The 47,282-nt window shown below is 48.4% G+C and carries 38 protein-coding genes, 2 tRNA genes and 1 riboswitch; of the genes, 34 read left to right on the top strand and 6 right to left on the bottom strand.

Going from position 1 to position 47,282, the window contains the following annotated elements:
- The 24 genes from BUB85_RS21665 to BUB85_RS01700 form a co-directional block, all read left to right on the top strand.
- On the top strand, positions 1–219 hold a 219-nt coding region (locus BUB85_RS21665; protein WP_200803532.1), incomplete at its 5' end, for a hypothetical protein.
- 137 nt (positions 220–356) lie between these two features.
- A complete protein-coding gene (locus BUB85_RS01810) occupies positions 357–596 on the top strand; it encodes a hypothetical protein (RefSeq protein WP_073104266.1) in 240 nt (79 codons plus the stop codon).
- Between the two features lie 70 nt (positions 597–666).
- Positions 667–810, top strand: a complete 144-nt coding sequence (gene scfA, locus BUB85_RS01805; RefSeq protein ID WP_073104265.1) for a six-cysteine ranthipeptide SCIFF — start codon at positions 667–669, stop codon at positions 808–810.
- A gap of 133 nt (positions 811–943) precedes the next feature.
- Positions 944–2,335, top strand: coding sequence for a thioether cross-link-forming SCIFF peptide maturase (gene scfB / locus BUB85_RS01800; RefSeq protein WP_073104263.1), 1,392 nt, complete (start codon positions 944–946; stop codon positions 2,333–2,335).
- Positions 2,336–2,361: 26 nt separating this feature from the next.
- Positions 2,362–4,605 (top strand): protein translocase subunit SecDF, encoded by a 2,244-nt coding sequence (locus tag BUB85_RS01795; RefSeq protein ID WP_073104262.1) that lies wholly within the window; start codon positions 2,362–2,364, stop codon positions 4,603–4,605.
- A 74-nt stretch (positions 4,606–4,679) separates the two neighbouring features.
- Positions 4,680–6,392, top strand: coding sequence for a single-stranded-DNA-specific exonuclease RecJ (gene recJ, locus BUB85_RS01790; protein WP_073104260.1), 1,713 nt, complete (start codon positions 4,680–4,682; stop codon positions 6,390–6,392).
- Positions 6,393–6,446: 54 nt separating this feature from the next.
- A complete protein-coding gene (locus tag BUB85_RS01785; RefSeq protein ID WP_073104258.1) occupies positions 6,447–8,753 on the top strand; it encodes a RelA/SpoT family protein in 2,307 nt (768 codons plus the stop codon).
- 5 nt (positions 8,754–8,758) lie between these two features.
- Positions 8,759–9,385: an MBL fold metallo-hydrolase gene (locus BUB85_RS01780; RefSeq protein WP_073104257.1), complete on the top strand. Its 627-nt coding sequence runs from the start codon at positions 8,759–8,761 to the stop codon at positions 9,383–9,385.
- 36 nt (positions 9,386–9,421) lie between these two features.
- On the top strand, positions 9,422–10,858 hold the full coding sequence (hemZ, locus tag BUB85_RS01775; RefSeq protein WP_073104256.1) for a coproporphyrinogen dehydrogenase HemZ: 1,437 nt from the start codon (positions 9,422–9,424) through the stop codon (positions 10,856–10,858).
- Entirely contained in the window at positions 10,849–12,114 is a 1,266-nt protein-coding gene (gene hisS, locus BUB85_RS01770) for a histidine--tRNA ligase (RefSeq protein WP_073104254.1), read from the top strand. Before hemZ ends, hisS begins: the two co-directional genes overlap by 10 nt.
- A gap of 71 nt (positions 12,115–12,185) precedes the next feature.
- On the top strand, positions 12,186–13,973 hold the full coding sequence (gene aspS / locus BUB85_RS01765; protein WP_073104253.1) for an aspartate--tRNA ligase: 1,788 nt from the start codon (positions 12,186–12,188) through the stop codon (positions 13,971–13,973).
- A 113-nt stretch (positions 13,974–14,086) separates the two neighbouring features.
- Positions 14,087–14,159 (top strand) — tRNA-Gly (locus BUB85_RS01760).
- A 305-nt stretch (positions 14,160–14,464) separates the two neighbouring features.
- Positions 14,465–15,085: a TetR/AcrR family transcriptional regulator gene (locus BUB85_RS01755; protein ID WP_073104251.1), complete on the top strand. Its 621-nt coding sequence runs from the start codon at positions 14,465–14,467 to the stop codon at positions 15,083–15,085.
- A complete protein-coding gene (locus tag BUB85_RS01750) occupies positions 15,082–17,268 on the top strand; it encodes a DUF6273 domain-containing protein (protein WP_073104248.1) in 2,187 nt (728 codons plus the stop codon). Before BUB85_RS01755 ends, BUB85_RS01750 begins: the two co-directional genes overlap by 4 nt.
- Positions 17,269–17,691: 423 nt before the next feature.
- A tRNA-Gly gene (locus BUB85_RS01745) sits at positions 17,692–17,764 on the top strand.
- A 345-nt stretch (positions 17,765–18,109) separates the two neighbouring features.
- Positions 18,110–19,399 (top strand): homoserine dehydrogenase, encoded by a 1,290-nt coding sequence (locus BUB85_RS01740; RefSeq protein WP_073104247.1) that lies wholly within the window; start codon positions 18,110–18,112, stop codon positions 19,397–19,399.
- A 168-nt stretch (positions 19,400–19,567) separates the two neighbouring features.
- Positions 19,568–20,002, top strand: a complete 435-nt coding sequence (locus BUB85_RS01735; RefSeq protein WP_073104245.1) for a MarR family winged helix-turn-helix transcriptional regulator — start codon at positions 19,568–19,570, stop codon at positions 20,000–20,002.
- 71 nt (positions 20,003–20,073) lie between these two features.
- Positions 20,074–20,922, top strand: a complete 849-nt coding sequence (gene thyA / locus BUB85_RS01730) for a thymidylate synthase (RefSeq protein ID WP_073104244.1) — start codon at positions 20,074–20,076, stop codon at positions 20,920–20,922.
- 30 nt (positions 20,923–20,952) lie between these two features.
- The gene (locus BUB85_RS01725; RefSeq protein ID WP_073104243.1) at positions 20,953–21,447 is read left to right on the top strand and encodes a dihydrofolate reductase; all 495 of its coding nucleotides are present in this window, start codon (positions 20,953–20,955) and stop codon (positions 21,445–21,447) included.
- A gap of 1 nt (position 21,448) precedes the next feature.
- On the top strand, positions 21,449–22,894 hold the full coding sequence (locus BUB85_RS01720; RefSeq protein WP_073104241.1) for an aminoacyl-histidine dipeptidase: 1,446 nt from the start codon (positions 21,449–21,451) through the stop codon (positions 22,892–22,894).
- Positions 22,895–22,962: 68 nt separating this feature from the next.
- Positions 22,963–24,681: a biosynthetic-type acetolactate synthase large subunit gene (ilvB, locus tag BUB85_RS01715; protein WP_073104239.1), complete on the top strand. Its 1,719-nt coding sequence runs from the start codon at positions 22,963–22,965 to the stop codon at positions 24,679–24,681.
- 18 nt (positions 24,682–24,699) lie between these two features.
- On the top strand, positions 24,700–25,209 hold the full coding sequence (ilvN, locus tag BUB85_RS01710) for an acetolactate synthase small subunit (protein ID WP_073104238.1): 510 nt from the start codon (positions 24,700–24,702) through the stop codon (positions 25,207–25,209).
- Between the two features lie 186 nt (positions 25,210–25,395).
- Entirely contained in the window at positions 25,396–26,421 is a 1,026-nt protein-coding gene (locus BUB85_RS01705) for a branched-chain amino acid aminotransferase (protein ID WP_073104237.1), read from the top strand.
- A gap of 163 nt (positions 26,422–26,584) precedes the next feature.
- A complete protein-coding gene (locus tag BUB85_RS01700) occupies positions 26,585–28,366 on the top strand; it encodes a sulfatase-like hydrolase/transferase (RefSeq protein ID WP_330392203.1) in 1,782 nt (593 codons plus the stop codon).
- A gap of 114 nt (positions 28,367–28,480) precedes the next feature.
- Here the strand turns inward: BUB85_RS01700 and mgtE are convergent, their stop codons facing one another.
- Positions 28,481–29,812, bottom strand: coding sequence for a magnesium transporter (mgtE, locus tag BUB85_RS01695; RefSeq protein WP_073104233.1), 1,332 nt, complete (start codon positions 29,810–29,812; stop codon positions 28,481–28,483).
- Between the two features lie 253 nt (positions 29,813–30,065).
- Positions 30,066–30,240, bottom strand: a riboswitch (M-box (ykoK) riboswitch).
- 663 nt (positions 30,241–30,903) lie between these two features.
- Here mgtE and trpD point away from each other — a divergent pair.
- The 8 genes from trpD (at position 30,904) to BUB85_RS01655 (ending at position 39,291) form a co-directional block, all read left to right on the top strand.
- Positions 30,904–31,911 (top strand): anthranilate phosphoribosyltransferase, encoded by a 1,008-nt coding sequence (gene trpD, locus BUB85_RS01690; RefSeq protein WP_073104230.1) that lies wholly within the window; start codon positions 30,904–30,906, stop codon positions 31,909–31,911.
- A 10-nt stretch (positions 31,912–31,921) separates the two neighbouring features.
- Complete coding sequence (trpC, locus tag BUB85_RS01685; protein ID WP_073104227.1) at positions 31,922–32,713, top strand: indole-3-glycerol phosphate synthase TrpC; 792 nt, start codon at positions 31,922–31,924, stop codon at positions 32,711–32,713.
- A gap of 33 nt (positions 32,714–32,746) precedes the next feature.
- Positions 32,747–33,349: a phosphoribosylanthranilate isomerase gene (locus BUB85_RS01680; RefSeq protein ID WP_073104225.1), complete on the top strand. Its 603-nt coding sequence runs from the start codon at positions 32,747–32,749 to the stop codon at positions 33,347–33,349.
- Between the two features lie 106 nt (positions 33,350–33,455).
- Positions 33,456–34,640 (top strand): tryptophan synthase subunit beta, encoded by a 1,185-nt coding sequence (gene trpB, locus BUB85_RS01675; protein ID WP_073104459.1) that lies wholly within the window; start codon positions 33,456–33,458, stop codon positions 34,638–34,640.
- Positions 34,633–35,403 carry a tryptophan synthase subunit alpha gene (gene trpA, locus BUB85_RS01670; protein WP_073104223.1) on the top strand — a complete coding sequence of 257 codons (771 nt, stop codon included), beginning with the start codon at positions 34,633–34,635 and terminating at the stop codon, positions 35,401–35,403. Before trpB ends, trpA begins: the two co-directional genes overlap by 8 nt.
- A 198-nt stretch (positions 35,404–35,601) precedes the next feature.
- Positions 35,602–36,378: a class I SAM-dependent DNA methyltransferase gene (locus BUB85_RS01665; RefSeq protein ID WP_073104220.1), complete on the top strand. Its 777-nt coding sequence runs from the start codon at positions 35,602–35,604 to the stop codon at positions 36,376–36,378.
- Positions 36,379–36,419: 41 nt separating this feature from the next.
- Positions 36,420–37,331, top strand: coding sequence for an Hsp33 family molecular chaperone HslO (hslO, locus tag BUB85_RS01660; protein WP_073104218.1), 912 nt, complete (start codon positions 36,420–36,422; stop codon positions 37,329–37,331).
- 46 nt (positions 37,332–37,377) lie between these two features.
- Positions 37,378–39,291, top strand: a complete 1,914-nt coding sequence (locus BUB85_RS01655) for an NAD(+) synthase (protein WP_073104215.1) — start codon at positions 37,378–37,380, stop codon at positions 39,289–39,291.
- Here BUB85_RS01655 and BUB85_RS01650 read toward each other — a convergent pair.
- Both BUB85_RS01650 and BUB85_RS01645 read right to left on the bottom strand, forming a co-directional pair.
- Positions 39,288–40,472, bottom strand: a complete 1,185-nt coding sequence (locus tag BUB85_RS01650; RefSeq protein WP_073104213.1) for a galactokinase — start codon at positions 40,470–40,472, stop codon at positions 39,288–39,290. The two genes, BUB85_RS01655 and BUB85_RS01650, sit on opposite strands and share 4 nt — an antisense overlap.
- A gap of 73 nt (positions 40,473–40,545) precedes the next feature.
- Positions 40,546–41,913, bottom strand: coding sequence for an MATE family efflux transporter (locus tag BUB85_RS01645; RefSeq protein ID WP_073104210.1), 1,368 nt, complete (start codon positions 41,911–41,913; stop codon positions 40,546–40,548).
- 201 nt (positions 41,914–42,114) lie between these two features.
- Between BUB85_RS01645 and BUB85_RS01640 the strand changes: the two genes are divergently transcribed.
- Together BUB85_RS01640 and BUB85_RS01635 are read left to right on the top strand one after the other, a co-directional pair.
- Positions 42,115–42,795 (top strand): polysaccharide deacetylase family protein, encoded by a 681-nt coding sequence (locus BUB85_RS01640; protein ID WP_330392202.1) that lies wholly within the window; start codon positions 42,115–42,117, stop codon positions 42,793–42,795.
- Positions 42,796–42,834: 39 nt separating this feature from the next.
- Entirely contained in the window at positions 42,835–44,151 is a 1,317-nt protein-coding gene (locus BUB85_RS01635) for a replication-associated recombination protein A (RefSeq protein ID WP_073104455.1), read from the top strand.
- On the opposite strand, the gene BUB85_RS01630 is transcribed toward BUB85_RS01635, so the two are convergent.
- The 3 genes from BUB85_RS01630 to BUB85_RS01620 form a co-directional block, all read right to left on the bottom strand.
- A complete protein-coding gene (locus tag BUB85_RS01630) occupies positions 44,138–44,650 on the bottom strand; it encodes a DUF4364 family protein (protein WP_073104208.1) in 513 nt (170 codons plus the stop codon). The two genes, BUB85_RS01635 and BUB85_RS01630, sit on opposite strands and share 14 nt — an antisense overlap.
- Positions 44,651–45,586, bottom strand: a complete 936-nt coding sequence (locus tag BUB85_RS01625; protein ID WP_073104205.1) for a TIGR01212 family radical SAM protein — start codon at positions 45,584–45,586, stop codon at positions 44,651–44,653. It lies immediately after the preceding gene.
- 77 nt (positions 45,587–45,663) lie between these two features.
- Positions 45,664–46,812: an NAD(P)-dependent malic enzyme gene (locus BUB85_RS01620; protein ID WP_073104203.1), complete on the bottom strand. Its 1,149-nt coding sequence runs from the start codon at positions 46,810–46,812 to the stop codon at positions 45,664–45,666.
- Between the last annotated feature and the right edge of the window lie 470 nt (positions 46,813–47,282).

The following is a 47,282-nucleotide window of genomic DNA, read 5'->3' as shown; positions in this document are numbered from 1 at the left end:
GACAGACAGACAGACAGACAGACAGACAGACAGACAGACAGACAGACAGACAGACAGACAGACAGACAGACAGACAGACCTCTGAGTGTGTCTTTTTTGTGCGTATTGAATAGTGTGGATGAGCGGGATGCTGTGCCCCTGAATACCGGGGTGCGGTGTCTTTTTTCGTTCGACAGCCCGTTTTGGAAAAAGATAAAAGATTCACCTGAAAAGCAGTAGAGATATAGAACGTATATGGACAGGCAGTGGGGCAACTGTGAGTGTCCGTGTCATATTATGGCTGTGAGCAGCAGACAATGTTCTGGTGTGTAGATGAAGTAGATGAATATGAGAGAATGGTGATATGAGGTGATGAGATGGTGAGTGGATATCTGAAGTACCGGAATGGTCAGTGGGGGTTGGAGAACGGTGAGGATTGGGAAGTGCTGGATCTGAGGAAGAGTGTGGATATGCAGGCGGGAGAGTCGTGGAGAAAGTGCAGACTGGTTCCGCGCGGGGAAGGCATTCTTGTTGACGGAGAGGTGGAACTGACTCCGGAGCTGGCAGACGAGCTGGAAATCACCCTGCGGCAGTATGAATGGCCGAAGATTTCTTGAAGATTTCTCTTTAAAAACGCAGATACTTGTGTTATACTATACGGCAGAAGTGATTAAAGGAGGAGCGAACATGAAACATATTAAAACATTGAATGAACAGACATTGAACAATACAGTGAAAAAAGGTGGATGTGGAGAGTGTCAGACATCATGTCAGTCTGCCTGCAAGACTTCTTGTACAGTAGGAAACCAGACCTGTGAAAACAAGAAATAATCGGTGTATGTTTACAATTTAAACTGAAAAGAAAAGGCAGCGGCCTAAGGTCGCTGCTTTATGCTTGTTGAACCGTCATTATCGGGTGAACGGAGTGCAGCAGGTAAATGAAATAGAAAGAGGGGTACTAGAAGTGATTCATCAGTACCAGAATAACGGATATAATATTGTCCTTGATGTGAACAGCGGAGCGGTCCATGTGGTGGACCAGAGTGCTTACGATGTGATCGAATGTCTCACGGGACTGAATCCGGAGCACACGGTGGAGACGCTGCAGGATGAGACGACCTTTACATATTTAAAAGACAAGCTTGGACAGATTTACAGAAAAGAAGACTTAGAGGACATCCTTGAGGATGTGATCGAATTGACTGAGGGCGGCCGGCTTTACACGAAGGATGTGTACGAGGGCTTCGTCGATGCGGTCAAGGAGAGAAAGACGGTGGTAAAGGCATTGTGTCTGCATATTGCGCATGACTGCAATCTGGCATGCCGATACTGTTTTGCGGAAGAGGGCGAGTACCACGGAAGGAAAGCGCTCATGACATTCGAGGTTGGAAAGAAAGCGCTGGATTTCCTGATTGCCAATTCCGGAAGCAGAAGAAATCTGGAAGTGGATTTCTTTGGCGGTGAGCCTCTGATGAACTGGCAGGTGGTAAAAGACCTGGTAGCATACGGGAGAGAACAGGAAAAACTTTATGACAAGCATTTTCGTTTTACTGTGACCACGAATGGCGTTCTGCTCAACGATGAGATTCAGGAGTTCGTCAACCGGGAGATGGACAACGTTGTCATCAGCCTTGACGGACGGAAGGAAGTCAATGACACCATGCGGCCATTCCGTAACGGGAAGGGCAGCTATGATCTGATCGTGCCGAAATTCCAAAAACTTGCGGAGAGCAGAAATCAGGAACGCTACTATATAAGAGGAACATTTACCAGAAACAATCTGGATTTTTCAAATGATATCCTTCACTTCGCAGATCTTGGATTTAAGCAGATGTCCATTGAGCCTGTGGTCGGTCCGGAGACGGACTCTTATGCGATCCGTGAGGAAGATCTCCCACAGATTTTTGCGGAGTATGATAAGCTTGCAAAAATTATGATAGAGCGCGAAAAGTCTGGAAATGGATTTACATTCTTCCATTTTATGATCGATCTGGAGGGTGGCCCCTGTGTATACAAGCGGCTGTCCGGCTGCGGATCCGGAACAGAATATCTGGCGGTTACGCCGTGGGGAGATCTGTATCCCTGTCACCAGTTTGTGGGCGAGGATGATTTCCTGATGGGGAACGTAGATGAAGGCATCAAGCGGCCTGAGATCGCAGATGAGTTCAGAAGCTGCAGTGTGTATTCCAAAGACAAATGTAAGAACTGTTTTGCCAGATTCTATTGCAGCGGTGGCTGTATGGCAAATTCATATAAATTCCATGGCACGATTCACGATACATATGAGGTGGGCTGTGAGATGGAACGAAAACGTGTGGAATGTGCGATTATGATGAAAGCAGCACTTGCAGAGTAGATTAAGCGAATGAAAGGAAGTAAGTCATGAAGAAAAGTAAAGGAGTCGTTAGCCTGATCGTTACGGTTGCATTGATTGCACTGCTCGGCTTTACGACGATAGTGGGATTTGGAAAAGGTGAGACAGGCGCGTCAAAGAATATCAAGCTCGGTCTGGACCTGGAAGGCGGAGTGAGTATCACTTACCAGACGGTGGATAAGAATCCATCTGATGAGGATATGAGTGACACGATCTATAAACTCCAGAAGCGTGTGGAGCAGTACAGCACAGAGGCGACGGTTTATCAGGAAGGCGATGACCGTATCAGTATCGAGATTCCCGGCGTAAAGGATGCCAATGCGGTTCTGGAAGAACTGGGACAACCGGGTACACTGTATTTTATTGCACAGACTGACAGCACAGGAGCGGCAAACTACACTGCAGATTCTACTGCGGAATCCGGTTATACGCTCAGCAAGACGATCGAAGAGCTGCAGAAGGACGGCAGCATCGTACTGACCGGTACCGATGTGAAGAATGCCAAGGCTGTCACAACACAGAAGGATTCAAATTCTGCCAAAGAATATGTGGTAGATCTGACGCTGACTGATGATGGAACAAAGAAATTTGCAGACGCGACGACAGCAGCTTACAACAGCGGGGAGACCATCGGTATCTACTATGACGGTGCATTCGTCAGCGTGCCGAAGGTAAATGAACCGATTGAGGGCGGAGAGGCGCAGATCAGCGGACAGAATTCATTTGAGGAGGCAGACAGTCTTGCTTCTACGATCCGTATCGGTGGGCTGAATCTGGAATTAAAAGAACTTCGTTCCAACGTGGTAGGAGCGCAGCTCGGTGAAGAGGCAATCAGCACAAGTCTGCTGGCCGGAGCAATCGGTCTTGCAATTGTGTTTGTGTTTATGTGCGGGGTATATCTGCTCCCGGGATTTGCTGCCAGTCTTGCACTTCTGGTGTACACAGGTCTGGTTCTGGTATCTCTGAATGCATTTGACATTACACTGACCCTCCCGGGTATCGCCGGTATCGTACTCGGTATCGGTATGGCCGTGGATGCGAACGTTATTATATTTGCCCGTGTGCGGGAGGAACTGACGGCCGGAAAATCTGTGCTGACATCCCTGAAGGCCGGATTCCAGAAGGCATTGTCCGCGATCGTCGACGGCAATATCACGACACTGATCGCTGCGGCGGTACTGTGGCTGAGAGGTACCGGAACGGTGAAGGGCTTTGCACAGACACTGGCACTCGGTATTGTGATTTCCATGTTCACGGCACTTGTGATTTCCAGAATGATTATTTTTGCATTTTATGCGGTCGGTATCCGTTCACCTAAGGCGTACGGCAGACCGAAAAAAGAGAGAGAGCCAATCAATTTCCTGGGGAAGAAAAAGATTTTCTTTGCTGCGTCGACCGCTGTGGTTCTTGCGGGATTCGTGTTTATGGGAATCAATGCGGGAAGTGGAAATGGAATGCTCAACTACAGCCTGGAGTTCAAGGGTGGTACTTCGACGAATGTAACATTCAATGAACAATATTCACTGGAAGAGATTGACAAAAATATCGTTCCGATTATCGAGGACGTGACCGGGGACAAGAATGTTCAGGTTCAGAAGGTTCAGGACACCGACCAGGTGATCTTTAAAACCGCAACACTGGATCTGAAGACCAGAGAGGCCTTCAACAAGGCTATGGTCGACAGCTTTAAAGTAGATGAGACCAAGATTACTTCGGAAAACATCAGCTCAACAGTAAGCTCCGAGATGCGTCAGGATGCGATTTTCGCAGTGCTGATTGCAACCATCTGTATGCTGATCTACATCTGGTTCCGATTCAAGGATATCCGTTTTGCAGGAAGTGCCGTGCTGGCTCTGCTGCATGACGTGCTGGTGGTACTCGCCTTCTATGCGGCGGTGCGTGTATCGGTAGGTAATACGTTCATCGCGTGTATGCTGACGATCGTTGGATATTCCATCAACGCGACCATCGTTATCTTCGACCGTATCCGTGAGGAATTAAAGACGAAGAAACGTGCGGAAGATCTGGAATTGATCGTAAACAGAAGTATTACAAGAACACTGACAAGAACCATGTACACTTCATTTACAACAATTGTCATGGTAGTTGTACTTTATGTATTAGGCGTGAGCTCTATCCGTGAATTTGCGCTGCCGCTGATCGTAGGTTTTGTGTGTGGTGCATACTCATCTGTATGTATTACCGGTGCATTATGGTATGTGATGAAGACAAAATGGGTAACAAAGAAATAAAAGAAAATAAAAACAGACAGAGCTGTTACATTTTGTAACGGCTCTGTTACGTTATAGAGAGTGGAGGAACGTGTATGGGAAATTGGTTTGTTTCGATGAAGAAAGCTGATTTTCAGGGGATAGCAGCCAGATATCACATCTCGCCGATTGTGGCAAGACTGATCAGGAACCGGAATGTGGTCGGGGATGAGAATATCGACCTGTATCTGAATGGGACAATTGCGGAATTGAATGATGGAATGCTGCTTAAGGACGTGGACCGGGCGGTGGATATCCTGACCGAAAAAATCGAGGGCAGAGCGCAGATCCGTGTAATCGGGGATTATGATATCGACGGGGTCAATGCAACCTATATCCTGCAGGAGGGGCTGGAAGGCCTGGGGGCAGTCGTCGATACGGATATTCCGGATCGGATCCGTGACGGGTATGGATTGAACCGCACCTTGATCAACCGGGCAATCGAGGACGGAATTGACACGATCATCACTTGCGATAACGGCATCGCAGCCGGGGAGGAGATTGCTTACGGAAAGAGCCAGGGGCTGACGATTATTGTGACGGATCATCACGAGGTTCCTTATGAGGAGACGGAGGAAGGCAGGAAATACATTCTGCCACCGGCGGATGCGGTGGTGGATCCGAAACAGGTGGACTGTACATATCCGTTCCAGGGGCTGTGCGGGGCTGCGGTGGCTTATAAGCTGATGCAGGCACTGTATGATTCGTTGGGAAAGGACGAGGAAGAAATCGATTATCTGATGGAAAATGTTGCGGTGGCAACGATTGGTGATGTGATGGATCTGGTCGATGAGAACCGGATCTTTGTCAGGCAGGGCCTGGAGATGCTCAAGCGGACGAAGAATCCGGGGTGGAGAGCACTGATGGAATGCACAAATATCGACGTGGAGCATCTGTCTGCTTATCACATCGGATTCGTATTGGGACCGTGCATCAATGCCGGCGGGCGCCTGGACACGGCGAAGCGGGCACTGGAGCTGCTGAGTTCAAACTCGAAAAAGGAGGCGGCTCTTCTTGCCGGCGACCTGAAGGCACTCAATGACAGCCGGAAAGAGATGACGGCAAAAAATCTGGAGGAGGCGGTGGAGCTGGTAGAGTCCACGCCGTTAGGCCAGGACAAGGTGCTGGTGGTGTTCCTGCCGGACTGCCACGAGAGCATCGCAGGAATCGTGGCGGGAAAACTCCGGGAGCGGTATTATAAGCCGGTCTATGTGCTGACGAAGGGGAAAGACGGGGTCAAGGGTTCGGGCCGCTCGATTCCGAACTACGATATGTTCGAGGAACTGAGTAAATGCAGGGAACTGCTCACGCGGTTCGGCGGACACAAGATGGCCGCGGGGCTGTCTTTGAAGGAGGAGCAGGTGGACAGACTGCGCATTCTGCTGAACGAACAGACTGGATTGACACCGGAGGATCTTGTGGAGAAGATTTCCATTGATATGCAGCTGCCGTTTGCCTATATCACGGAACATCTGATCGAGGAGCTGAAAGTGCTGGAACCCTTCGGAAAAGGCAATCCCAAGCCGTTGTTTGCGGAGCGGGAGGTGCGGGCAATCCACCCGCGCATTCTGGGCGTGAACCAGAATGTGTTAAAATGCCGCCTTCAAAGCAGAGATGGAGTGGAGATGGACGCAGTTTATTTTGGCGATGTGAAGGCATGCCTGGAATATATGAATGCGCATGAGCGGATTGCAGTCACATTTTACCCCGGAATCAACGAATACAAAGGGAACAGAACAATTCAGATTACAATTGTCAACTATCAATAAGGTGTGTTATACTTAAAGATATTTAGATATTTACTTGCACGAGGAGGAATGGGTATGCCGGGAACTACAGAGTATAAACTATTGAATGAAAATCTTGAAATCGTGGACGGCCATGCGGTCAAGGCACCGGAGGACTATCAGGATCCGAAGCAGCTTTATGACGCACTGGTTGCGCGTGTAAGAAAGTATCACCCATCCGCCGATATCTCCATGCTGGACAAGGCATACAAAATCGCATCCGAGGCGCACGCGGAGCAGAAGAGAAAATCCGGCGAGCCTTATATTATCCATCCGCTCTGGGTCGGAATCATTCTGGCAGATCTGGAGATGGATAAGGAGACCATTGTGGCGGGGATGCTGCACGATGCAGTGGAGGACACCACGATGACTCTGGATGAGATCACGCAGGAATTTGGAGGCGAGGTCGCGCTTTTGGTAGACGGGGTGACCAAGCTGGGGCAGCTGTCCTATTCCGCCGATAAACTGGAAGTTCAGGCGGAGAATCTGCGCAAGATGTTTCTGGCCATGGCGAAGGACATCCGTGTCATTATCATCAAGCTGGCAGACCGCCTTCACAATATGCGGACGCTGGAGTTCATGCGGCCGGAGAAGCAAAAAGAAAAAGCAAAGGAGACCATGGACATCTATGCGCCACTGGCACAGCGTCTTGGTATTTCCAAAATCAAAATAGAACTGGATGATCTGGCACTGAAGTATCTGCAGCCGGAGATTTACAATCAGCTGGTAAAGGATCTGAATGAGCGGAAGACCCAGCGGGAAGAGTTCGTACAGCAGATTGTGGCAGAGGTCTCAAAGCACATCACGAATGCACACATCAAGGGCAAGGTGTATGGCCGCGTGAAGCATTTTTTCAGTATATATAAGAAGATGGTGAATCAGGATAAGACGGTGGATCAGATCTATGATCTGTTCGCAGTCAGAATCATCGTGGATTCGGTGAAGGACTGCTATGCCGCGCTGGGACTGATCCATGAGATGTACACACCGATTCCGGGACGCTTCAAGGATTACATTGCCATGCCGAAGCCAAACATGTACCAGTCGCTTCACACGACACTGATGGGGCCGTCCGGTCAGCCGTTTGAGATTCAGATTCGGACGGAGGAGATGCACAAGACTGCAGAGTATGGTATCGCTGCACATTGGAAGTACAAGGAGAGCGGAGACGGAAGTAAGAATGTCAAGACCCAGGAGGAAGAGAAACTCAGCTGGCTGCGTCAGATTCTGGAGTGGCAGAAGGATATGTCTGACAACCGGGAGTTCCTGAGTCTGCTGAAGGGTGATCTGGATTTGTTCGCCGAAGATGTATACTGTTTTACTCCGAACGGGGATGTCAAGAATCTGCCGAACGGATCCACACCGATCGACTTTGCGTATTCCATTCACAGCGCGGTCGGCAACAAGATGGTAGGTGCCCGGGTCAACGGCAAGCTGGTCAACATCGACTATAAGATTCAGAACGGGGACCGAATCGAGGTCATGACCTCGCAGAACTCAAGAGGGCCGAGCCGAGACTGGCTGAATATCGTCAAGAGCACACAGGCGAAGAATAAGATCAATCAGTGGTTCAAGAAAGAGTTTAAAGAAGAGAACATTGTGCGGGGCAAAGAGATGATCACTGCATACTGCAGGGCGAAGTCGATCAATGTCACGAATATTGTTAAACCGAAATACATGCAGATCGTGCAGGAAAAATATGGCTTTAAGGACTGGGATTCCGTGCTGGCGGCAATCGGACACGGCGGCCTGAAGGAAGGCCAGATCGTCAATCGTCTGGTGGAGGAATACGAGAAGGAACACAAGAAGGAAATCACCAACGAGCAGATTCTCGAGAAGGTATCAGAGGCCGGGAACCAGAAGGTCCATGTCTCCAAATCGAAGACCGGAATTGTTGTGAAGGGAATCGATGATATTGCGGTCAGATTCTCCAAGTGCTGTAATCCGGTGCCGGGAGATGAGATTGTGGGATTTGTCACAAGAGGACGTGGCATGTCGATCCACAGAACCGACTGTGTCAATATGATGCATCTGTCCGATGGGGAGCGATCCAGACTGATTGATGCAGAGTGGGAGAGCACGGAAGAGGAGGCGGACGGCGGACAGTATCTGGCAGAACTCAAGATGTTCGCGGAGGATCGCCAGGGACTGCTCATGGAGATCACGAAGATCTTCACGGAGGAAAAGAGCGATGTGAAGTCGCTGAATGTCCGTACGAATAAAAGAGGAACTGCCACCATCGACATGGGATTCGTGGTGCGCGGAAGAGCAGAACTCGGAAGAGTGATGGAAAAATTAAGACAGTTAGAAGGCGTAATAGACATAGAAAGGACAGCAGGGTAAGAGTGATGTTTAAGATTGAGAAGTTTGTGATTGGACCGATTGGAACAAATTGTTATGTGGCTGGAAATCAGGATACGAAGGAGTGCTTTATCGTGGACCCGGCTGTGTTTTCTGAGGATGTGATGGAATACATTGAAAAAGAGGGGCTGACTCTGAAGGCGGTTCTGCTGACACATGGACATGGGGATCATATCGGTGGAATTGAGGAGCTGGTAAAAAGATATGGGATTCCGGTATATGCCCACGAGGAAGAAAAGGAATTGCTCGGGGATGCCAAATTGAATATGTCTCCGAGTTTTGGCCCGGCAGTTGAATTTACGGATGCAGTGTATGTAAAGGATATGGAATGTCTTGATATCGCAGGATTTCACATTCAGGTACTCTACACTCCGGGACATACTGCGGGCGGCTGCAGTTACTATCTGGAAAAAGAGGGCGTGGTTTTCAGCGGTGACACCTTGTTCTGGGGATCTGTCGGACGATCTGATTTCCCGACGGGCAACACGGAAGACCTGATTCGTTCCATCAAGGAAAAACTGATGGCGCTTCCCGACGATACGATCGTCCATGCGGGGCACAGAAGTGAGACTACCATCGGATATGAGAGAGAACGGAATCCTTTTATCAAATAACAGGACGAACCGGAAAAGTGCCGGTCGGGGAGCAGTATGATTCGAATAGAGTGCAGAGATGCGTTATATGCCTATGACATCTATCATATAACAAAAGCGTTTTTTCCAAACGAAGAGATAGAACAACAGGTTGACGAGAAGCAAGAACAGGAAGTGTCGGTGACACTGGAAAATGGTTCTTGCTTTTCCATTGCGCCGGACGGTGTCGCCGGATTTTCTGAGAAAAAAGAGAGAAAGCACTGGGTCAACAAACAATTATACAATTTTTGCAGGCAGGAGCAGGGGCATCCGCTGGCGTGGGGGATCCTGACGGGTATCCGTCCGACCAAGATGATCATGAGCCGCCTGGAATCCGGTGCGGGAGAACGGGATGCGCTGGAGTGGATGACGGAAGAATATCTGGTGACGGGGGAGAAAGCGGAACTTGCGCTTGCCATTGCGAAAAGGGAGAAGGCGCTTTTGGATCGGCTGGATTACCGGGAGGGATACAGCTTATATATAGGGATTCCTTTTTGCCCGACGATCTGCTCGTATTGTTCTTTCAGTTCTTCCCCGTTGGAAGAGTGGGAGGATCGGGTGGACGGATATCTGGATGCGCTGTGTCGGGAGCTGAGTTTTGTCGGAACAGTTTCCGCAGAGCGAAAGCTGAATACGATCTACATCGGCGGCGGGACACCGACCACACTGAATCCGCAGCAGCTGGAACGTCTTTTGTCACATCTGGAGCAGACATTTTCCTACGAGAATCTGATCGAATTTACCGTGGAGGCGGGACGCCCGGACAGCATCACGAGAGAAAAGCTTGAGGTGCTTAAAAGCCATCCGGTTACCAGAATTTCCATCAACCCGCAGTCTATGCAGCAGAAGACGCTGGATGCGATTGGACGGCGGCACACGGTGCAGGAGATCTATGATGCATATGAGGCGGCGAGAGAGCTGGGGTTTGACAACATCAATATGGATCTGATCGCAGGTCTTCCGGGGGAAGAGGTGTGTGATATGCGTGACACACTGGAGCAGATTGTCCATATGCAGCCGGACAGCCTGACTGTGCATTCGCTGGCCATTAAGCGGGCGGCCAGGATGGGGCAGGAGAAGACGAAGATCCGCGAGGCGAAGAGGCTGGAGGAGATGGTTGATCTCGCTTCGGACTACGCGAAGCGGCTGGAGCTGGTGCCCTATTACCTGTACCGGCAGAAAAATATTGCAGGAAATTTTGAAAATGTTGGTTATGCAAAGGTTGACAAAGCGGGAATTTACAATATACTGATTATGGAGGAAAAACAATCGATCATCGCGTGCGGGGCAGGAGCGTCTACAAAGATCGTGCTGTCGGAGAAGATAGAGCTGGAGAGCCGTGGAAAACTGCGGACTACCAACATTATCCGCATTGAGAATGTAAAAGACATTGAAGAGTACATCACTCGGATCGATGAAATGATAGAACGAAAAGGAGAATGGTTATGGCATTAAAGAAGAAACCGGTTACGGGTATGAAGGACATGCTCCCAAGGGAGATGGAGGTCAGGGACTATGTGATCGGACTGATCAAGGAGACATATAAGGACTTCGGGTTCTCGTCCATGGAGACGCCCTGCGTGGAGCACATTGAGAATCTGTGCAGCAAATCAGGCGGGGATAATGAGAAGCTGATATTCAAGATTTTAAAGCGCGGCGAGAAGCTGAAGCTTGATACAGCGGAGACAGAAATGGATCTGATCGATGGAGGACTGCGTTATGATCTGACTGTGCCGCTGTGCCGTTATTACTCCAACAATGCGAACGAACTGCCTTCTCCGTTCAAGGCTCTGCAGATGGGCAATGTGTGGAGAGCGGACAGACCGCAGCGCGGCCGTTTCCGTCAGTTTATGCAGTGCGATATTGATATTTTGGGAGAGCCGGGTAATCTGGCGGAGATCGAGCTGATTCTTGCGACGACGACTCTGCTTGGAAAACTGGACTTCAGGAATTTTACGATCCGGATCAATGACCGGAAGATCCTCAAAGCAATGGCGGCGTACAGCGGTTTTGCGGAAAGTGATTACGACAATGTATTTATCATTCTGGACAAGATGGACAAGATCGGTCTGGACGGCGTTGCTGCGGAGATGGAAGAGAGCGGCTATGCGAAGGATGCCGTCGAAAAGTATCTGAATCTGTTCAAGGAGATCACCAACGACGTTGCGGGAGTCCGCTTCTGCAAAGAGAAGCTGGAAGGTTTTCTGGACGCGGAGACGGCAGACGGACTGGAATTGATCATCTCCAGCGTGGAGAGCGCAAAGGAGGCAGAATTTAAGATGTCCTTTGATCCTACGCTTGTGCGCGGAATGTCCTATTATACAGGAACTATTTTCGAGATATCCATGGATGAATTTGGCGGTTCTGTAGGCGGCGGTGGCCGTTATGATGAGATGATCGGCAAATTTACGGGTCAGAATACCCCGGCAGTCGGATTCTCCATCGGGTTTGAGCGAATTGTCATGCTGCTTTTGGAGCGAGGCTATGAGCTTCCGACAACCAAGCCGAAGAAGGCATTTTTGATCGAGAAGAAGATGCCGGCAGAGGGCATGCTCAAAGTGCTGGATCTGGCGAAGAAAGAACGCGCTGCAGGCCGGCAGGTCATGATCGTCAACATGAAGAAAAATAAAAAGTTCCAGAAGGAACAGCTGGCGGAGCAGGGCTACACGGATGTGACGGACTGCTATGCAGATTCGATCGACCAGCTGTAGAGTGAATAAGGATCATGAATTTGAACTTTAATTCATGATATAAATAAGTAAGAAGGAAAGAGGATAATAAAATGGCAGAATCAATGCAGGGATTAAAAAGAACCCATAGATGCGGAGAATTGTCCATGAAAAATGTCGGTGAGACTGTCACCGTGATGGGCTGGGTACAAAAAAACCGCAACAAGGGAGGCATCGTATTTGTGGATCTGCGGGACAGAGCGGGTCTGCTCCAGATCGTGTTCGAGGACGAGGAAGAACTGATGGCGAAAGCCGCAAAGCTTCGTTCGGAATTTGTAGTGGCAGTGGTTGGAACGGTAGTGGCACGTTCCGGTGCAGTAAATAAAAATATGGCGACAGGGGAGATCGAAGTGCGCGCCAGTGAGCTTCGCATCCTGTCGGAATCAGAGACGCCTCCGTTCCCAATCGAGGAAAATTCCAAGACAAAAGAGGAGCTGCGCTTAAAATACCGTTTTCTGGATCTGAGAAGACCGGATCTCCAGAGAAACCTGATGATGAGAAGCCGTGTGGCGACTCTGACACGTGCATTCCTTGCAGAGGAAGGCTTTCTTGAGATCGAGACGCCGACCATGATCAAGTCTACCCCGGAAGGCGCCAGAGATTACCTGATCCCAAGCCGTGTGAATCCGGGTACATTTTATGCGCTCCCACAGTCACCACAGCTGCTGAAACAGCTTCTGATGTGTTCCGGCTATGACCGCTACTTCCAACTGGCGCGCTGCTACAGAGACGAGGATCTGCGCGCAGACCGTCAGCCGGAATTTACACAGATCGATATGGAACTGTCCTTTGTGGATGTGGACGACGTGATTGACGTGAACGAGAGACTTCTGGCGAAGCTGTTCAAGGAAGTACTGGACGTGGAGGTCTCCCTCCCGATTCCGAGAATGACCTGGCAGGAGGCCATGGACCGTTTTGGCTCAGACAAGCCGGACACCCGCTTTGGCATGGAATTAAAGGACGTCACAGATGTCGTGAAGGACTGCGAATTTGTTGTCTTTAAGGGAGCCATTGAAAACGGCGGCAGCGTGCGCGGAATCAACGCCGGAGGGCAGGGCTCCATGCCGCGGAAAAAGATTGACAAGCTGGTGGATTTTGCGAAGGATTTTGGTGCAAAAGGTCTGGCGTACATTGCGATTCATGAAGACGGAACCGTCAAATCTTCTTTTGGAAAATTCATGAAAGAGGAGGAGATGACCGCGCTCATCGAAGCGATGGACGGACAGAATGGAGACCTGCTTCTCTTTGCTGCGGACAAAAATAAAGTGGTCTGGGACGTGCTGGGCAACCTGCGTCTGGAGATCGCAAGACAGTTGGAGCTGTTGGACAAAAATGAGTACAAGTTCCTGTGGGTAACCGAATTTCCGCTGATGGAATGGAGCGATGAGCAGGGACGTTATCTTGCCATGCATCATCCGTTTACCATGCCGATGGACGAGGACATTCCGATGCTCGACACGGATCTTGGAAAAGTGCGTGCAAAAGCATACGATATCGTGCTGAACGGGACGGAGATCGGCGGCGGAAGTGTCCGTATCTTCAACAATGAGATTCAGTCCAAGATGCTGGAACTGTTAGGATTTACGCCAGAACAGGCAGAGGAGCAGTTCGGGTTCCTTCTGCGTGCATTCCGGTATGGAGTACCGCCGCATGCCGGACTGGCATACGGTCTGGACCGCCTGGTAATGCTGATGGCAAAACAGGACAGTATCCGTGACGTGATCGCTTTCCCGAAGATCAAGGATGCATCAGACTTGATGACCGAGGCTCCAGCAGCAGTGGATACAAAGCAGCTGGAGGAGCTTGGAATTGAGATTTCAAAGCCGGCCGAAGAGGAATAGAAAAAAAGAAAAATAGGAATAGAAAAAAAGAAAAATAGATATTGACAATATGATGTTCTTGCTGTATAGTAGTTATTGTTCTGGTAAAACAGACATGCAGGAACATCATATATGCGACAGTGGCTCAGCTGGTAGAGTACGACCTTGCCAAGGTCGGGGTCGCGGGTTCGAACCCCGTCTGTCGCTCTGAAAATTATTGTAGGAAGGGATTTCGGAAGGTCATTCATTTACAGTGACCGCCGAATCCATTCTATCATGAATACTGAGATAAGTATCTAAGTTGATTAGATATTTATCTCAGTTTTTTTGTTCGGTTTTTTTTGTTTCTCGATTTGTCAGCAGAGGGAGCAATCTGCGAATATCCGCTTTGACTGTGTGGAATTATTAAAAGCAAAAAAACAAGACCTTTTTCGGAAAAACTATTGAGCATCCTTTGAATTTACGCTATACTGATTAAGTAATTAGTAACTACACTTGAAAGGCGATTAAACATGGGCGTATCAGAGCAGCACGAGCGAAGAAAACTTGAAATTATGGAACAGTGCTTTGACTGTTATTGTGAGAACGGTATAGCATCAACAGGGCTGAAGGCACTTGCAAAGGCTTGTGGTATGACGACCGGCAATATGTACGTGTACTTTGACAGCATCGACGATTTAATTATTCAGTCCACCGCCTATTGTATGGCAAAGGTGGAGGACGAATTTATGGCACTGTCCCCCAAAGACCCGGCGGATATTAAACGCTTTGTGGAGGAAGTGCCCTACTGGACAGCAAAAAAGCACGGCAAAAAATACCGCTTTATGTATCAGGTGTACACCTCTCCCAAATATCTGGAATACGGCAAAGAATTTTTCAAGGGTGTGGAGCAGAGATACACAGAGTATGCAAAGCAGCTGGAGCGTCGTTTGGGTATTCCGTGGCAGGTCATTCAGCCGATGATTTTTACCTTTGTGCGTGCCAGCGTACACTATGCGCTGTTTGAGGACGAAGGTTACTTAAAGCCCCAGATGGATATGCTGTGGCAGATGTGTAGTATGCTCAAGGAAAAATATCTCGATGAAAAATCGGAACCTGCAAATCAATCATCTTGTCAGGAGGAAACGCAATGAAAAAGAGAATTTTATCGTTACTCTTAGTGGTGGCAATGGTGCTTGGTATCGTGCCATTTAGCAGTGTGGTGGCAAATGCCGAAGATACCACAACCAAAAACATTGAACTTGGAACAAGCGGCGTAGCGGACAAGGATTTCGTGTACTTTGGAAACTACAACAGCGAAGATATCAAGTGGAAAGTGCTTGACGCAGACGCAGATAATACAGGTGCAGCACAAGGTATGTTCCTGCTGTCTGAATATCTGCTCGAACAAAGCCATAAGCAGTTTGATAACAACTCGAATGTATGGCAAGGCAGTATTGCACAGGCGTGGTGCAAAACATTTGCAGACAGCAGTGCATTTACGAGTGCCGAAAAAGAAGCACTTAAAAGTGTAAACAAAACAGATGAGACAACAAACCAATATAGTATTTCTTGGGGAACGAGTTCTCTTGTAGATGAGAAGGTGTTCTATTTATCAGCAGAAGAAGCAGCAAACTACATAGGAGCAAATGATGGAGATGAGGGACTTGCAACAACGACAAGCGGCGGAGCCGCTGGCGGGTGGTGGCTGCGGTCGCCCTACAACTATGATACTAGCTATGCGGGCTTCGTGTACGAGGTCGGCTATGTCGATTCTTACATTGTAGCTTACACCTACCCGGGTGTGCGTCCCGCTTTTAACTTAAATCTGGAATCTGTTCTCTTCTCATCTGCCGCCGAAGGCGGCAAATCAAGCGGCACCGTCGGTGCCGCCGCGTTAAATTCTGTTTCTGAGTATACATCGAATACTGCAAGAGCATGGAAAGTGACCCTGCTGGATTCAAATCGTAGCTTTACTGCACAGGCAGCAGAGGGTACAACCGCAAGTGCGGCGACTGGTTATAGTAACTGGTCAGTTAATGTAACATATAATAATGCCGCAACAGGTTCAAACGAATATGTATCGACTATGCTGTGTGATGCAAGTGGCAACGTGCTTTACTACGGAAATATTGCACAGAATAGCGCAAGTGGAACACAGACTGTGAATATCCCGACAGGTCTTGGCGCAGGCAATTACACATTGAAAGTTTTCTCCGAGCAATTAAACGGAGATAACAAGACAGATTATGCAAGTGCGATGCAGGACATTGCACTTGAGGTCACTTTATCAAAGCTAGCCACACCAAGTGCAACATTTACCGCAACAAGTGAAAATGGCGGTACACTTGGCGGTGTCACAACCAATATGCAGTACAGCGTAGATGGCGGTGCTAACTGGATTGATGTAACAGATGCTACAATGAATATTGCAGATGTTACCGCTGCAAATGGCGTACAGATTTATGACAGAGGAGATGGAGTGGCAACCTCCGATTCCGATGTACAGACGATAACTGTTACACAGGCAGCACAGCCAACTGGACTTTCAAAAACGGATTGCTCCACGGCTGCAAATAACAACGGAAAAATCAGTGGTGTGAACAATACGATGGAATACCGAGTATCTGGCTCTGCGGATGCATGGATGGCGATTACTGGAACTACGATTACAGGACTTTCCAACCAAAGCTATGACATTCGTGTTAAAGCAAGCGGTACAACTCTTGCATCTGACGTACAGAGCATAGCCATTAGTGCCTATGTAGCTCCGCCTGCACCAAAAGCAGCGGATTACGCAGATGTAGATAAGGCAATCAGTGAAATTCCTGCCGACCTTTCCATTTATACCGATGCAAGTGTGCAAGCGTTGAATGATGCAAAAGTCGCTGTTGACAGAAATAAAACTGAGGCAGAGCAGTCCATTGTTGACGGATATGCGACAGCCATTCGAGATGCGATCAAGGCTCTGAGATATAAAGATGCGGATTACAGCAAGGTAGATACTGCTATTGGCAAAATACCTGCTGACCTTTCCATTTACACCGACGCAAGCGTAAAAGCATTGAACGATGCTAAAAATGCAGTAGTAAGAGGAAAGAATATCACGGAGCAGACCACTGTTGATGCTTATGCTACAGCCATTCAAAAAGCCATTGACGGGCTTGTGAAGAAAACTGGTGCTACAGCCAAAGGCAACAATAATAATGCAACCTCTGCTCAGACCGGAGATAACAGTAATATGTTTTTGTGGTTGGCGATATTGATGCTTTCCGCAGGTGGGATTGTAATTGGCGGGATTACCCAGAAAACTCGTAAAAAGAATTCAAAACAATAATTAAATCAAGAAAATAAATTTTCTGAAGCAAGGGCAAACAGGCGGATAATTCCGATGTTTGCCCTTTTGCTGTGTATGCCAAGCATGGCACTAATCTAGTATAAGCGACATGAAATAACCTTATGTTTCACTTGCCTAAATTTCCATCGACTGCGTTGTCGTCAATCGACGTAGCCACCGCTACGCCTCATTCCTTCGTCTTGCAGACTGAAAATTTATTCTGCTATATCCTCATATATCTTCTAACACTCCTCTAACACCGAAAAATAAACACTCCTCTAACACTCCTCTAACACCGAAAAAACACTCCTCTAACACCGAAAAAAACACTCCTCTAACACCGAAAAAAAGGTTGACAATTTGTAAATGATACGATATAGTAGTTATTGTTCTGGTAAAACAGACATGCAAAACATCATATATGCGACAGTGGCTCAGCTGGTAGAGTACGACCTTGCCAAGGTCGGGGTCGCGGGTTCGAACCCCGTCTGTCGCTCTAAAAAGAAGTCTTTTAAAGACTTCTTTTTTTGTGCAGACAATGAGCCGGACGAAATCATGCTTGCATGAATTTCACCCGGCGAATGTCCATCATCGAGCAACGTAAGTTGTGAGATGGTGGACTTGCACAGAATCGGGCAGAGGAGCTGCGCGATTGCAGACAATGAGCCGGACGAAATCATATCGACATAGCAGAAAAACACCGGAAATGGTGTTAAATAATAAACTATGATGGAAACTGAATTTGACGTGTGCTATAATAAAACGCGATACGTTAATGAGATACAGTGTAAAAGAAGTGTTGGATCTCATCCTGGTACAAGTGGTAGAAAGGATTAATAGCATGGAGAATAAAACAAATACAATTAAAATGGCACTGCTGGGGCTGGGGACAGTCGGAGGCGGAGTTTATAAACTGATTCAGCGCCGTTCGGATGGAATGGAAAAAAATGTAGGTGCAAACCTCGAAATCACAAAAATTCTGGTTCATAATATGGAGAAGAAAAGAGAAGGCGTGGATGCGTCGCTCCTCACAGATCAGTGGAAGGATATCATCGAGGACGATGAGATACAGATCGTCATTGAACTGATGGGCGGGATCGAACCGGCGAAGACCATGATTCTGGAAGCACTCCATGCGGGAAAGCACGTGGTGAGTGCCAACAAGGATCTGATCGCAGCGCATGGGAAAGAACTGCTGGACGCTGCGGAGGAAGGAAACTGTGATTTTCTGTTTGAGGCGGCTGTGGCAGGTGGGATTCCGATTATCCGCCCGCTGAAACAGTGTCTGGCCGGAAATGAAATCACAGAAGTAATCGGAATTGTAAACGGCACCACAAACTACATTCTGACGAAGATGTTCGAAGATCATATGGATTTTGCAGAAGCACTGGCGAAGGCGACGGAGCTTGGATACGCGGAGGCGGATCCGACAGCCGATATCGAGGGTCTGGATGCCGGACGTAAGGTGGCAATCATGGCATCAATCGCATTTCATTCCCGTGTGGTGTTCTCGGATGTCTACACGGAGGGAATCACGAAAATTACTTCCAGAGACATTGAGTATGCGAAGGAGTTTGACAGTGTGATCAAGCTTCTTGGCGTGGCGCGCAATACGGAGAAGGGGATCGAGGCAGGTGTATACCCGATGCTGTTGCATAAGGATCATCCGCTGGCTTCGGTGCGGGATTCGTTCAACGCAGTCTTTGTTCATGGAGATGCAGTGGATGACGCCATGTTCTATGGCCGCGGAGCCGGAGAATTTCCGACGGCGAGCGCGGTTGTGGGAGACATCATGGATGTGGCGAGAAATCTGAAGTATCAGTGCAACGGACGCATAAGCTGCACCTGTTACAGGGACACACCGATCAAATCCTTTGACGATGTGAAGAACAAATTCTTCCTCCGCATGCAGGTAGCCAATGAGCCGGGGGTACTGGCATGTATTGCCAAGGTGTTTGGTGATCACAAGGTGAGTATCGCGAGAGTGGTACAGAAAAATGCGACAAAGGAGCAGGCGGAACTTGTAATCGTAACCGACGTAGTGAAAGAATACCACCTCAAAGATGCACTGAATGAACTGCAGAGTATCGAGAGCATCAAGGAAGTCAGCAGCGTGATCAGAGAATATTAAAAAAAGTTTTATTTTGGAAGATAGAATGGATTGACAAGGTGCGTGAAAATGCTTACTATATATAAGTATAGCACGCTATATAACCGTACAAGAAATTACGAGGAATCGGCATAGCAGATTCCTCGTAATTGTTTATCGTCTGCCTGAAAGCAAAAGGGGAAAGTGACTATGGAGAAAAGGAAGCAGTCAATTGGCTTCACGGTAAAAGCAATCAACAATGTGTTTGAAAAAGAGCTTACAGGACAACTGAAAACACTTGGGATCACTTCCTCACAGTGTGCGGTGCTTGATTTTTTGTTTCAGACCAACAAAGAAGAAGTGAACCAGAGAGATGTGGAGCGTCATCTGAATCTCAAAAACCCGACGGTGACGGGGCTCCTGAAGCGTCTGGATGAGAAGGGATTTATCCTCTGCGTTCCCAATGCGACGGACAAGCGCAGGAAGAACATATATCTGACGGAGAAGGCGTATGATATCCAGCGGCGGATGGAGACAGACCGCAGGAAGACAGAGAGAATGCTGACGATTGGAATGACCAAAAAAGAGGTCGATGCGTTAAAGAAGGGGCTTGAAAAGGTGTTGTACAACATTTCAGAGCCATAGAATATCAGAAAACTCAGGGCGTCAGAAAGATGCCGGGGAATAGAAGCTGAGAATTGCGGGAGGAATGTGATTTGAGTTATGCGGACAAAGTATTTATAGAGATGTGTCAAGATATCATTGACAACGGAACAAGCACAGAGGGCGAGAAGGTACGTCCGGTGTGGGAGGATGGAACTTCTGCATATACGGTCAAGAAGTTCTGCGTGGTGAACCGGTATGATCTGTCAAAGGAATTTCCGGCACTGACACTTCGCAGAACAGGAATTAAAAGCTGTGTGGATGAACTGCTGTGGATCTGGCAGAAGAAATCTAACAATATTCACGATCTGAACAGCCATATCTGGGACAGCTGGGCGGATGAAGAGGGCTCCATCGGCAAAGCCTACGGATACCAGATGAGCGTGAAGCATGCATACAAAGAGGGCATGATGGATCAGGTTGACCGGGTGATTTATGATCTGAAGAACAATCCGTACAGCAGACGAATCATGACGAACATCTATGTACATCAGGATCTTCATGAAATGAACCTGTATCCCTGTGCCTACAGTATGACATTTAATGTGACAAAAAGCGGAGATGATGATAAACTGACTCTAAATGGAATTTTGAACCAGCGCTCACAGGATGTGCTCGCGGCGAACAACTGGAATGTATGTCAGTATGCCGTCCTGCTGCACATGCTTGCACAGGTGTGTGACATGAGGGTGGGAGAGTTTGTGCATGTGATTGCAGATGCACATATTTATGACAGACATATTCCTCTGATCAGGGAACTGATATCAAGAGAGCCGCTTCCGGCGCCGACATTCTGGCTGAATCCGGAAATCAGAGATTTTTATGACTTTACGACGGACGATATCCGTCTGGAGCATTACGAGACACATCCGCAGATCAAGAATATTCCGATAGCGGTTTAGTATATACTATTCAAAAAGGAGCACAAAAGAATGAATTTAATCGTAGCAGTGGATAAAAATTGGGGAATCGGCAAAAATAATAAACTGTTGGCCAGCATTCCTTCGGATATGAAGTTTTTTCGGGAGACGACCACTGGAAAAGTGATCGTGATGGGACGAAAGACCCTGGAATCCTTTCCGGGGGGACAGCCATTGAAAAACCGAGTCAATATTGTTCTGACAAGGGATAAAAAGTACACGGTGAAGGGGGCAGAGGTTTTTCACTCGGCGGAGGATGTGCTTGAGGCTCTGAAGCAGTATGCCACAGAAGATATCTACGTCATCGGCGGCGAGAGCGTATACAGACAGTTTCTTCCGCACTGCAGTCTGGCACACGTGACCAAAATCGATCATGCCTACGAGGCAGATACGTATTTCCCGAATCTGGATGAGATGCCGGACTGGGAGCTGACAGGAATCAGTGAGGAACAGACATGCTTTAATCTGGAATTTGTGTTTGCAAGATATGAGAGAAAGGGGCAGTAATATGAGTGTACTGGGGCAATACGAACCGAGGGAAGCACTGCATTATTTTGAGGAAATATGCGGGATTCCCCATGGCTCTGGAAATGTAAAACAGATCAGTGATTATCTGATGAAGTTTGCGAAAGAACACGGGCTCGAAGCATATCAGGATGAGCTGTACAATGTGATTATGATCAAGGAGGCGACGTCTGGATTCGAGGATGTCGAACCGATCATTCTCCAGGGACATATGGATATGGTCTGTGAGAAGACACTGGATTCGACGATTGATTTTGAAAAAGACGGACTGGATCTGCACACAGACGGAGAATGGATCTGGGCAGACAAGACTACACTGGGAGGCGATGACGGAATTGCGGTGGCATATGCAATGGCAATTCTTGCATCGGATTCAATCGAACATCCGAGACTGGAGGCGGTCTTTACGGTGGACGAAGAGATCGGACTTCTCGGTGCGGAGGCGGTTGATCTGTCCATGTTAAAAGGCAGAAAGATGATTAACATCGATTCTGAGGAGGAAGGAATCATTCTGACAAGCTGTGCTGGGGGTCTGAGACTGCAGGGAACCATACCGGTCTCCTGTGAGACCTATACAGGTCAAAGTTACAAAATTGCATTGACCGGCATGCTGGGGGGACATTCCGGATGTGAAATCCAGAATGAACACGCCAATTCCAACCAGATGATGGGACGCGTTCTCTATGAGATCAGCAGGAAGGTTCCGGTGAGAATTGCAGTGATGGCCGGCGGCAGCAAGGACAATGCAATTCCGAGACATACGGAGGCGACGGTGCTGGTGGAGGAAAAAGACAAAGATATATTCGCGAAGGCTCTGAAGGAGCAATCGGAAATCCTTGGAAAAGAATACAGCTCCAGTGATCCGGACATCAAGGCGACGCTGGAGGAGCAGGGAGAAAAGACGGTGAATGTGCTGACAAACCTATCCCAGGACATGGTACTCAATGCACTGATGAATCTGCCGAACGGCGTGCAGGCATGGAGTATGGATGTGAAGGGGCTGGTCGAGACCTCCCTGAATCTGGGAATCATGAATTTGGACGGGCAGAAGCTGTTCGTCTGCTATGCAATTCGAAGCTCCATAGAGACGGCGAAAAAGTACCTGACGGACAGGACTGCAGCAATGATCGAATCCATGGGCGGCAGCTGTGAAACAAGCGGGGACTATCCCGGCTGGGAGTACCGGAAGGACTCGGAGCTCAGGGATACCTTTGTGAAAGTGTACACGGAGATGTTTGGAGCGGCACCACAGGTGCAGGCGATTCACGCAGGCCTGGAGTGCGGGCTTCTGTCGGATAAGATCGAGAATCTGGATGCTGTATCCATCGGGCCGGATATGATGGATGTTCACACATATACAGAACGACTGAATATCCCATCTACGAAGCGGACATGGGATCTGCTGGTGAAAGTGATCGGGACAAAGTAAAACTATTTGAAGGAAGAGGCTGGCGGGTTTGCCATTCATCTTGTTCAAAGCAAATAGGAGGTTGGAGAATGAGAAATATATCTGGAAATAAACTTTTGGTAAAGGCACTGCGCGAGGAGGGAGTTGACACACTGTTCGGCTACCCGGGTGCGTGTACGATTGATATCAGTGACGAATTATATAAACAGGATTTTACGAGAGTAATTCTGCCGAGGCATGAGCAGGCTCTGGTACATGAGGCAGATGCCTATGCCAGATCCACCGGAAAAGTCGGCGTATGTCTCGTGACGAGCGGACCGGGGGCAACAAATCTGGTGACCGGGCTCGCCACAGCAAACAGCGACAGTGTACCGCTGGTCTGCTTTACAGGTCAGGTATCCCGCCATCTGATCGGAAACGATGCGTTTCAGGAGGTAGATATCGTCGGGATTACCCGCAATATCACAAAGTATGGTGTGACGGTGAGAAATCGTGAGGATCTTGGGCGCATCATCAAAGAAGCGTTCTACATTGCGCGGACAGGAAAACCGGGACCGGTTCTGATCGATCTTCCAAAAGATGTGATGGCAGAGCTGGGAAGTGCAGAGTACCCGGCAACGGTGAATATCCGCGGATACAAGCCCAGCACGGGAGTTCATGTGGGACAGCTGAAGAGAGGAATCAAGATGCTGAACAAGGCAGAACGGCCCCTGTTTCTGATTGGCGGCGGCGTGAATATTGCACATGCAGGGGCGGATTTTACCAAACTGGCGGAGAAGACTAAGGTTCCGGTTATCACAACGATCATGGGGCGCGGAGCCATCCCGACAGAACATCCGCTCTTTGTGGGCAATGTGGGAATGCATGGGGCGTATGCATCCAATATGGCGGTGAGCGAATGTGATCTGCTGTTTTCAATCGGCACACGTTTCAATGACCGTATCACAGGAAAACTGCATGCGTTTGCACCGAATGCGAAGATCGTTCATATTGATATTGACACGGCTTCGATTTCTAAGAATATACAGGTAGATGTTCCAATCGTTGCGGACGCAAAGGAAGCAATTGACAGAATGCTGGAGTATGTGGAGGAGTGCGATACAAAGAAGTGGCTGGATGAGATCGGAGTATGGAAGGTCCAGCATCCGCTGAAGATGATCGACCGCGGTGCCATGGGACCACAGGATATTCTGGAAGTAATCAACAAAGAATTTGATGAGGCAATCGTCGTGACGGATGTAGGACAGCATCAGATGTTCACGACACAGTATATCGAACTGAATGAGAAGAAAAAGCTGCTGACGTCAGGTGGAATGGGGACTATGGGATATGGATTTCCAGGTGCGATCGGAGCAAAGATCGGCAATCCGGACACGCCGGTTATCGCGATTTCCGGTGACGGTGGAATGCAGATGAATATCCAGGAGTTTGCCACGGCGGTTCTGGAGGAACTTCCGGTAATTGCCTGTGTATTTAACAATACATATCTGGGAATGGTTCGCCAGTGGCAGAAACTCTTCTATGGAAAACGCTACGGAATGACCAATCTTCGTTCCGGTGCATTGTCAAGAAGAACGAACGGAGAAGAATATCCAAAGTACACACCGGACTATGTAAAACTGGCAGAAAGCTACGGGGCCAAGGGAATCCGCGTCACAACGATCGAGGAGATTGCACCAGCCTTTGAGGAGGCTAAGAAGAACACGAAGACTCCGACGCTGATCGAATTTATTATCGATCCGGAGGAGATGGTATATCCGATGATTCAGCCGGGAGGCACGTTGGAAGAGATGATACTGGATTGTTAGAGAGAGGAGATTGCCACAATGGACAGTAATTTGAAAAAAAGATGGATTTCACTTTATGTGGAGAACCAGGTAGGTGTTCTCTCAAAAATATCAGGGTTGTTTTCCGCGAAATCATACAACCTTGAAAGTCTGACAGTTGGAACGACCGAGGATCCGACTATTTCAAGAATGACGATTGCAACAGCCTGTGACGACGAGACATTCGAACAAATCAAAAAACAGCTGAATCGACTGGTAGAAGTGATTAAAGTAATAGATTTTACGGATATTTTTGTCAGGATGAAAGAGATTCTTTATGTAAAAGTAAAAAAATGTACGCAGGAAGATAAGAACGAAATCTTCCAGATTGCCGAGACATTCAAGGCAAAGGTGATTGATTATGGAAAAGACAGCCTTCTGCTCGAGTTTGTGCAGACAGCGACGAAAAACGACGCCGTAATCAAGCTTATGAAGGAAGAATTTAAAACCATTGAAGTGGTTCGCGGCGGAAGTGTCGGAATTGAATCTATCAGCATGATGGAAAGATAAGGCATGGAGCAGATGTATTAAAATTGGCGGCAGAACATCCGGTCTCATGTCAGGGATCAGGATGCTTTGCGGCCAATACTCTTTTACCCGTTAAAATAAAAACAGAGTGCACTCTTGATTTTTTTTAAGTATGGGACTATAATAGTTCATAAGTTAAATTTTGCAAATTGGAATGGAGGATTTACAATGGAGAAAAAACAGATTGACTGGTCGAATATCGGGTTTGGCTATATGCAGACGGAAAAAAGATACGTTTCTAATTTTAAGAATGGTGCATGGGATGATGGTGAACTTACATCGGATGCCAATATTGTCCTGAACGAGTGTGCAGGTGTTCTTCAGTATGCTCAGACAGTTTTTGAGGGGATGAAGGCTTATACGACGGAGGATGGAAGAACGGTCGTGTTCCGCCCGGACTTAAACGCCCAGAGAATGGTTGATTCTGCGAAGAGACTTGAGATGCCTCCATTTCCTGCGGAAAGATTTTTAGATGCTGTCAATCAGGTGGTGAAAGCAAATGAGGCGTATGTTCCGCCATATGGATCAGGCGCATCCCTTTACCTGCGTCCTTATATGTTTGGCAGCAATGCTGTAATTGGTGTAAAACCGGCGGATGAATATCAGTTCAGAGTGTTCGCGACTCCGGTTGGACCATACTTCAAGGGCGGCGCGAAGCCGCTTACAATCAAAGTGTCCGATTTTGACCGAGCTGCTCCGCATGGAACAGGACACATCAAGGCGGGTCTGAACTATGCCATGAGTCTTCATGCGATTGTAACAGCCCATGCAGAGGGATATGATGAGAATATGTATCTGGATGCGGCAACCAGAACCTTCGTGGAGGAGACAGGCGGGGCGAACTTCCTGTTCATCACGAAGGACAACAAGGTCGTAACACCAAAATCAGATTCAATCCTGCCGTCTATCACAAGACGTTCTCTGCTCTACGTTGCGGAACATTACCTGAATCTGGAAGTAGAAGAGCGGGAAGTACCATTTGAAGAGGTGAAAGAATTTGCAGAATGCGGCCTCTGTGGAACCGCAGCAGTCATCTCACCGGTGGGCAAGATTGTTGACCACGGAAAAGAAATCTGTTTCCCAAGCGGAATGGAGCAGATGGGACCGACAATCCAGAAGCTTTACGATACACTGACCGGAATCCAGATGGGATATATCGAAGCTCCGGAAGGCTGGGTAATGGAAGTGAAATAGGTTGCTATTGCCACAAAAGTGAGAGAGTTCCTTGACTATTTTCATCTGAATGGGTATAATGTGAGAGTTAGCTTTAGAAAAGATGAACGGATGATAGAAGATGAACTCAAGCAAAAAAGTGATTAAAATAGTAAAAAAAATATTATTCATAGCAGGAACAATTTTGGCAGCATTACTCTGTGTAATTGCTGCCTTGTTGCGTTGCAGTGTAGACTGGATGTTTGCAACCTGGTCTAATCTGACGATGGACGAGCTGGTCTATCATATGAACGCGCCACTGGATGGAACGAACGAGGGAATGGTCACGGATTATATCGGGAGCTGCGTGGCACCGGCAGTGGTTGTCCTGTTGATAGTAGTCATTTTATTTACAGCATTTAAAAATAAAAGAAAATTATATTACATAGTGATGGCAGTGGTGTCAGGTCTTTCACTTCTGGTAGGCGGGAGTGCGGTATATACTGCCTGGACTGGGCTGGATGTAGGGGATTATACAGAAAACAAAAGTACGTATTCTACATTTATTGATACGAATTATGTGAACCCAAATTCGGTGGAGTTAACGTTCCCGGAGCAGAGGCGCAATCTGATTTATATTTTTTTGGAGTCCATGGAAGTGACGTATACGGACAAGAAGAATGGCGGCGGGTTCAAAGAGGGGTGCATTCCTGAATTGACGAAGCTGGCCCAGGAAAATGAAGATTTTTCAGGCACAGACAAGGCTCTGAATGGCGGATATTCGATGCCGGGTACGACGTGGACGGTTGCCGCAATGTTTGCGCAGAGCTCGGGTCTTCCTTTGGATATTGCAATCGAATCCAATTCGATGGACACTCAGGATTCGTTTTTCCCGGAGGTGACCACGCTTGGCAATATTCTGGAGGATGAAGGATATACACAGGATCTCCTGATTGGTTCCGAAGCGGAATTTGGTGGGAGAAGCCTGCTGTATACCGATCATGGCGATTTTGATATATATGATTACACGTATGCGGAAGAAAATGGATGGATACCGGAAGGCTATAAAGTTTGGTGGGGATATGAGGATAAACGCCTGTTTGAGTTTGCGAAAGACCGCCTGAAGGATCTGTCTTCATCGGAGGAACCATTCAATCTTACGATGCTGACAGTGGATACGCATTTTGAAGATGGCTATTTGTGCGAGGACTGTCCGGATACCTACGGCGACAATCAATATGCGAACGTGATGGCCTGCTCCAGCAAAAAAGTCGCAGAGTTTGTAGAGTGGATACAGAAACAGGATTTTTATGAGGATACAACGATTGTCATTTCCGGGGACCATCCGACAATGGATACGGATTTTTGTGATGATGTAGCGGATGACTATACAAGAAAGGTATACACAGCCTATATCAATCCAGCGACGGAGCCGGAAGCCACAAACGAGAGAAATTATACGACATTTGATGATTTTCCAACGACGTTGGCAAGTCTCGGGGTAGATATCGAAGGAAATCGTCTGGGGCTGGGAACGAATCTTTTTTCGTCAGAACAGACTTTGTCTGAAAGATACGGTATTGAGACTGAGGCGATGGAATTGTCCAGAAATTCAAAAATGATGGAGAATCTGGCAGACATAAACACAGACGTTCCAGAACTGCTTGCCAGAGAGGGAAAAGTACCTGCCGGAGTGGTAACTGCAGGCGAATATGATGTGGAGAATGGATTGCTGCCGATTGTAGTGAGTGACATCAGCAATGTGAATTCGGGGATTGAATCAATTTTAGCAGCAGTGTGGACAGCGGAGGATCGAAGCGATCTGACCTGGATTCAGATGCAGTCGCAGGATGGAAACAGCTATGCCGGAAATGTGGCAGTAACAGATTTTGACTATAAAACGGGCGAATATCAGGTGGAAATTTATCTTGTGGATGGGAATGGAAATCAGTTTGATATTGGCGGAACGACAGGCGTTGTCCAATAATAGTTTTTGAGGGTCCGATTTACTGCTTTTAATAAATGTCAAGAAAAGAGGCGGAATTTTGAAACGTTCCTGAAGACCTGGTCTTCGGGGAAAATTCAAAATTCTGCCTCTTTATTATAATTGAAAAAGCTTTGTTGCAATTGTAAAATAGATGATGATGGAACAGGTATCCACCAGAGTCGTGATCAGCGGGGCCGCCATGATGGCCGGATCCAGACCGACTTTTTTGGCCAGCAATGGAAGGATGCAGCCAATCAGTTTTGCAATGATGATGGTGGCAACCAGTGAAAGTGCGATTACGAGTGCCATGTTCATATCGTGATACATAAAGAAGATACGCAATCCATTGGCAAGGGCAAGCACAACGCCGACAATCAGGGAGATCCGAAATTCCTTGAAGACCACACGGAAGAGGTCTTTAAAGTGGATCTCGTCCAGAGCGATTCCACGGATGACCAGCGTGGAACTCTGTGAGCCGCAGTTACCGCCGGTATCCATCAGCATAGGGATAAAGGATACGAGAAGCGGGAGTACCGCAAAGGCATCTTCATATTTGGTGATGATCTGGCCGGTTATGGTGGCGGAGAGCATCAGGATCAGAAGCCAGGGGATACGGTTTTTTGCGTGATTGAAAACGGAAGTTTCAAAGTATGGTTTTTCACTGGGATTCATAGCGGCCATTTTTGTGATATCCTCTGTTGCCTCCTCGACCATGACGTCCATGGCATCGTCGAAAGTTACGATACCGACCATGAGGTCTTCCGCGTCCAGAACAGGGAGCGCAATCAGATCGTACTTGCCGAACATTTTTGCAACTTCTTCCTGATCCGTATGTGTGTGAACTGCAATGATTTCTGTTTCCATCAGATCCTTGATCTGCACATTATCATCGGCTGTCATCAGATCCTTGGCAGTGACGATACCGATCAGCTTTCTCTTGTCGGTTACGTAGCAGGTATAGATCGTTTCCTTGTGGATACCGGTTTTTTTGATATGCGTCATGGACTCTGCAACGGTCATGTGCTGACGGAGCTCCACGTACTCGGTTGTCATGATGCTTCCGGCACTGTCATCCGGATAGTTGAGCAGTACATTGATCATATTTCGTTTCTGCTGTCCAACGCTCTCCAGAATGCGAACGACGAGATTAGCCGGAAGTTCTTCCAGAATATCTACGGTATCATCCATGTATAAATCGTCTAACAATTCTTTTAACTCTTTTTCTGTGAACATTTCTACGAGATAAGTCTGCATGGAATTGTTCATGTTGGCAAATACGTCCGCAGCTTCTTCTTTCGGAATTAAACGGAAAGCAAGAGCCAGTTCTTTATCCTCTAATTCTGCGAGCAGTGCGGCAGTGTCCACCGGATTCATTGCATTTAAAATAGTCCTTACGGCCTTGAAATGGCGGTCCCGTAAGAGCGTTACAAATAATTCTTTCTCCATAGTTACATCTCCAATCGTGTTGTATGTGTGTTAAGTCCTCCGAATGATAACTGGCGTCAGTGTCCACTTACCTCACCACCTTTCTTAGTTTGTGTTTATTATTGAAACGGGTATAGTCAAAACGGATATTTATAATAAACTTCGTTATATGCAAGGTTCCTTTCTGGTACAAATCATGAAAACGAAATACAAAAAAGTCCTCGCCAAAACTCAACAATGGCGAGGACTGAACATCCAATTCATAAAAAACTCTCTATGATTCCATCGTTTGAGCTTTAGTATCATAGGGCATATAAAATTGCATTAGGTGGTGCCTTATCTCGACAACGCCTGCTAACCAACTCGAAAGTGTCTCCACTTTTTTCGCGGCAGCAATCTCAGGAAATGAATCCTAATCCCTATGGTAACCTCACCTACCGAAGTTTTTATCCTTGTATATTGTAGTTCACATGCAGGGTGATGTCAAGAAAAAAACGAAGTTTTCCGTAACACCGTATGAACCATTTATGATAGTGTTCCGGTAGAGCACTGGTTCATCATAAATGAAAAATATGCAAAAAATAAAATGAAGGTTGACAAACAAAAATGTGGGTGATATTATTTTATTAATTTAATATGCTAAACCGTTGAAGTGGAGATAACAATGATTGTGCACTTACAGAGAGTCCGGGTGGGTGAGAGCCGGGCAGAACGCAGATGATTAAATGGACCACGGAGGGCGCGGTCAAAGGTTAGGCTGAAGAGTTTACCGAGTATTCCGCGACGTGAGGCTTACGTCAGTAGCCAGAAATATGATTGTATTTCGATAAGAGCATAGCATGTGCTATGAAACAAGGTGGCAACGCGGGATAAACTCGTCCTTGACAAATAACTTCGTTTATTTGTTGAGGGCGTTTTTTATGTAATAGGAAAGTTCTCTGAACTTTCCTATTACATAAAAACCCTCCGGGGGATGCACCCAGCGCGGGAAGTGAAGAAAACAATCCAGACATATTAATGACACAGGGGCTAAAGGACATTTGCCCCATAGTACTTAAATAGGCAATCGGATACAGAAAGGAAAACGTGGGCGACCACGCAAGGGAAAAACAATGATTCAGGAAGCAATCAAAAAATTAGCAGAGAGAAAAGATCTTACATATGAAGAAGCCAATGCAGTAATGAACGAAATTATGTCCGGGGAGACATCGCAGATTCAGACGTCGGCATTTCTGACGGCATTGGCCATGAAGGGGGAGACCATCGAAGAGATTACAGCGTGTGCGGAAGGAATGAGAAGCCACTGCGTGAAAATGCTGAATGACGTGGAGGCACTGGAAATCGTGGGGACAGGCGGGGACGGATCCAACTCCTTTAACATCTCTACCACGGCGGCAATCGTAATCGCCTCTGGGGATGTTCCGGTTGCGAAGCATGGAAACAGGGCGGCATCCTCCAAATCGGGGACAGCAGACTGCTTTGAATCGCTGGGCGTCAATATCACCGTTGATCCGGAGAAAAGTGCACAGTTATTGAAGGACATAAATCTCTGTTTCCTGTTCGCACAGAACTACCACATTTCCATGAAATATGTAGCTCCGGTCCGCAGAGAGCTGGGAATCCGCACCGTATTCAATATCCTCGGACCTCTCGCCAACCCGGCAGGAGCAACCATGGAGCTGATGGGAGTATATGACGAGGCACTGGTTAAGCCGCTCGCCAAGGTTCTGAAAAACCTCGGGGTGAAAAAAGGAATGGTTGTCTATGGACAGGATAAACTGGACGAGATCTCTATGAGTGCACCGACCACGGTCTGCGAATTTGGAAACGGTGAGAGCAGATGCTATGAGATCAAACCGGAAGACTTCGGATTTGAGCGATGCTCGAAGGATGCTCTTGTGGGTGGAACACCGGATGAAAATGCGGCCATCACAACAAGCATCTTAGAGGGAGAGCAGGGGCCGAGAAGAAATGCAGTACTGCTCAACGCGGGCGCTGCACTGTATCTGGCAGGGAAAGCGGAAACAATCGCAGACGGCGTGAAGCTGGCAGGAGAACTGATCGATTCTGGAAAGGCAAAACAGAAGCTGGACGAATTTGTAGAGAAGTCAAACAATTAAGGAGAGATTTATGATACTGGATGAACTGGCAGAATATGCAAAGAAAAGAGTTGCCGCGGCAAAGAACACCGTGTCGGCAGAAATCATAAAAGAAAGAGCACTTGCATTGCCAAAAGGAGAATTTTGTTTTGAACACACTTTGAAGAAGGCAGAGATGTCGTTTATCTGCGAGGTGAAAAAGGCGTCGCCGTCAAAAGGCATCATTGCAGAAAATTTTCCCTATGTGGAAATCGCGAAGGATTACGAAGCGGCGGGGGCGGACTGTGTTTCCGTGCTGACGGAGCCGAAATGGTTTCAAGGATCCGATGAGATTTTTTGTGAGATACGAAAAAAAATAAAACTCCCGATGATCCGAAAGGATTTCACTGTGGATGCATACCAGATATACGAGGCAAAGGTGATGGGAGCCGATGCAGTGCTTCTGATCTGTGCATTGCTGGATACAGAGACCATCAGATCCTGCATTCAGATCTGTGACGAGCTGGGGATCACCGCGCTGGTGGAGACCCACAACGAGGAGGAAATCGATTCCGCCGTTGCGGCAGGTGCGCGGGTGATCGGTGTCAACAACCGTAACTTGAAAAACTTTACGGTGGATTTTTCCAACGCTGCAAGGCTGAGGGACAGGATTCCAGAAAATGTAGTCTTTGTCGCGGAGAGTGGTGTGAAGAATGCGGAGGACATCAGGCAGCTGGCAAAGGTCGGAGCCGATGCGGTTCTGGTGGGCGAAGCGCTGATGAAGTCGGAGGATAAAGCGGGAATGCTCCGGGAATTTCGCAGCAGGGCGGAGCACAGACGTTAGTAGAGAAGGAAAAAGTCGGAAGGGGAGAGAATCGTGAGTAAGATAAAAATATGTGGTCTTTATCGGCCGGAGGATATCCAATATGCCAATGAGGTGCAGCCGGATTACGCAGGATTTATTATGAACTATCCGAAAAGTCACCGGAATGTGAATGTAGAGATGATGAGAGCATTAAAAAAGCATCTCGATCCAGAGATTAAAACGGTCGGTGTTTTTGTGAATGAGAATCCGAATCTCGTCGCAGCGATTGCGGCGATGGGAATCGTGGATGTGATTCAGCTTCATGGACAGGAAGATGACGGGTATATCGAGAAACTGAAGGAGAGAATTGGAAATCCCATCATAAAAGCATTTCAGGTACATAGCCCGGAGGATGTGAGACTGGCAGAGGCGAGCAGCGCGGATTATATTCTGCTGGATGGCGGAATGGGAGCCGGCGAAGTATTTGACTGGTCACTGCTTAAAGGGGTGAACAGACCGTTCTTTCTGGCGGGAGGCCTGAAGCCGGAGAATATACGGGAGGCAATCCGGGATACAGATCCCTTTGCGATTGACATTTCCAGTGGTGTGGAGACGGAAAAAAAGAAAGATCTCAAGAAGATGCGGGAGGCGGTGAAGGCTGCACATGCGAGGTGATCGTGAAGAACGAAGAGGGGAACAGTGAAGCAGATTATGAATGTCTGCGCTGCCCTTAATACATAGATCAATAGATGAAGGATAAAAACATATGGAGGATACAAAGATGAGCAAGGGAAGATTTGGCGTTCACGGCGGGCAGTATATGCCGGAAACCCTGATGAACGCAGTGATTGAACTGGAAGAAGCATACGAGCACTATAAAAATGATCCGGACTTTCAGAAGGAACTGGAGGATCTGCTGAATAATTATGCGGGACGTCCGTCCAGACTGTACTACGCAGAGCGGATGACAAAAGATCTGGGAGGCGCAAAGATTTATCTGAAGAGAGAGGATTTAAACCATACAGGGGCACACAAAATCAACAACGTGCTGGGACAGGTGCTTCTGGCTAAGAAGATGGGAAAAACCCGCGTGATCGCGGAGACCGGTGCCGGACAGCACGGTGTTGCGACCGCCACGGCAGCGGCGCTTATGGATATGGAGTGCGAGGTGTATATGGGCAAAGAGGACATCGAGAGACAGGCACTGAATGTGTATCGCATGAGACTTCTGGGCTCACAGGTACACTCGGTATCGTCGGGAACCGGCACACTTAAGGATGCGGTGTCTGAGGCGATGAGAGAGTGGACCAGCCGCGTGGACGACACGCATTATGTGCTGGGATCTGTGATGGGACCACATCCATTTCCGACGATCGTGCGCGACTTTCAGGCTGTGATCTCGAAGGAAATTAAGGAACAGTGCCTGGAGGCAGAGGGAAAGCTTCCGGATGCAGTGCTGGCCTGTGTGGGCGGCGGCTCCAATGCAATCGGTGCGTTTTATAACTTTATCGAGGATGAATCGGTTCGCCTGATCGGCTGTGAGGCGGCGGGACGCGGTGTGAACACAGCGGAGACCGCGGCAACGATCGCGACGGGACGTCTTGGAATCTTCCACGGTATGAAGAGCTATTTCTGCCAGGATGAATATGGACAGATTGCACCTGTTTACTCTATTTCAGCCGGTCTGGACTATCCGGGAATCGGACCGGAACACGCGATGCTCTATGACAATGGACGTGCGGAATACGTGCCGGTGACAGACGATGAGGCGGTGGATGCGTTTGAATATCTATCCAGAATGGAGGGGATTATTCCGGCAATCGAGAGCGCACATGCGGTATCTTATGCCATGAAGCTGGCTCCGACGATGGAAAAAGACCAGGTGATCGTCATTAACATTTCAGGACGCGGAGACAAAGACTGTGCAGCAATCGCGAGATACAGAGGGGAGGATATCCATGAATAAGATAAGAAAAGCATTTGAAAAAGGAAAAGCATTTATCCCATTTATTACCTGCGGGGATCCAAGTCTGGAGGTGACAGAAAAACTGGTTTATGCGATGGAGGAGAGCGGAGCAGATCTCATAGAACTCGGAATCCCGTTTTCGGATCCGACGGCGGAGGGACCGGTGATCCAGTCGGCAAATGTGCGTGCACTCTCCGGCGGTGTGACAACGGATAAAATATTTGACATGGTTGCCCGGATACGGGAAAAGACACAGATTCCGATGGTGTTCATGACTTACGCAAATGTGATCTTCTCTTACGGTGCGGACCGTTTCATCAGGAAGGCTGCAGAGCTGGGAATGGACGGAATCATTCTTCCGGATCTTCCGTACGAGGAAAAAGCGGAGTTCGATCCGATCTGTAAGCAGTATGATGTGGCGCTGGTATCACTGATTGCACCGACTTCGGAGGACAGAATCGCAATGATCGGGAAAGATGCGTCAGGATTTGTTTACTGCGTCTCTTCACTGGGAGTAACCGGAGTGCGCACCGGAATTACAACGGATATCCGGGCGATGACAGCCAAGGTAAAAGAGGTGCAGGATATTCCGTGTGCAGTGGGATTCGGAATCTCTACACCGGAGCAGGCGAAGAAGATGGCGGAGCAGGCAGACGGTGTGATCGTGGGATCAGCAATCGTGAAACTCTGTGCGCAGTACGGGGAGGAATGCGTGCCTCATGTCAGGGCGTATGTAAAATCCATGAAGGACGCCATTCGATAGTGAAAATGATATTTTATGCATAAAACCGTATAAAAGGAAAGAAAAACCATTTTTTTTGTAGTATAATAAAAATATTACTGCAAAAGGGATGGTTTTTTCAACGTCCTTAAGCAGTGGCTGTGCGGGAGGGCGAGTAGATGATTGAACAGATGGTGGTTCTGTGATATACTCGTTGTGGCTGGTGAATGGAGGAAAAAGATGGAGAGTTATACAAGCTTTGCGGAAGTGTACGATGTGTTCATGGATGATGTGCCTTACGAAGAGTGGGCACATTATCTGTGCGGTCTTTTAGAAAAATATCAGGTGAAAGCAGAGGGCGTTATCGTCGATCTGGGCTGCGGAACCGGAACGATGACAGAGATTCTTTCCCGAGAAGGATTTGACATGATCGGGGTAGACAATTCGGGGGAAATGCTGGCGATTGCTATTCAAAAAAAGCAGGAATCCGGACGGGACATCCTGTATCTGCTCCAGAATATGCAGGAACTGGAATTGTACAGCACCGCGGATGCCGTGGTCAGCGTCTGTGATTCGGTGAATTATGTGACGAATGAGACAGAACTGCTCGAGACATTTCGCAGGGTGAATCACTTTTTGGAACCGGGTGGTGTCTTTATATTTGATTTTAATACGGAGCACAAGTACCGGGATGTCATCGGAGAGCGAACAATCGCGGAATGCCGGGAGGACTGCAGCTTTATCTGGGACAACTATTATTATGAGGATGAGCAGATTAATGAGTATGAGCTGAACCTGTTCATTCAGGCGGACAGGGAGCATGACGAGAATCTTTACCGCAAATTTCATGAAGTGCATTATCAGAAGGGGTATACGCTTTCTGTTATCCGGGAGCTGATTGAGTCGTCCGGGCTGGCGTTTGTCACGGCATACGATGCATTTACGGAAGAGGCACCCACGGCGGAGAGCGAGCGGATATATGTGATTGCGCGGGAATCTGGAAAAGATGTAATGTAAGGAAATGAGATTTCAAATAATATAGAAAGAGGACAGAAAAAATGGCAGATTATATAGTAAGAGCAACAGCGGCGAACGCGCAGATCCGTGCGTTTGCTGCAACGACAAGAGATATGGTGGAGACGGCGCGGGAACATCACAATTCCAGCCCGATTGCAACGGCGGCCGTGGGAAGATTGATGACTGCAGGCGCGATGATGGGAACCATGATGAAAAATGAGCAGGATATGCTGACCCTTCAGATCAAGGGGGATGGTCCAATCGGAGGCGTGACGGTGACGGCAGACAGCCGCGGGAACGTGAAGGGATATTCAGTGAATCCGGCGGTGATGCTTCCGGCGAAGAACGGAAAGCTGGATGTGGGCGGAGCAGTCGGCGCGGGTGTTTTGACCGTGATTAAGGATATGGGGCTGAAGGAGCCGTATGTGGGGCATTCGGTACTGCAGACCGGAGAAATTGCGGAGGATCTGACGTATTATTTTGCGACATCGGAGCAGGTGCCGTCATCGGTGGGGCTCGGTGTGCTGATGAACAAAGACAATACGGTGCGCAGAGCGGGAGGCTTCATTGTGCAGGTGATGCCTTTTGTGGAGGACGAAGTGCTGGATCAATTGGAGAAAAATATCCAGAATCTGCATCCGGTGACGACAATGCTGGAAGAGTGCGAGGCCTCGGAGACAATCGACAAGACGGAGAATGGATATGAGGCGAAGGCCATTTTAGAACAGGTGCTCGCAGGGCTGGATGTGGAGTATACGGATATCACCCCGACGCAGTTTTGCTGCAACTGCTCCAAGGACCGGATCGAGAAAGCCATCATCAGCATTGGGAAGAAAGACATTCAGGAGATGATCGACGACGGGGAGACAATCGAAGTGAAATGTCATTTCTGCAATACGGCATATCATTTCACGGTAGAGGAACTGAGTGAAATTCTGAAAAAGAGTAAATAATAATCAATATGGATTTGGATAAGAATTGGGAATCGGAGGATGGAAGATGAGACAGGGATTTGTGAAAGTGGCGGCAGCAACACCGGATATCCGGGTTGCAGATGTGGAATATAACACGGGAAAAATCTGTGAAATTATTGATGAGGCGGTGAACAATCAGGCGAAGATCATTGTGTTTCCGGAGTTGAGCGTGACCGGGTATACCTGTAGTGATCTGTTTACTCAGGATGCGCTGCTCACACAGTCAAGAGCGGCGCTTCACAGAATTGCAGAGTATACGAAAGAGAAGGATGCACTCATATTTGTGGGGGTTCCGATCTCAATTGGCGGCGAGCTGTACAATGTGGCGGCGGCGCTGAACAAAGGTGCAGTGCTGGGATTGACCACCAAGACATTTCTCCCGAATTATGGGGAATTTTATGAGATGCGCCAGTTTCGTCCGGGACCGAAAAAGGCATCTATGATTCTGTTTGACGGCGAGGAGATTCCGTTCGGACCGCAGATTCTTTATCAGGCATCCAACATGGAAAATCTGGTTGTTTCCGCGGAAATCTGCGAGGATGTCTGGTCACCGGTTCCACCGAGCATTCTTGCGGCGATGGAGGGGGCGACAGTGATCGTCAACTGCTCGGCCAGCGATGAGACCATCGGCAAGGACAGCTACCGGAGAGAGCTGATAGCGGGGCAGTCCGCAAGGCTGTTGGCGGGATATGTGTACGCCAATGCGGGAGAGGGTGAATCCACCACGGACCTGGTGTTTGGAGGGCACAACATCATCGCGGAGAATGGGACGATTCTGAAAGAAGCGAAGCGCTTTCACAACGAGACTATCTACACGGAGATTGATGTAAACAGACTGGTGAGTGAACGCAGAAAGAACACGACGTTCCAGACCTCCATGGAGAGAGAGCTGGTGAGGGTGCCGTTCCACGTGGAAATCGAGAAAACATTTCTGACCCGCAGATTCCCGGCGAAGCCGTTCGTCCCGAATGATGAGAAGACAAGAGCGGAGCGCTGCGAAGAAATTCTGACGATTCAGGCCATGGGACTGAAAAAACGTCTGGCACACACCCGGTCGCAGTGTGCGGTAGTGGGAATTTCCGGCGGATTGGATTCGACCCTTGCGCTGATTGTGACGGCGAAGGCGTTTGATATGCTGGGACTGGACAAGAAGAATATTGTGGCGGTTACAATGCCATGCTTTGGAACCACGGACCGCACATACCAGAATGCATGCAGAATGTCCGAAAAACTGGGTGCCACACTCCGGGAGGTACCGATCGCGGATGCGGTGAACATTCATTTTCGGGATATCGGTCACGATGCGGATGATCACAGTGTGACCTACGAAAATTCGCAGGCGCGGGAGCGTACGCAGATCCTGATGGATATTGCGAATAAGAACAACGGTATGGTCATCGGAACCGGGGACATGTCCGAGCTTGCACTTGGCTGGGCAACCTACAACGGAGATCATATGTCTATGTATGGGGTAAATGCATCGGTGCCGAAGACATTGGTGCGCCACCTTGTAAAATACGCGGCAGATATCACGGAGGATCAGGCACTGAAGGATGTGCTCTATGATGTGCTGGACACACCGGTAAGTCCGGAGCTGCTTCCGCCGAAGGACGGAGTGATCTCGCAGAAGACAGAGGATCTGGTGGGACCTTATGAGCTTCATGATTTTTTCCTGTACTATGTGCTCAGATTTGGCTATGAACCGGGCAAGATTTTCAGAATTGCAAAAATTACTTTTGATAACGTGTATGATGAGGAAACCATATTAAAATGGCTAGAGAAGTTCTTCTATAGATTTTTCTCTCAGCAGTTTAAGAGATCCTGTCTGCCGGATGGACCGAAGATTGGTACGGTCGCACTCTCTCCGAGAGGAGACTGGAGGATGCCGAGCGATGCCTGTGTGGATGTGTGGATCAGGGATCTGCGGGAGCGGGATTAAAACGCTGCTGCAGCGTCCAGCTTCTTCGCGCCGTCCCCGATATCGACGGTATAGAAATCAGCCTTATAGCCGGTTCTTTCCTGATATTGGGGTCCGAGGGTCTCGATAAAAGTATCCACAGCATCATTATGGACGATGCTTACGGTGCATCCGCCGAATCCACCGCCGGTGATTCGAGAACCGATGACGCCCGGAACTGTCCATGCGAGATCCACCAGAATATCGATCTCATCGCAGGAAACTTCATAGTCGTCCCGCAGAGAGAGATGGGACTGGTTCATCAGTTCCCCGAAACGGTTCACATTGCCAGCTTTTAACGCGGCTGCGGCCTGAATGGTCCGTTGGTTTTCGCAAACAGCATGCCGGGCTCGTTTTCGCACAACCGGATGATCAATGACATCCTGAAGCTGAAGAAAGGTGTCAATGTCAAGCTCCCCGAGAGAACGGATACCTGTGACCGTCTGCAGTTGGGACAGTGCGGTGGCGCATTCTTCGCGGCGCTCGTTGTATTTGGAATCAACGAGGCTGTGCTTTACCTTGCTGTTTGTGATGACAATCCTGGAATCGGCAAGCTGTATCGGCGCATATTCATAGCTGAGATCACTGGTATCCAGAAAGATTGCGTGGTCTTTTCTGCCCATGGCAACGGCAAATTGGTCCATGATGCCACAATTCATTCCATTAAAATTGTTCTCGGAATACTGTCCAATCAGGGCAAGATCTATCATGGTCAGATCCGGAAAATGATACAGATCTTTTAAGATCAGCCCTGTCAGGACTTCCAGAGAAGCGGAGGAGGACAGTCCGGAGCCGCTGGGAATATTACCCCAGATCAACAGATCCATTCCGGTATCCAGTGTTTTGCCTCTTTGTGCAAATGCCCAGACAACGCCCAGAGGATAGTTCGCCCAGTTATAGTTGTCGCTGTAATCCAGATGGTCAAGAGGGACTTCGATCACGCCGGGCTTCGTCAGATTCAGGGAATAAAAATGGAGCTTGTTGTCGGCTCTCTTTCGGGCCATTCCGTATGTTCCAAGAGTCAGGGCACACGGGAATACGTGACCGCCGTTATAATCGGTATGCTCACCGATCAGATTGACTCTTCCAGGTGCGAAGAAAAATTCAGCGCCGTCGGCACTGCCGAATAACTCTTTGAATGTACTCTCTAATTGTTCTCTCATTGAAAACCTCTCTTTCCAAATCACAAAAACACCGTCCCGGTATCGCGGGAATACCAGTGCACCTACACCAGGTCTAAGCCTCCCCGAGTCCCTTCAGCTTCAGACGGTAAATCCGTTTCAGGAGGAGGGATGACAAGGTTACAGACACCAGCTCTGCCAGCGGAATTGACCACCACACAGCATCCAGGCCGAACACCTCCGCAAAAATGTATGCAAGAGGAAGAATAACGACGAGCTGCCTTGCCGCCGAGACAATCAGGCTGTACATGCCGTTTCCGAGAGCCTGGAACACAGAACCGATGATGATACAGTACCCGGCAAACAGGAAACTGATGCTGATGATTCGCAGTGCAGGAACTCCAATTTCCAGCATGTGCTCGGAGGCGTCAAACATCTCGAGCAGCTGCGCGGGCAGCAACTGGAACAGCAGGAAACCGATGAACATGATACCCATGGCGAGGATGACACTCATTTTCATGGTCGAAGTGATGCGCTTCTTGTGCCGCGCCCCATAGTTATAGGCGATGATGGGGATCATACCGTTGTTCAGTCCAAAGACCGGCATGAAGATAAAGCTCTGCAGTTTGAAATAGACGCCGAAGACCGCAGTTGCAGTGGAGGAGAACGTCATCAGGATCTTATTCATACCAAACACCATGACAGATCCGATGGACTGCATAATGATGGAAGGGATGCCGATTTTGTATATTTCACCGATGGTTTCTGCGTCGGGGCGAAAACGCATCATGTTGATATTCAGTTCCGGATTTTTCCGGCAGTTAAAGTAGATCGACATTGCAAGTGCAATCAGCTGTCCGGCAACGGTTGCAATGGCTGCACCGGCCACCTCGAGCCGTGGAAATCCGAACAATCCAAAAATCAGGATCGGATCCAGAATGATGTTGATGATGGCGCCGGTCCCCTGCGTGATCATATTATAGAAGGTTCTCCCGGTGGACTGCATCAGACGTTCAAATGTAATCTGCATGAACACACCGACGGAAACGATCGTGATGATGTGCATGTAAGAGACACCGTATTGGATGATAGCAGGGTCATTGGTCTGGAATGTGAAAAACATCCGGGCGCCGAAGCCGCCGATGACGGCCATAACAATGGAACTCATAATTCCTAAGAAAATTCCGTTGCGGGCGACGATATTGGCTTCTTCAAAATGTTTTTCGCCGAGATGTCTGGATACCTGTGCGTTGATTCCGACACCGGTTCCCGCTGCGATGGAGATCATCAGATTCTGTATCGGGAAAGCCAGTGAAACTGCGGTGAGTGCATCTTCTCCAATCTGTGCTACGAAAATGCTGTCCACGATGTTGTAGAGTGCCTGGACAAGCATGGAGATAATCATCGGCAGAGACATGGTGATCAGTAGCTTGGGGATGGGCATAACTCCCATCTTGTTTTCCTGCTGTATATTCTTTTCCATATAAAATTTCCTCTCAAATGTATTCTTTGTAGTAAGCTCACAGCATCTATCCGGATCGCGCTTATTTCCTCGATGCAGAGCGTAAACAGTATAACACTATTATCATATATTGACAATCATATAATAAGATGAAGTATGAGGGGAAAAATAAGGTAAAGTTGCTTTACATATAAAATAGAACGCGTGTGGGAGAGATAGTGATTGCGGTGGAATTGTGAGTGGGATGCTGTGATGCAGCTGATCGGTATTTTGTGTCTTGTGGTGGCTCTGGGGATTGGGAGCAGGGGAGCGGTGCCCGTATCGGCAGATCCGAGTGGTGCGGAAGAAAAGCCCCGGATTGCGATTACGTTTGATGATGGGCCGAATCCGGTCTATACACCGGTTTTGCTGGACGGACTGAAGGAGCGGAATGTGCGGGCAACTTTTTTTCTGATCGGGCAGAATGCGGAGGAAAATCCTGAGATTGTCCTGCGGACGCAGGAGGAGGGGCACTTGATTGGAAACCATACGTTTCACCATGTGGAGCTGTCTAAAGTCTCCTTTGAGGAAGCGCAGGAGGAAATTGAGGCGACCAATGCGGTAATCAGCGGGGTGACGGGGCAGAGCGTAGAATATATACGGCCGCCTTTTGGTGTGTGGAAGGATAACCTGGAACAGGTACTGCCCATGCTCCAGGTTATGTGGACCGTGGATCCGATGGACTGGGCCACCGGGAACGAGGATGAAATTGTAAATAAGGTAGTGACGAACGTGAAAGAAAATGATATCATTCTATTACATGACTGCTACGACAGTTCGGTGCGTGCGGCGCTTCGGATCATCGAGCTGCTGCAGGCAGAGGGGTACGAGTTCGTGACGGTTGATGAGCTGCTGATGGATTGAAAATATCGGGTTTAACCAGGAATTGAAATGGAGAAGAATATGGATCTGTTTGATTATATGAGAGAAAATACAAAAGAAAAGGAGTCGCCGCTGGCGGCAAGACTGCGCCCCACAACGCTGGAAGAGGTGGTGGGACAGCAGCACATTATCGGAAAGGATAAGCTGCTATACCGCGCGATCAAGGCGGATAAGCTGGGATCGATTATTTTCTATGGCCCTCCGGGAACCGGAAAGACGACCCTTGCCAAGGTGATTGCCAACACGACTAGTGCGCAGTTTAAGCAGATCAACGCCACGGTCGCGGGCAAGAAGGATATGGAGGAAGTGGTTCGTGAGGCGAAGGACACGCTGGGCATGTATCAGAAGAAAACAATTCTGTTCGTGGATGAGATCCACCGGTTCAATAAAAGTCAGCAGGATTATCTGCTCCCGTTTGTGGAGGACGGTACATTGATCCTGATCGGAGCCACGACGGAAAATCCGTATTTTGAGGTGAATGGGGCTTTGATCTCGCGTTCCAGTATCTTTGAATTAAAGCCGCTCTCCAAAGAGGACATCAAGACACTTCTTCACAGGGCGGTCTACGATGACGAAAAGGGGATGGGAAGTTACCACGCCGAGATTGATGATGCGGCCATGGACTTTCTGGCAGATCTTGCCGGAGGGGATGCGAGAAATGCATTAAATGCGATTGAACTGGGCATCCTGACAACCGGGCGCGGCGAGGATGGAAAAATCCACATTACGCTGGACGTGGCATCGGAATGCATACAAAAGAGAGTGGTGCGCTACGACAAAACGGGCGACAATCATTACGACACGATATCGGCATTTATCAAAAGCATGCGCGGATCGGATCCGGATGCGGCGGTGTACTATCTGGCGAAGATGCTGTATGCCGGTGAGGATGTGAAGTTTATCGCACGCAGAATCATGATCTGTGCATCGGAGGACGTGGGAAATGCAGATCCGGGGGCACTGACGGTGGCGGTTTCCGCAGCCCAGGCGGTGGAGCGCATCGGAATGCCGGAGGCGCAGATCATTTTGGCTCATGCTGTGCTTTATGTGGCGACGGCACCGAAGAGCAATTCTGCGGTCAATGCGATTTTTGCGGCGATGGAGAATGTAAAGCATAAAAAAACTACTGTGCCGGTTCATCTGCAGGATGCCCATTACAAGGGATCCGCAAAGCTTGGACATGGAGTGGGCTATCAGTATGCCCACGATTATCCGAACCATTATGTGGCACAGCAGTATCTGCCGGACGAGATTAAAGATGAAGTGTTTTATGAACCCAGTGACAACGGATATGAAAAAAATATCGTGGAACACATGCGGCACATCAAAGAAGATTAGCCATGAGGAGCGCGTAGATTTCCTGGTTCTTTTTCTGCCAGCTGTCTGCAATCGCTATGGCCTCGGTCTTAGTCGGCACTGTGAGTTTCAGATCAATCAAATCATGGCCATCCTCCACAATCTGGCAGCGAACCTCATATTCGTGGTTGGTGTTCATGTAAAAATCAGATTTGATGGAGACTTCTTCTTTTAAATCATATTTTTTCTCTTTTAGAAAATCGTTGATATCCTCCTGAATAGCGGGGGATATTTTATTTTGAAAATAAGAGATTGTCTTCGCGCCGCTCTCTGTCAGATGATATAGCGTTCTGTTGTGGGTATTCTCCACGCGCAGCAGCTCAGCATCAACCATATCGGAGAGTGCCTCCTGAAGTGTGAAATAGCTGGTGTATCCCTTGTCCAGAATAAATTCTGAAATTTGTGAAGTCGTCATGGGAAAGTCTACCTTTTCCAGCATAAATAGTACGATTAATTTGTAAAGTGTAAATGTTTCGGTCATTTACGACTCCTTTCCGGCATAGAATTTTCCCTGCCATATATCCTGTTCTTTTAAATATTTATTGATGTTGTTGAGTACAGTCCGCTTGCTGCTGCTCCAGACCGGTGCAATCAGCAGATCACTCGGACCGTCTCCTGTGATACGGTGAACGACAATGTCCGGGCGAAGCTGAGCAATGCATGTAGATACCAGTTCCACGTATTCCTCCATAGAAGGAATCCAAAAAGGGTGTGCCTGATAATCCGCAGCCAGATCCGTTCCCTTCAGAACGTGAAGCATCTGAAGCTTGATTCCCTGTATGTCCATCCGGTTGAGATAATGCAGTGTGTCTGCAATCTGCGCAGAATCCTCGCCGGGCAGCCCGAGTATGACATGGACGATCACGTCAACTCCGATCCTCCTCAAGCCGGAGACTGCCCGGTCAAACACATCCAGTGTATAGCCGCGCCGGATATAGGCGGCGGTCGAAGTGTGAATCGTCTGCAGCCCGAGTTCGACCCAGACGGGTTTGATCTGATTTAATTCGGCCAGAAGCTCCAGCACATCGTCCCCCAGACAATCCGGGCGCGTGGCGATGGAAAGAATCCGCACCTCCGGATCCGCGATGGCCTCCATAAAAATGTGCCGCAGATATTCGACGGAGCCGTAGGTGTTTGTAAAGGCCTGAAAATAGGCGATGAAAGAGTGGATGGGCCGTTTTTGTTTTAGCTGGTCTTTTCCCCGGATCAACTGCTGCGTGATGGTCTGCTCCGGAGACCCGGCAAAATCGCCGGATCCCTGGGCGCTGCAGAAGATGCAGCCGCCCACGCCGATGGTCCCGTCCCGATTGGGGCAGGACATGCCTCCGTTCAGCACGACTTTGTACAGTTTTTCACCGTATGTTGTCTTACAGTAATAATCCAGGGAATTGTACCGTTTCTCACCCCATCGTCTCATAAATCTCCCCCTCTTAAAAATGTGATACCGAAGTCGAAAGGTCATGCAGGAATTTGATTCCCTGACATTATCATATGTTATATCAGTGCTTTGACGGCATTACTCACAACATCGGCAACCCGCGGATCGAATGCTTCCGGCAGAATGTTGACATCGCTCAGTTCCTCATCCGGAACGAGTCCCGCGATGGCGTGGGCGGTTGCAAGCTTCATCTCCTCGGTGATCTGGGTGGCTCTGCCCTCCAGTGCACCTTTGAAGATGCCCGGGAATGCTACGACGTTATTGACCTGATTCGGGAAATCGGAACGTCCGGTTCCCACGACTCTTGCGCCGGCCTCTTTCGCAAGATCCGGCATGATCTCCGGTACCGGGTTGGCCATTGCAAACAGGATCGAATCCTGATTCATAGAAGCAACCATCTCTTTTGAGACGATTCCCGGTGCAGAGACGCCGACAAAGATGTCAGCACCGACCAGCGCGTCGGCAAGTGTACCTGTTTTTCCTTCCAGATTGGTGAGCTCCACCATTTTCTGCTGCATCCAGTTCAGATCCTTGGAATCTTTCCCGAGGATACCGCTGATATCACACATGGTGACATGGATAAAGCCGTATTTGAGAAGAAGCTTTGTGATGGCAACGCCGGCGGAGCCTGCACCGTTTACAACAACCCTGCAGTCTTCCTTCTTCTTGCCGGTAACCTTCAGTCCGTTGATAATACCTGCGAGTACAACGATGGCAGTTCCGTGCTGATCGTCGTGGAAGACCGGAATGTCCAACAGCTCTTTCAGGCGTTCCTCAATCTCAAAGCAGCGCGGTGCGGAGATATCCTCCAGATTGATTCCTCCGAATGCAGGAGCAATGTTGACGACTGTTTTGATGATTTCTTCTGTATCCTGCGTGTCAAGGCAGATCGGAACGGCGTTGACACCGCCAAATTCTTTAAATAATACAGCCTTTCCTTCCATGACCGGCATAGCGGCAAGGGCGCCGATATTGCCGAGACCGAGAACTGCACTTCCATCGGATACGACAGCGACGGTGTTGGCTTTCTGGGTATAAACGTAGGCCGCCTCCGGATCCTTAGCGATAACCTTACAAGGTTCAGCTACGCCGGGAGTGTAGGCGATGGCCAGATCCTCGCGTGTATTGACGTGTGCCTTTGCTACGGTCTCTAATTTTCCGTTCCATTCTGCGTGCATCTGAAGTGCTTTTTCGTTGTTTGTCATGAGTCTGCCTCTTTTCTTTCTATTTGTTTTATCAGAGCAGATGGGAGAGAGCGAATTGTTTTCGCTGCCATCTGCGCGTCTGAAGCGGGGGAGTTCTGTGGACACTTACCGTGTCAAAAGGTATTTTCCCTCCAACATCATTTTCAATCATTTATTATACAATAGATAAGAAAAGAAGTCCAATGAAAAACAATTGGTCACAGCGTTGAGGAATAAATTTAATTGTGTCTATCCCTCATCTACTGTGTATGTTTTTTAGCACTTTATCCACATTTTCCTTGTTAACGCCTTTTGTTATGCACTTCGTATGGGTCCACGAAGCCAATCCTAAAAAAATGTGGATTATTCAGTTATTTCGTCTTTCATTTAACCACCACCTGTGCTAAAATAACCTTGTTATTCCAAGTACATTGTTGTGTACTTAAAAATGTAGGATACATCTTCATTCGTTACTGTCAGTCCGCGAAAAC

Origin of the sequence: Hespellia stercorisuis DSM 15480 (genome assembly GCF_900142165.1) — a bacterium.
Classification (GTDB): Bacteria; Bacillota; Clostridia; order Lachnospirales; family Lachnospiraceae; genus Hespellia; species Hespellia stercorisuis.
Note: the sequence above shows the minus strand (reverse complement) of the source record. Positions and strands in the feature narration are given on the sequence as shown.

What these genes read in the sequence shown, in the direction of transcription:
- BUB85_RS01740 (WP_073104247.1), top strand. Translation starts at nt 18,110, where the DNA reads ATGGAGAATAAAACAAATACAATTAAAATGGCACTGCTGGGGCTGGGG.
- hemZ (WP_073104256.1), top strand. Translation starts at nt 9,422, where the DNA reads ATGATTCGAATAGAGTGCAGAGATGCGTTATATGCCTATGACATCTAT.
- BUB85_RS01620 (WP_073104203.1), bottom strand. Translation starts at nt 46,812, where the DNA reads ATGACAAACAACGAAAAAGCACTTCAGATGCACGCAGAATGGAACGGA.
- mgtE (WP_073104233.1), bottom strand. Translation starts at nt 29,812, where the DNA reads ATGGAGAAAGAATTATTTGTAACGCTCTTACGGGACCGCCATTTCAAG.
- aspS (WP_073104253.1), top strand. Translation starts at nt 12,186, where the DNA reads ATGGCAGAATCAATGCAGGGATTAAAAAGAACCCATAGATGCGGAGAA.
- ilvB (WP_073104239.1), top strand. Translation starts at nt 22,963, where the DNA reads ATGAGAAATATATCTGGAAATAAACTTTTGGTAAAGGCACTGCGCGAG.
- BUB85_RS01655 (WP_073104215.1), top strand. Translation starts at nt 37,378, where the DNA reads ATGAGACAGGGATTTGTGAAAGTGGCGGCAGCAACACCGGATATCCGG.
- BUB85_RS01665 (WP_073104220.1), top strand. Translation starts at nt 35,602, where the DNA reads ATGGAGAGTTATACAAGCTTTGCGGAAGTGTACGATGTGTTCATGGAT.
- trpA (WP_073104223.1), top strand. Translation starts at nt 34,633, where the DNA reads ATGAATAAGATAAGAAAAGCATTTGAAAAAGGAAAAGCATTTATCCCA.
- BUB85_RS01705 (WP_073104237.1), top strand. Translation starts at nt 25,396, where the DNA reads ATGGAGAAAAAACAGATTGACTGGTCGAATATCGGGTTTGGCTATATG.
- BUB85_RS01635 (WP_073104455.1), top strand. Translation starts at nt 42,835, where the DNA reads ATGGATCTGTTTGATTATATGAGAGAAAATACAAAAGAAAAGGAGTCG.
- BUB85_RS01780 (WP_073104257.1), top strand. Translation starts at nt 8,759, where the DNA reads ATGTTTAAGATTGAGAAGTTTGTGATTGGACCGATTGGAACAAATTGT.
- recJ (WP_073104260.1), top strand. Translation starts at nt 4,680, where the DNA reads ATGGGAAATTGGTTTGTTTCGATGAAGAAAGCTGATTTTCAGGGGATA.
- BUB85_RS01625 (WP_073104205.1), bottom strand. Translation starts at nt 45,586, where the DNA reads ATGAGACGATGGGGTGAGAAACGGTACAATTCCCTGGATTATTACTGT.
- trpB (WP_073104459.1), top strand. Translation starts at nt 33,456, where the DNA reads ATGAGCAAGGGAAGATTTGGCGTTCACGGCGGGCAGTATATGCCGGAA.
- trpD (WP_073104230.1), top strand. Translation starts at nt 30,904, where the DNA reads ATGATTCAGGAAGCAATCAAAAAATTAGCAGAGAGAAAAGATCTTACA.
- BUB85_RS01795 (WP_073104262.1), top strand. Translation starts at nt 2,362, where the DNA reads ATGAAGAAAAGTAAAGGAGTCGTTAGCCTGATCGTTACGGTTGCATTG.
- hisS (WP_073104254.1), top strand. Translation starts at nt 10,849, where the DNA reads ATGGCATTAAAGAAGAAACCGGTTACGGGTATGAAGGACATGCTCCCA.
- hslO (WP_073104218.1), top strand. Translation starts at nt 36,420, where the DNA reads ATGGCAGATTATATAGTAAGAGCAACAGCGGCGAACGCGCAGATCCGT.
- BUB85_RS01750 (WP_073104248.1), top strand. Translation starts at nt 15,082, where the DNA reads ATGAAAAAGAGAATTTTATCGTTACTCTTAGTGGTGGCAATGGTGCTT.
- trpC (WP_073104227.1), top strand. Translation starts at nt 31,922, where the DNA reads ATGATACTGGATGAACTGGCAGAATATGCAAAGAAAAGAGTTGCCGCG.
- BUB85_RS01755 (WP_073104251.1), top strand. Translation starts at nt 14,465, where the DNA reads ATGGGCGTATCAGAGCAGCACGAGCGAAGAAAACTTGAAATTATGGAA.
- BUB85_RS01810 (WP_073104266.1), top strand. Translation starts at nt 357, where the DNA reads ATGGTGAGTGGATATCTGAAGTACCGGAATGGTCAGTGGGGGTTGGAG.
- ilvN (WP_073104238.1), top strand. Translation starts at nt 24,700, where the DNA reads ATGGACAGTAATTTGAAAAAAAGATGGATTTCACTTTATGTGGAGAAC.
- scfA (WP_073104265.1), top strand. Translation starts at nt 667, where the DNA reads ATGAAACATATTAAAACATTGAATGAACAGACATTGAACAATACAGTG.
- BUB85_RS01630 (WP_073104208.1), bottom strand. Translation starts at nt 44,650, where the DNA reads ATGACCGAAACATTTACACTTTACAAATTAATCGTACTATTTATGCTG.
- BUB85_RS01720 (WP_073104241.1), top strand. Translation starts at nt 21,449, where the DNA reads ATGAGTGTACTGGGGCAATACGAACCGAGGGAAGCACTGCATTATTTT.
- BUB85_RS01650 (WP_073104213.1), bottom strand. Translation starts at nt 40,472, where the DNA reads ATGAGAGAACAATTAGAGAGTACATTCAAAGAGTTATTCGGCAGTGCC.
- BUB85_RS01735 (WP_073104245.1), top strand. Translation starts at nt 19,568, where the DNA reads ATGGAGAAAAGGAAGCAGTCAATTGGCTTCACGGTAAAAGCAATCAAC.
- BUB85_RS01645 (WP_073104210.1), bottom strand. Translation starts at nt 41,913, where the DNA reads ATGGAAAAGAATATACAGCAGGAAAACAAGATGGGAGTTATGCCCATC.
- BUB85_RS01785 (WP_073104258.1), top strand. Translation starts at nt 6,447, where the DNA reads ATGCCGGGAACTACAGAGTATAAACTATTGAATGAAAATCTTGAAATC.
- BUB85_RS01725 (WP_073104243.1), top strand. Translation starts at nt 20,953, where the DNA reads ATGAATTTAATCGTAGCAGTGGATAAAAATTGGGGAATCGGCAAAAAT.